Annotated in this window: 55 protein-coding genes, 1 tRNA gene and 6 pseudogenes (2 of these 62 cut by a window edge); 23 read left to right on the top strand and 39 right to left on the bottom strand. The window is 63.4% G+C overall.

Annotation, left to right across the window (positions count from 1 at the left end):
• A protein-coding gene (locus JEQ47_RS14700) for a cell wall hydrolase (RefSeq protein WP_198877189.1) crosses the window boundary here: on the top strand, nucleotides 1-443 show its 3' end. The gene continues 451 nt to the left of window position 1, outside the view; only the last 443 of its 894 coding nucleotides appear in the window; its start codon lies beyond the left edge, outside the window; its stop codon occupies nucleotides 441-443.
• A 218-nt stretch (nucleotides 444-661) separates the two neighbouring features.
• Here JEQ47_RS14700 and pckA read toward each other — a convergent pair whose 3' ends face one another.
• Nucleotides 662-2,254, bottom strand: a complete 1,593-nt coding sequence (gene pckA / locus JEQ47_RS14705; RefSeq protein WP_198877190.1) for a phosphoenolpyruvate carboxykinase (ATP) — start codon at nucleotides 2,252-2,254, stop codon at nucleotides 662-664.
• Between the two features lie 264 nt (nucleotides 2,255-2,518).
• On the opposite strand from pckA, the gene JEQ47_RS14710 reads away from it, so the two are divergent.
• From JEQ47_RS14710 to tsaE, 10 genes are all read left to right on the top strand, one after another.
• Entirely contained in the window at nucleotides 2,519-3,235 is a 717-nt protein-coding gene (locus tag JEQ47_RS14710; RefSeq protein ID WP_198877191.1) for a response regulator transcription factor, read from the top strand.
• Nucleotides 3,236-3,338: 103 nt separating this feature from the next.
• Complete coding sequence (locus JEQ47_RS14715; protein WP_198877192.1) at nucleotides 3,339-5,030, top strand: sensor histidine kinase; 1,692 nt, start codon at nucleotides 3,339-3,341, stop codon at nucleotides 5,028-5,030.
• A 9-nt stretch (nucleotides 5,031-5,039) separates the two neighbouring features.
• Complete coding sequence (locus JEQ47_RS14720; protein ID WP_198877193.1) at nucleotides 5,040-5,507, top strand: HPr kinase/phosphorylase; 468 nt, start codon at nucleotides 5,040-5,042, stop codon at nucleotides 5,505-5,507.
• Nucleotides 5,508-5,649: 142 nt separating this feature from the next.
• Entirely contained in the window at nucleotides 5,650-6,048 is a 399-nt protein-coding gene (locus JEQ47_RS14725; RefSeq protein WP_198877194.1) for a PTS sugar transporter subunit IIA, read from the top strand.
• 3 nt (nucleotides 6,049-6,051) lie between these two features.
• A complete protein-coding gene (locus tag JEQ47_RS14730; RefSeq protein WP_198877195.1) occupies nucleotides 6,052-6,351 on the top strand; it encodes an HPr family phosphocarrier protein in 300 nt (99 codons plus the stop codon).
• A 64-nt stretch (nucleotides 6,352-6,415) separates the two neighbouring features.
• Nucleotides 6,416-6,769, top strand: coding sequence for an endonuclease domain-containing protein (locus JEQ47_RS21185; protein WP_198877196.1), 354 nt, complete (start codon nucleotides 6,416-6,418; stop codon nucleotides 6,767-6,769).
• 155 nt (nucleotides 6,770-6,924) lie between these two features.
• Nucleotides 6,925-7,440, top strand: coding sequence for a DUF2937 family protein (locus tag JEQ47_RS14740; RefSeq protein WP_328769147.1), 516 nt, complete (start codon nucleotides 6,925-6,927; stop codon nucleotides 7,438-7,440).
• 99 nt (nucleotides 7,441-7,539) lie between these two features.
• Nucleotides 7,540-8,940 carry an adenosylhomocysteinase gene (ahcY, locus tag JEQ47_RS14745; protein ID WP_198877197.1) on the top strand — a complete coding sequence of 467 codons (1,401 nt, stop codon included), beginning with the start codon at nucleotides 7,540-7,542 and terminating at the stop codon, nucleotides 8,938-8,940.
• 339 nt (nucleotides 8,941-9,279) lie between these two features.
• Nucleotides 9,280-11,742, top strand: coding sequence for a sensor histidine kinase (locus JEQ47_RS14750; protein WP_198877198.1), 2,463 nt, complete (start codon nucleotides 9,280-9,282; stop codon nucleotides 11,740-11,742).
• 283 nt (nucleotides 11,743-12,025) lie between these two features.
• On the top strand, nucleotides 12,026-12,457 hold the full coding sequence (gene tsaE / locus JEQ47_RS14755; RefSeq protein WP_198877199.1) for a tRNA (adenosine(37)-N6)-threonylcarbamoyltransferase complex ATPase subunit type 1 TsaE: 432 nt from the start codon (nucleotides 12,026-12,028) through the stop codon (nucleotides 12,455-12,457).
• On the opposite strand, the gene JEQ47_RS14760 is transcribed toward tsaE, so the two are convergent.
• The 3 genes from JEQ47_RS14760 to JEQ47_RS14770 all read right to left on the bottom strand — a co-directional run bounded on the left by JEQ47_RS14760 (nucleotide 12,454) and on the right by JEQ47_RS14770 (nucleotide 13,388).
• Nucleotides 12,454-12,711, bottom strand: a complete 258-nt coding sequence (locus tag JEQ47_RS14760; RefSeq protein WP_198877200.1) for a hypothetical protein — start codon at nucleotides 12,709-12,711, stop codon at nucleotides 12,454-12,456. The genes tsaE and JEQ47_RS14760 overlap by 4 nt on opposite strands.
• Nucleotides 12,712-12,790: 79 nt before the next feature.
• Nucleotides 12,791-13,279: a DUF1810 domain-containing protein gene (locus JEQ47_RS14765; RefSeq protein ID WP_407931786.1), complete on the bottom strand. Its 489-nt coding sequence runs from the start codon at nucleotides 13,277-13,279 to the stop codon at nucleotides 12,791-12,793.
• The gene (locus tag JEQ47_RS14770) at nucleotides 13,230-13,388 is read right to left on the bottom strand and encodes a hypothetical protein (RefSeq protein ID WP_198877201.1); all 159 of its coding nucleotides are present in this window, start codon (nucleotides 13,386-13,388) and stop codon (nucleotides 13,230-13,232) included. Before JEQ47_RS14770 ends, JEQ47_RS14765 begins: the two co-directional genes overlap by 50 nt.
• 624 nt (nucleotides 13,389-14,012) lie before the next feature.
• On the opposite strand from JEQ47_RS14770, the gene JEQ47_RS14775 reads away from it, so the two are divergent.
• Nucleotides 14,013-14,348 carry a hypothetical protein gene (locus JEQ47_RS14775; RefSeq protein WP_198877202.1) on the top strand — a complete coding sequence of 112 codons (336 nt, stop codon included), beginning with the start codon at nucleotides 14,013-14,015 and terminating at the stop codon, nucleotides 14,346-14,348.
• Here JEQ47_RS14775 and JEQ47_RS14780 read toward each other — a convergent pair.
• Together JEQ47_RS14780 and polA are read right to left on the bottom strand one after the other, a co-directional pair.
• Nucleotides 14,337-15,893, bottom strand: coding sequence for an anti-phage dCTP deaminase (locus tag JEQ47_RS14780; protein WP_198877203.1), 1,557 nt, complete (start codon nucleotides 15,891-15,893; stop codon nucleotides 14,337-14,339). The two genes, JEQ47_RS14775 and JEQ47_RS14780, sit on opposite strands and share 12 nt — an antisense overlap.
• A gap of 313 nt (nucleotides 15,894-16,206) precedes the next feature.
• Nucleotides 16,207-19,125, bottom strand: coding sequence for a DNA polymerase I (polA, locus tag JEQ47_RS14785; RefSeq protein ID WP_211201585.1), 2,919 nt, complete (start codon nucleotides 19,123-19,125; stop codon nucleotides 16,207-16,209).
• A 218-nt stretch (nucleotides 19,126-19,343) separates the two neighbouring features.
• Here polA and JEQ47_RS14790 point away from each other — a divergent pair, with 218 nt between their 5' ends.
• Nucleotides 19,344-19,730: a response regulator gene (locus JEQ47_RS14790; RefSeq protein ID WP_198877205.1), complete on the top strand. Its 387-nt coding sequence runs from the start codon at nucleotides 19,344-19,346 to the stop codon at nucleotides 19,728-19,730.
• Between the two features lie 14 nt (nucleotides 19,731-19,744).
• Here JEQ47_RS14790 and JEQ47_RS20760 read toward each other — a convergent pair.
• A pseudogene (locus tag JEQ47_RS20760) lies at nucleotides 19,745-20,083 on the bottom strand (transglycosylase SLT domain-containing protein); the annotation flags it as partial.
• Nucleotides 20,084-20,617: 534 nt separating this feature from the next.
• Here JEQ47_RS20760 and JEQ47_RS14800 point away from each other — a divergent pair.
• The 3 genes from JEQ47_RS14800 (at nucleotide 20,618) to JEQ47_RS14810 (ending at nucleotide 23,383) form a co-directional block, all read left to right on the top strand.
• Complete coding sequence (locus JEQ47_RS14800) at nucleotides 20,618-21,055, top strand: FKBP-type peptidyl-prolyl cis-trans isomerase (RefSeq protein WP_198877207.1); 438 nt, start codon at nucleotides 20,618-20,620, stop codon at nucleotides 21,053-21,055.
• 410 nt (nucleotides 21,056-21,465) lie between these two features.
• Nucleotides 21,466-21,849 (top strand): DUF2231 domain-containing protein, encoded by a 384-nt coding sequence (locus tag JEQ47_RS14805; protein WP_198877208.1) that lies wholly within the window; start codon nucleotides 21,466-21,468, stop codon nucleotides 21,847-21,849.
• On the top strand, nucleotides 21,842-23,383 hold the full coding sequence (locus tag JEQ47_RS14810) for a PQQ-dependent sugar dehydrogenase (protein WP_198877209.1): 1,542 nt from the start codon (nucleotides 21,842-21,844) through the stop codon (nucleotides 23,381-23,383). Before JEQ47_RS14805 ends, JEQ47_RS14810 begins: the two co-directional genes overlap by 8 nt.
• A 74-nt stretch (nucleotides 23,384-23,457) precedes the next feature.
• Here the strand turns inward: JEQ47_RS14810 and JEQ47_RS14815 are convergent, their stop codons facing one another.
• Nucleotides 23,458-24,252, bottom strand: coding sequence for an SDR family NAD(P)-dependent oxidoreductase (locus JEQ47_RS14815; protein ID WP_198877210.1), 795 nt, complete (start codon nucleotides 24,250-24,252; stop codon nucleotides 23,458-23,460).
• Nucleotides 24,253-24,353: 101 nt separating this feature from the next.
• On the opposite strand from JEQ47_RS14815, the gene JEQ47_RS14820 reads away from it, so the two are divergent.
• Complete coding sequence (locus JEQ47_RS14820; protein ID WP_198877211.1) at nucleotides 24,354-24,977, top strand: TetR/AcrR family transcriptional regulator; 624 nt, start codon at nucleotides 24,354-24,356, stop codon at nucleotides 24,975-24,977.
• On the opposite strand, the gene JEQ47_RS14825 is transcribed toward JEQ47_RS14820, so the two are convergent.
• Nucleotides 24,969-25,577 carry a DNA-3-methyladenine glycosylase I gene (locus tag JEQ47_RS14825; RefSeq protein WP_198877212.1) on the bottom strand — a complete coding sequence of 203 codons (609 nt, stop codon included), beginning with the start codon at nucleotides 25,575-25,577 and terminating at the stop codon, nucleotides 24,969-24,971. The two genes, JEQ47_RS14820 and JEQ47_RS14825, sit on opposite strands and share 9 nt — an antisense overlap.
• 168 nt (nucleotides 25,578-25,745) lie before the next feature.
• Between JEQ47_RS14825 and JEQ47_RS14830 the strand changes: the two genes are divergently transcribed.
• Nucleotides 25,746-25,822 (top strand) — tRNA-Arg (locus tag JEQ47_RS14830).
• On the opposite strand, the pseudogene JEQ47_RS21190 reads toward JEQ47_RS14830, so the two are convergent.
• The 7 genes and pseudogenes from JEQ47_RS21190 to trbG form a co-directional block, all read right to left on the bottom strand.
• Nucleotides 25,793-27,451: pseudogene (locus JEQ47_RS21190) on the bottom strand (recombinase family protein); the annotation flags it as partial. The gene JEQ47_RS14830 and the pseudogene JEQ47_RS21190 overlap by 30 nt on opposite strands.
• Nucleotides 27,448-27,846, bottom strand: a complete 399-nt coding sequence (locus tag JEQ47_RS14840; RefSeq protein ID WP_029074249.1) for an HVO_A0114 family putative DNA-binding protein — start codon at nucleotides 27,844-27,846, stop codon at nucleotides 27,448-27,450. The pseudogene JEQ47_RS21190 and the gene JEQ47_RS14840, both read right to left, overlap by 4 nt.
• The gene (locus JEQ47_RS14845; RefSeq protein WP_029074250.1) at nucleotides 27,843-28,196 is read right to left on the bottom strand and encodes a toxin-antitoxin system TumE family protein; all 354 of its coding nucleotides are present in this window, start codon (nucleotides 28,194-28,196) and stop codon (nucleotides 27,843-27,845) included. Before JEQ47_RS14845 ends, JEQ47_RS14840 begins: the two co-directional genes overlap by 4 nt.
• Entirely contained in the window at nucleotides 28,193-28,510 is a 318-nt protein-coding gene (locus JEQ47_RS14850; RefSeq protein WP_029074251.1) for a hypothetical protein, read from the bottom strand. The genes JEQ47_RS14845 and JEQ47_RS14850 overlap by 4 nt, the downstream gene beginning before the upstream one ends.
• Nucleotides 28,511-28,645: 135 nt before the next feature.
• Nucleotides 28,646-28,867 (bottom strand): DUF2274 domain-containing protein, encoded by a 222-nt coding sequence (locus JEQ47_RS14855; protein ID WP_029074252.1) that lies wholly within the window; start codon nucleotides 28,865-28,867, stop codon nucleotides 28,646-28,648.
• A 2-nt stretch (nucleotides 28,868-28,869) separates the two neighbouring features.
• Complete coding sequence (locus tag JEQ47_RS14860) at nucleotides 28,870-30,006, bottom strand: TraB/TrbI/VirB10 family type IV secretion system protein (RefSeq protein ID WP_198877213.1); 1,137 nt, start codon at nucleotides 30,004-30,006, stop codon at nucleotides 28,870-28,872.
• Nucleotides 30,003-30,920, bottom strand: coding sequence for a P-type conjugative transfer protein TrbG (gene trbG, locus JEQ47_RS14865; RefSeq protein WP_200523655.1), 918 nt, complete (start codon nucleotides 30,918-30,920; stop codon nucleotides 30,003-30,005). Before trbG ends, JEQ47_RS14860 begins: the two co-directional genes overlap by 4 nt.
• Nucleotides 30,921-31,016: 96 nt before the next feature.
• Between trbG and JEQ47_RS14870 the strand changes: the two genes are divergently transcribed.
• Complete coding sequence (locus JEQ47_RS14870; RefSeq protein WP_029074878.1) at nucleotides 31,017-31,394, top strand: nuclear transport factor 2 family protein; 378 nt, start codon at nucleotides 31,017-31,019, stop codon at nucleotides 31,392-31,394.
• Between the two features lie 5 nt (nucleotides 31,395-31,399).
• Here JEQ47_RS14870 and trbF read toward each other — a convergent pair whose 3' ends face one another.
• From trbF to trbB, 8 genes are read right to left on the bottom strand one after another with little or no spacing between them, the layout of a single operon-like run.
• Entirely contained in the window at nucleotides 31,400-32,089 is a 690-nt protein-coding gene (gene trbF, locus JEQ47_RS14875; RefSeq protein ID WP_031623919.1) for a conjugal transfer protein TrbF, read from the bottom strand.
• A complete protein-coding gene (gene trbL / locus JEQ47_RS14880) occupies nucleotides 32,086-33,441 on the bottom strand; it encodes a P-type conjugative transfer protein TrbL (RefSeq protein WP_198877214.1) in 1,356 nt (451 codons plus the stop codon). The genes trbF and trbL overlap by 4 nt, the downstream gene beginning before the upstream one ends.
• A 3-nt stretch (nucleotides 33,442-33,444) precedes the next feature.
• Nucleotides 33,445-33,723: a putative entry exclusion protein TrbK-alt gene (gene trbK-alt / locus JEQ47_RS14885; RefSeq protein ID WP_198877215.1), complete on the bottom strand. Its 279-nt coding sequence runs from the start codon at nucleotides 33,721-33,723 to the stop codon at nucleotides 33,445-33,447.
• A 13-nt stretch (nucleotides 33,724-33,736) separates the two neighbouring features.
• Entirely contained in the window at nucleotides 33,737-34,507 is a 771-nt protein-coding gene (trbJ, locus tag JEQ47_RS14890) for a P-type conjugative transfer protein TrbJ (RefSeq protein ID WP_198877216.1), read from the bottom strand.
• The gene (gene trbE, locus JEQ47_RS14895; RefSeq protein WP_198877217.1) at nucleotides 34,504-36,996 is read right to left on the bottom strand and encodes a conjugal transfer protein TrbE; all 2,493 of its coding nucleotides are present in this window, start codon (nucleotides 36,994-36,996) and stop codon (nucleotides 34,504-34,506) included. The genes trbJ and trbE overlap by 4 nt, the downstream gene beginning before the upstream one ends.
• Nucleotides 36,997-37,006: 10 nt before the next feature.
• On the bottom strand, nucleotides 37,007-37,288 hold the full coding sequence (locus JEQ47_RS14900) for a VirB3 family type IV secretion system protein (protein ID WP_029074260.1): 282 nt from the start codon (nucleotides 37,286-37,288) through the stop codon (nucleotides 37,007-37,009).
• Entirely contained in the window at nucleotides 37,288-37,620 is a 333-nt protein-coding gene (locus tag JEQ47_RS14905) for a TrbC/VirB2 family type IV secretion system protein (protein ID WP_029074261.1), read from the bottom strand. The genes JEQ47_RS14900 and JEQ47_RS14905 overlap by 1 nt, the downstream gene beginning before the upstream one ends.
• Nucleotides 37,617-38,612 (bottom strand): P-type conjugative transfer ATPase TrbB, encoded by a 996-nt coding sequence (trbB, locus tag JEQ47_RS14910; RefSeq protein WP_198877218.1) that lies wholly within the window; start codon nucleotides 38,610-38,612, stop codon nucleotides 37,617-37,619. The genes JEQ47_RS14905 and trbB overlap by 4 nt, the downstream gene beginning before the upstream one ends.
• A gap of 330 nt (nucleotides 38,613-38,942) precedes the next feature.
• On the opposite strand from trbB, the gene JEQ47_RS14915 reads away from it, so the two are divergent.
• A complete protein-coding gene (locus JEQ47_RS14915) occupies nucleotides 38,943-39,713 on the top strand; it encodes an alpha/beta fold hydrolase (protein ID WP_031623917.1) in 771 nt (256 codons plus the stop codon).
• Between the two features lie 76 nt (nucleotides 39,714-39,789).
• Here the strand turns inward: JEQ47_RS14915 and JEQ47_RS14920 are convergent, their stop codons facing one another.
• Both JEQ47_RS14920 and JEQ47_RS14925 read right to left on the bottom strand, forming a co-directional pair.
• Nucleotides 39,790-40,263, bottom strand: a complete 474-nt coding sequence (locus JEQ47_RS14920) for a hypothetical protein (RefSeq protein ID WP_029074263.1) — start codon at nucleotides 40,261-40,263, stop codon at nucleotides 39,790-39,792.
• A gap of 10 nt (nucleotides 40,264-40,273) precedes the next feature.
• Nucleotides 40,274-42,262: a conjugal transfer protein TraG gene (locus JEQ47_RS14925; RefSeq protein WP_029074264.1), complete on the bottom strand. Its 1,989-nt coding sequence runs from the start codon at nucleotides 42,260-42,262 to the stop codon at nucleotides 40,274-40,276.
• Between the two features lie 269 nt (nucleotides 42,263-42,531).
• Between JEQ47_RS14925 and JEQ47_RS14930 the strand changes: the two genes are divergently transcribed.
• Both JEQ47_RS14930 and fabF read left to right on the top strand, forming a co-directional pair.
• Nucleotides 42,532-43,038 carry a winged helix-turn-helix transcriptional regulator gene (locus JEQ47_RS14930; protein ID WP_031623797.1) on the top strand — a complete coding sequence of 169 codons (507 nt, stop codon included), beginning with the start codon at nucleotides 42,532-42,534 and terminating at the stop codon, nucleotides 43,036-43,038.
• Nucleotides 43,039-43,042: 4 nt separating this feature from the next.
• Entirely contained in the window at nucleotides 43,043-44,305 is a 1,263-nt protein-coding gene (fabF, locus tag JEQ47_RS14935; RefSeq protein ID WP_084639837.1) for a beta-ketoacyl-ACP synthase II, read from the top strand.
• Between the two features lie 123 nt (nucleotides 44,306-44,428).
• Here the strand turns inward: fabF and JEQ47_RS20770 are convergent.
• The 3 genes and pseudogenes from JEQ47_RS20770 to tet(G) form a co-directional block, all read right to left on the bottom strand.
• Nucleotides 44,429-44,614, bottom strand: a pseudogene (locus JEQ47_RS20770) (DUF3363 domain-containing protein); the annotation flags it as partial.
• A complete protein-coding gene (locus JEQ47_RS20775) occupies nucleotides 44,551-45,474 on the bottom strand; it encodes a LysR family transcriptional regulator (RefSeq protein WP_028657710.1) in 924 nt (307 codons plus the stop codon). The pseudogene JEQ47_RS20770 and the gene JEQ47_RS20775, both read right to left, overlap by 64 nt.
• 89 nt (nucleotides 45,475-45,563) lie before the next feature.
• Nucleotides 45,564-46,739: a tetracycline efflux MFS transporter Tet(G) gene (tet(G), locus tag JEQ47_RS14950; RefSeq protein WP_001257840.1), complete on the bottom strand. Its 1,176-nt coding sequence runs from the start codon at nucleotides 46,737-46,739 to the stop codon at nucleotides 45,564-45,566.
• A 103-nt stretch (nucleotides 46,740-46,842) separates the two neighbouring features.
• Here tet(G) and tetR(G) point away from each other — a divergent pair, with 103 nt between their 5' ends.
• Complete coding sequence (gene tetR(G), locus JEQ47_RS14955) at nucleotides 46,843-47,469, top strand: tetracycline resistance transcriptional repressor TetR(G) (RefSeq protein ID WP_000163574.1); 627 nt, start codon at nucleotides 46,843-46,845, stop codon at nucleotides 47,467-47,469.
• Here tetR(G) and JEQ47_RS14960 read toward each other — a convergent pair.
• From JEQ47_RS14960 to JEQ47_RS15000, 10 genes and pseudogenes are all read right to left on the bottom strand, one after another.
• Nucleotides 47,466-47,582: pseudogene (locus JEQ47_RS14960) on the bottom strand (DUF3363 domain-containing protein); the annotation flags it as partial. The gene tetR(G) and the pseudogene JEQ47_RS14960 overlap by 4 nt on opposite strands.
• A 93-nt stretch (nucleotides 47,583-47,675) precedes the next feature.
• Nucleotides 47,676-48,890: a chloramphenicol/florfenicol efflux MFS transporter FloR2 gene (locus tag JEQ47_RS14965; RefSeq protein ID WP_000214125.1), complete on the bottom strand. Its 1,215-nt coding sequence runs from the start codon at nucleotides 48,888-48,890 to the stop codon at nucleotides 47,676-47,678.
• A gap of 216 nt (nucleotides 48,891-49,106) precedes the next feature.
• Nucleotides 49,107-50,504 (bottom strand): DUF3363 domain-containing protein, encoded by a 1,398-nt coding sequence (locus tag JEQ47_RS21085; protein WP_407931788.1) that lies wholly within the window; start codon nucleotides 50,502-50,504, stop codon nucleotides 49,107-49,109.
• 9 nt (nucleotides 50,505-50,513) lie between these two features.
• Nucleotides 50,514-51,014, bottom strand: a pseudogene (locus JEQ47_RS21195) (relaxase/mobilization nuclease domain-containing protein); the annotation flags it as partial.
• Nucleotides 51,015-51,157: 143 nt separating this feature from the next.
• A complete protein-coding gene (locus JEQ47_RS14975; protein ID WP_092842504.1) occupies nucleotides 51,158-51,478 on the bottom strand; it encodes a hypothetical protein in 321 nt (106 codons plus the stop codon).
• Complete coding sequence (locus JEQ47_RS14980; RefSeq protein WP_102906886.1) at nucleotides 51,475-52,362, bottom strand: lytic transglycosylase domain-containing protein; 888 nt, start codon at nucleotides 52,360-52,362, stop codon at nucleotides 51,475-51,477. The genes JEQ47_RS14975 and JEQ47_RS14980 overlap by 4 nt, the downstream gene beginning before the upstream one ends.
• Nucleotides 52,359-52,694 carry a DUF736 domain-containing protein gene (locus JEQ47_RS14985; RefSeq protein WP_102906887.1) on the bottom strand — a complete coding sequence of 112 codons (336 nt, stop codon included), beginning with the start codon at nucleotides 52,692-52,694 and terminating at the stop codon, nucleotides 52,359-52,361. The genes JEQ47_RS14980 and JEQ47_RS14985 overlap by 4 nt, the downstream gene beginning before the upstream one ends.
• A gap of 34 nt (nucleotides 52,695-52,728) precedes the next feature.
• Complete coding sequence (locus JEQ47_RS14990; protein WP_108437627.1) at nucleotides 52,729-53,274, bottom strand: S26 family signal peptidase; 546 nt, start codon at nucleotides 53,272-53,274, stop codon at nucleotides 52,729-52,731.
• Entirely contained in the window at nucleotides 53,271-53,789 is a 519-nt protein-coding gene (locus JEQ47_RS14995; protein ID WP_198877219.1) for a DUF2840 domain-containing protein, read from the bottom strand. The genes JEQ47_RS14990 and JEQ47_RS14995 overlap by 4 nt, the downstream gene beginning before the upstream one ends.
• 60 nt (nucleotides 53,790-53,849) lie before the next feature.
• Nucleotides 53,850-54,292, bottom strand: a pseudogene (locus tag JEQ47_RS15000) (replication initiator protein A) (its annotated part continues 373 nt past the right edge of the window); the annotation flags it as partial.

Consider the following 54,292-nt stretch of genomic DNA (forward strand, 5'->3'; position numbering starts at 1 on the left):
GCTACCAGCCGACCGCCAAGCGCGTCGAATATGCCAATGGCGAGCGCGAATGCCTGGCCCAGGCGATCTATCACGAAGCGCGCGGCGAAAGCGCCACCGGCCAGATGGCCGTGGCCAACATCATCGTCAACCGCGCCCGCTCCAACAAATTCCCCTCGACCCTTTGCGGCGTCATTTATCAGAATGCCGACAAGGGCCGTTACCGCTGCCAGTTCACCTTTGCCTGCGACGGCCGCGACGACACGCCGGGCGAACGCCGCGCCTGGATCAACTCGCAGGACCTCGCCCGCGAAGTCTATGCCGAATTCGCCCTCGGCGAAGAGATCGGCGTGCTGCCCGGCACCGCCCTCTACTACCACACCACGGCCGTGCGCCCCTCCTGGGCCAACACCTTCAGCCGCGTCGCCACCGTCGACAGCCACATTTTTTACTCGCCTAATTGATCTCTGATCACGGGTGATACGGAAAAGGGCGCCAATGGCGCCCATGTTGTTTGGGTCATCCTAACGCCGCTCGCGACGCCGTCCTCGGGCTTGAACCGAGGACCAGCTAACATACCCACTGCGATGCGAGCGGCCCTCGGATCAAGTCCGAGGGCGGCACGGTGCTTAGGAAGTGTTCGAGTTTCTACGCCGCCAGCCGCATGGTGGGGGTGGCCCGGCTACTCCGCCGCCATCTGCAGCCGGGGACCGGCTTCGGCATCGGCGTCAGGCCCGAACTTCTCGAAGTTCTTCGTGAACAGGGCCACGAGCCGGGCCGCCTGCGCGTCATAGGCGTCGCCATCGGCCCAGCATTGGCGCGGCTCGAGCAGGCGCTCGTCGACGCCGGGCACGCTCATGGGCACCTCAAAGCCGAACAGCGGGTCAAAGCGCATGTCGACCTGGTCGAGTTCGCCGTTGAGCGCTGCCGACAGGAGGCGCCGGGTCGAGGCGATGTCGATGCGCTTGCCCGTGCCAAAGGCGCCGCCGATCCAACCGGTATTGAGCAGCCAGGCCTGCGCGCCGCTTTCGCGCAGCCGCTGCGCCAGCATCCGGCCATAAACGGTGGGATGGAGCGGCATGAAGGGTGCCCCGAAACAGGCCGAGAACGTCGCCTGCGGCTCAGTGACGCCGCGCTCGGTGCCGGCAACCTTGGCGGTGTAGCCCGAAAGGAAATGGTAGACGGCCTGGTCCGGCGAGAGCCGTGCCAGCGGCGGCAGCACGCCAAAGGCGTCGGCGGTGAGGAACACCACGGTCTTCGGTGTGCCACCGACGCTGCCCTTGGCGATCGAGGGCAGCACCTGGATGGGATAGGCTGCGCGGGTGTTCTCGGTTCGGCTCACATCCGCGAAGGCCGGCACATTATCGGCATCCAGCACGACATTTTCGAGCACCGTGCCGAAGCGGCGCGTCGCGGCAAAAATCTCCGGCTCGGCCGAAGCCGAGAGGTTCACGGTCTTGGCGTAGCACCCGCCTTCGAGGTTGAAGACGCCGGTCGGGCTCCAGCCATGTTCGTCGTCGCCGATCAGCGGCCGCTCGGGGTCGTTGCTGAGCGTGGTCTTGCCGGTGCCCGAAAGGCCGAAGAACAGCGCGGCCTCGCCATCACGGCCGAGATTGGCCGAGCAGTGCATGGGCAGCACGCCCCGGTCCGGCGCATGAAAATTGAACAGCGAGAAGACGCTCTTCTTGATCTCCCCGGCATAGCGCGTGCCGGCGATGACGACGAGATTGCGGCTCATGTCGAGCGCGATGACCGTCCCGGTGCGGCAGCCATGGCGGGCCGGGTCGGCTTCGAACAGGGGAGCGTGGACGATGGTGACCGGCACGGCACTGTCCGAGGCCGGTATGCCCTCGTCGCGACGGATAAGCAGGTTGCGGATGAACAGGGCGTGCCAGGCGCTGGGGGTCACCACGGTCACGTCATATTGGTGCGCGGGATCGGCGCCGGCCAGAAGGTCCTGGCGGAACAGCGGCTGGCCTGAAAGATGCGCAGTCACATCGGCCAGCAGCAGCTCGAACCTCTCGGGCGCCATGGAGCCCGAATTGTCCCACCACACTTTGCCCTCGGTCAGCCCGTCGCGCACGATGAACTTGTCCTTGGGCGAGCGTCCTGTGAAGGCGCCTGTCTCGACGCTGAGCGCCCCATGTGCCGTCAGCTCCGCGCCGCCCTGGGCGATGGCTGCGGCAACCAGGGCCGGGGCGTTCGCGTTGTCGCTGAGCGAGATTGCCGCATCGGCGATGGCTGTCCTGAGACGCTTGTGGTCGAAGGCCGTCATGGTTTTGTCTCTCCCCTTGGCCGCCGCGCAAGTTGGCGGCCCGATGGGAGAAAAATAGGATCGCAAGGGGCGCTGCAACCATCCCGAAATCGGTCGTACGACGGAAGTCTCATCGACAGGAAATACATGCCGACACTGGCACAAGGCCGCCGAACGCCTTATTTAATACGCAATTTTCGCCTGCAACACCGGCCCAACAACCCACCAAGACAGGTCGCGGCGGGCCGTCTGTGAATCAAAAGCGTCAATGAAGAAAGGCAGTACATGCCCAAGATCGCCCTCGTGGATGACGACCGCAACATCCTCACCTCCGTTTCCCTTACCCTGGAAGCGGAAGGGTACCAGGTTGCCACCTATACTGACGGCGCTTCCGGTCTCGAAGGGCTGACGACCGACAAGCCGGACCTGGCCATTCTCGACATTAAGATGCCGCGTATGGACGGCATGGAACTGCTGCGCCGCCTGCGCCAGAAGTCCGACGTTCCGGTTATCTTCCTCACCTCCAAGGACGAGGAAATCGACGAACTGTTCGGCCTCAAGATGGGTGCCGACGACTTCATCACCAAGCCCTTCAGCCAGCGCCTGCTGGTGGAACGGGTCAAGGCCATCCTGCGCCGCTCGGCCCCGCGCGATCCCTCCGCGCCCGGCGCTGCCGGCGCCGAGCCGGCCCCCAGCAAGGCGCTGATCGAGCGCGGCGCCCTGGTGATGGACGAAGAGCGACATACCTGCACCTGGAAAGGGCAGCGCGTCACCCTCACCGTCACCGAATTCCTGATCCTGCAGGCCCTCGCGCTGCGCCCCGGCGTCGTCAAGTCGCGCAATGCCCTGATGGACGCCGCCTATGACGATCAGGTCTATGTCGATGATCGTACCATCGACAGCCACATCAAGCGCCTCAGGAAGAAGTTCAAGGCAACCGATGACGACTTCGAAATGATCGAAACGCTCTACGGCGTCGGTTATCGCTTCAAGGAGCAGTAGGACCCTATTGGCTACGCTCGACCCTCACGCTGGCGAACCGGAGGCCCGCCCGGCCTCCGCGTCGGACGCGAACGCCCCGCGTTCCGCCCGCCGGGGCTGGCGCATGGTCCTGATGCCGCTGATCAAGGTCTTCGACGCCATCAGGCGCTTTCTCGACTTTACCATCTTTTCGAGCCTCACCCGGCGCATCGTCGTGCTCAACATGGCGGGCCTTCTGGTGCTGGTGGTGGGCATCCTCTACCTCAACCAATGGCGCGCCGGACTCATCGAGGCGCGCGTGCAGTCGCTGCGCGTGCAGGGCGAGATCATCTCCGCTGCCATTGCCGCCTCGGCCACCGTCGACAGCGACATCATCTCCATCGATCCCGACCGCCTGCTCGATGCGCAGTCCGGCTCGATCTCGCCCTTTTCCTATTTCGATCCGACGCTCGAATTCCCCATCAATCCCGAGCGCGTGGCGCCGCTCCTGCGCAATCTCATCACCCCGACGCGCACCCGTGCCCGCATCTATGACAGCCAGGGCCTGCTGATCCTCGACAGCGAGAACATCTATGCGCGCGGCGAAGTGCTGCGGCAGGCGAGCAAGGCCACCGATAAGAGCGACTTCTTCCTTTTCGATTGGCTCAATGCCCTGATTTCCTGGGCCCCGGGCGGCAATTACCCGACCTATCAGGAATACCAGGCCGACGAAGGCACCCGCTATCCCGAGGTCGCCTCGGCGCTGCAGGGCGTGCCGGCCGATTTCGTGCGCGTCGACGGGCAGAACCAGCTCGTCGTCTCGGTCGCCGTGCCGGTTCAGCGCCTGCGCGCCATTGTCGGCTCCATCCTCCTGTCCACCGAGCCGGGCGAGATCGACGCAGTCGTGGCCCAGGAGCGCTGGAGCATCCTGCGCATTGCCGGCATTGCCGCGGGGGTGCAGATCGTGCTCTCGCTGCTGCTCGCCGGCACCATTGCCGGGCCCATGCGGCGCCTCTCGGCCGCGGCCGAACGGGTGCAGACGGCGGGCGACGCGCGCGCCGAAATCCCTGATCTCACCGATCGCGCCGATGAGATCGGGCACCTCTCGGGTGCTTTGCGGCGCATGACCGATGCACTCTACAATCGCATCGAGGCCATCGAGCGCTTCGCCGCCGATGTGGCGCATGAGCTCAAGAATCCGCTGACCTCGCTGCGCTCGGCGGTGGAAACCCTGCCCCTGGCCAAGAAGCCCGAGGACAAGCAGCGCCTCAACGACATCATCCAGCACGATATCCGCCGCCTCGACCGGCTGATTACCGACATTTCCAGCGCCAGCCGGCTCGACGCGGAACTGGCGCGCGAAAGCGCCGAACGGGTCGATGTGGAAAAGCTGGCCGAAGCCATGGTCGCCATCCAGAAGGATGTGGCCGCAGGCCGGGACGTTCATGTCGTCATGGGCAAGCGCGTCGGCCGCGGTTCAACCATGGTCAATGGTCACGAAAGCCGGCTGGCGCAGGTCTTTGCCAATCTCATCGACAATGCCGTGTCGTTCTCGCCGCCGGGCGGCACCGTCACCGTGGCGCTCTCCACCGAGGGCGAGACCATCACCGTGACCGTGACCGACGAGGGGCCGGGCATTACCGGCGATGTCGGGCGTATCTTCCAGCGTTTCTATACTGATCGCCCGGAGCAGGAAGGTTTTGGCAATCACTCGGGCCTGGGCCTCTCGATCTCCAAGCAGATCGTGGATGCGCACAAGGGCAGGATCCGCGGGCAGAACCGCACCGATCGCTCCGGCGCCATTTTCACGATTGTGCTGCCGCGGGCGCGCAAATAGACTCATCCTATGAGTAAGCCAATCAACGTCCATGGGACGGGTGTCGTCCTGGGGGAAACCGGCGTGCTGTTGCGCGGTCCGTCCGGTGCCGGCAAATCCACCCTTTGCCTCGCCTTGCTCGATCGCTGGGAGGGGCGCGGACAGGATGCGCTGCTGGTGGCCGACGATCGCATCGATCTTGCCCTCGACGGAACAAACTTTCTCATGCGGGCGCCGCCGCAACTGGCCGGCCTCATCGAACTGCGCGGCCGGGGCATTGTCAGCCGCCCGCATCGCCAGGAGGCGCGGCTCGATCTCGTCATCGACCTGGTGCCCGAATTGACGCGCATGGTCGAGGAAGAGGACCTGCAGACCGAGCTCATGGGCCACTCGCTGCCGCGCGCGCCGATCCCGCAGGCCGGTGTCGTGAGTCTGGGGCACCAGATCCTGCTCGTGGCCGAAGCGGTGCGCGCAAGCCTCGAACACGCAAAGACGTGACAAATTATCCCTTGCAACCCATTCGGATGGGGACAAGACTGTCCGCCGTTTGCCAACCGGCTCCAGGCGGATTGGGAGACGGGGGACGCAAGAGTTGTCGCGATTGGATTTTCCGGCTGCGGCGACCGTCTGGGGAAAGTGCATGATTGGATTGGTTCTGGTGACCCACGGCTCGCTGGCTGACGAGTTCAAGCTGGCGATGGAGCATGTGGTCGGTCCGCAAGACTATGTGGAGACCATCGCCATTGGTCCGGAAGACAATGCCGAAAGCCGGCGCGAGGACATCCTTTCGGCGCTCGATCGCGCCGATAGCGGCGATGGCGTCATCATCCTCACCGACATGTTCGGGGGCACGCCCTCGAACCTGGCTATCTCCGTGATGCAGAACCGCAAGGTCGAGGTCATTGCCGGGGTCAACCTGCCCATGCTGGTCAAGCTCGGTCGCATTCGCGGCGAGATGAGCATGGAAGAGGCGGTGGCCATGGCCCAGGAAGCAGGCAAGAAATACATCACCGTCGCCAACTCGATCCTGGGTGGCTGACGCATGGATGCCGGCCGGGCGCTTGCGCAACGATTGACCATCCTCAACCGCAAGGGCCTGCACGCCCGCGCCTCGGCGCGCTTCGTGCGCACGGCCGAATGTTTCGATGCGACCATTGCCGTGGTCAAGGACGGCACCTCGGTTGCCGGCAATTCCATCATGGGCCTGATGATGCTGGGGGCCGGGCCCGGCTCCACCATCCTCGTGCAGGCCACCGGCAAGCAGGCGCGCGAGGCGCTCGAGGCCATTGTCGAACTGGTCAACAATGGCTTTGACGAGGACGTCGACGGGGCTGAGAGCTAGAGGCGCCCGATCCTCGTGCTCATCGTCTCCCTCCCCCTTGTGGGGAGGGATCAAGGGTGGGGGTATGAGCGTCCAACGTGCACGTCAATTCCGAAAGAACCTGACCCCACCTGAGGCTCGGCTCTGGGCCGCATTGCGGTCGCTCCGTCCGCTAGGCTACCACTTTCGACGGCAGGTGCCATTGGGTCCCTATTATGCGGATTTCTGCTGTCACAAGCGTTGCTTGGTTGTCGAGGTGGATGGCCAAACGCATTTCGTTGATGGCGCTCCCGAGCGCGACGCACGTCGAGATGCGTTCATTGGTGCCCAAGGCTACAAAGTCTTGCATGTGCCCAATGCGGAAGTATTGGACAACCTAGACGGCGTGATGAGGCTGATACTGTCGATAATGGAGAGTCGGCGGGACGGTGCACAATAGTGACCCCCACCCTCATTCCCTCCCCACAAGGGGGAGGGAGGCGCAGGGCGGCACGGCAGTTTATTCTGCTGTCATGGTTTGAGGAGTTCACCAGGCGCTGGAACGTCTACGGCTGGGCATCATTTCGGTGTTGTTAAACTGTGCGAGGAATTGATGTGCGACGTTTGATTGCCGGTTGCGGTGGCCTGGCGCTGGCCGTCACGCTCAGCCAGTTCCCCGAATATGCCCAGCAATATACCCAGCGCCTCGGCGGGGCCGTGGACGAATTGCGCGTCATCACCGAGGATTTCGACCGCTCCGCCGCCGAAGGCGGTCTCGACCGGCAGGGGGCGCTGGCCCGCTACAGCATTTCTGAAGACGCGTTTCTGGCCGATCGCGGCACCGCCATGTCGGCGACCTTTGTCCGCTACGACATGCTGAGCCAGACGCTCGCGCAGATCGAAGGGGCGGGCCCTGTCGAGCGCTTCCAGTCGCTCCCGGCCTATCTCGATACCGATATCGGCCGCCGCACCCTCGAAAACTATCGCCCCGCCGTGCCGGTCACCGTGGAAGGCATTCTCTATGCCGGGGCGGGCTTTATCGTCGGCTATCTGCTCGTCTCCGCAGTGGTGCGGTTCATGGCCCTGCCGTTCCGGCGGCGCCGGGGGCGGGTCCGGGTCACCGGCGCCTGAGATTAGGCATATAACAAAAGCTTTATATCCGTCATTGATCGGTAACAGCCGCTCCCGTATAGGAAGAGGCAACGAAAACCCATCCTGCCGGAGCCCCTCATGACCCAGAGCCCGACCGACTACGCGGTCAAGGACATTTCCCTCGCCGATTTCGGCCGCAAGGAAATCAATATCGCCGAAATCGAAATGCCGGGCCTGATGGCCATTCGCGAGGAATATGCCGCTGCCCAACCGTTGAAGGGCGCGCGCATTGCCGGCTCCCTGCACATGACCATCCAGACCGCCGTGCTGATCGAGACGCTGGTGGCGCTGGGCGCCGAAGTGCGCTGGGTGAGCTGCAATATCTTCTCGACCCAGGACCATGCCGCTGCCGCCATCGCCGCCGCCGGCGTCCCGGTCTTTGCCCACAAGGGCGAGACGCTGGAAGAATACTGGGATTTCACCGACCGCATGATGGATTGGCCGGGCTCGACCCCGAACATGATCCTCGACGACGGTGGCGACGCCACCATGTACATCCTGACCGGGGCCAAGGCCGAGAAGGACATTTCCATTCTCGACAAGCCGGGCAACGAAGAAGAGGAAATCTTCTTCGCCACGATCAAGCGCCGCCTCGCCAAGAGCCCGGGCTTCTTCGCGCGCGTCAAGGACGCCATCCGCGGCGTTTCGGAAGAAACCACCACGGGCGTGATGCGCCTTTACCAGCTCCATGCCAAGGGCGAGCTGCCTTTCCCGGCCATCAACGTCAATGACTCGGTCACCAAGTCAAAATTCGACAACAAGTATGGCACCCGCGAATCCCTGGTCGACGCCATCCGCCGCGGCACCGACGTGATGCTGGCTGGCAAGGTCGCCATCGTCTGCGGCTATGGCGACGTGGGCAAGGGCTCGGCCGAGTCGCTGCGCGGCGCCGGCGCCCGCGTGCTGGTGACCGAAGTCGATCCGATCTGCGCCCTGCAGGCCGCCATGGAAGGCTTTGAGGTCGTCACCCTCGAAGAGGCCGCCCATCGCGCCGACATCGTCGTCACGGCCACCGGCAACCGCGACGTCTTGATGGTCGACGACATGCGCAACCTCAAGGACATGGCCATCGTCTGCAATATCGGTCACTTCGACAACGAGATCGACGTGCTGGGCCTGCGCAACTTCAAGTGGACCAATATCAAGCCGCAGGTCGACATGATCGAGCAGCCCAATGGCAAGCGGCTGATCCTCCTGTCCGAAGGGCGCCTCGTGAACCTCGGCAATGCCACCGGCCACCCGAGCTTTGTCATGTCCGCTTCGTTCTCGAACCAGACCCTGGCCCAGATCGAACTCTGGACCAACGGCGACAAGATCGAGAAGAAGGTCCACGTCCTGCCCAAGCATCTCGACGAGAAGGTCGCCGAACTGCACCTGGCCAAGCTGGGCGCCAAGCTCACTAAGCTGACCAAGTCCCAGGCCGACTATATCGGCGTCACGCCGGAAGGCCCGTTCAAGTCGGCCGAATACCGCTATTAATCGGTGGATCGCCGATCAATGTGATCGGCGCCGTTAACCAATGACACAAAAAAGCCCGGGGCAATGTCCCGGGCTTTACGCTTTTTAAAGGTTTCTGTTTCGTTCACGGGTCAAGTCTTTTCCTTGCCCTTTGCCCGCAACGCACAGCCCTCAAGACTCTTTTTCGCGATTCGCCTGCCCGCTATGGTCTTGTTGATTCGGGTTGCGGGGGGACACGCAGACCGGTTTCGGGGGCAGCTTGAGCCGCAAGTCGGTTCGCGTCGGCGCCCTTCCTGAAAGTTGAAGCGTACCGGCCGCTCAAGGCCGGGTTGGCATCGCAACAAAGCGAAAGAGGCAGGTATGGCGCCGGATCGATTCCGGAAACAATTGGGATTCGCGGGCCTTTGTGCCGCTCCCTTCACCCTGCTGACGGCCGTTCCCGCCTTGGCGCAGGGTCTTGTCCCAGTCCATCTGGGCGGTATCGCGCCCTTCGCGGTGGCCATCGGCGCAGGCGGCTTTGCGCTCCTCGCCATGGCGCTGGTGCGTACCCTGCTCAAGGACAGCCGCGCCGCCCGCCGCCGCGCCGCCGAGCAGATTGCCGACCTCCGCGCGCTGGTCGACGAATATGAAAGCCTCATCGCCGGCAGCCGCGAACTCACCATTCTCTGGCAGGGCCACGATAGTCCGCGCATCCTCGGCCAGGCCGCCGCCGTGCTGCCCGCCGGACGGCAGCCGCAAAGCGTCCTCAATTTCCACACCTGGCTCGGCGCCGCCGAAACCAACCGGCTGACAACGCAGGTCGAGGACCTGCGCATGCATGGCCACGCCTTTGCCACCAGTCTGGACACGCTCGACGGCCGGATCGTGCGCGCCAATGGCTGGGTCATGGGCGATGCCGTGGCCCTGCGCCTGCGTCCCGCCCACAGCCAACCCAATGACGGCAAGGCCCTCGCCGCCGTGGCCCAGGGTGCCGATCGGGAAAGCGCCCGCGCCATTCTCGAACTCCTGACCAAGCCCGCCTACCTGCGCGACGACCAGCATCGGCTGATCTATGCCAACGGGCCCTATCAGGCGCTGGCCAAGGCCATGGGCAAGGCCTGCCCCCCGGGCGAGCCCTGCGAACTGCTCGACGCCACCCGCCTCGCCGCCCACCTCAAGGCCGCGGGCCAAGGCGTCGAGCCGGTGACCCTGGCGCTCGATTTCGCCACGCATGGCCGCTTCGAGCTGGTGGAGTTTCCGCTGCCCGGCGGCCGCGCCGGATATCTGCGCCCCGTGGGCGAAGCAGCCCGCCCGGCCGCCACCGCCGAAGCCGGCGTCAATCATATCGGCGGCATCATCGAGGCCCTGGGCACGCCCATCGCCATCTTCAACGCCAAGCGCGAACTGGTGCAGTTCAACGCCGCCTATGCCCGGCTCTGGGGGCTCGAGCCGCGCTTCCTGACGCCCGGTCTCGACGAGCGCGCCATTCTGGACAAGCTCAGGACCGAGGGCATGCTGCCCAACCAGGTCGACTACCACACCTGGCGCAGCAAGCATCTCGAGAGCTACACCCGCAAGGAGCCGCACGAGGCCGAGCCCTGGCACCTGCCCGACGGGCGCACCATCAAGGTGATCTCGGCGCCCGCCGGCCCGTCCGGCGGCGTCATCTATGTGTTCGAGGACATGACCGAGCGCCTCGAACTCGAATCGACCAACAAGGCCTTCACCAATGTGCTGCGCGAAACCATCATGGCCCTCAACGAGGCCGTGGCGGTGTTCGGCACCAATGGCCGGCTGACCCTGTCCAATCCGCAGCTTTCAAAACTCTGGAAGCTGCCGATGAACGAGCTGGGCAACCATCCCCATATCGACCAGTTGGCCGAGGCATCCGGCCGCGCCATTCCCGAGGACGGGGCAACGATCTGGCGCGATCTCAAGCGCACCATCATCGATCTCAATCCCACCCGCACCGATCGCACCGGCCGCATCAACCGCTCCGATGGGCGCCTGGTCGATTATGCCATCACCCGCCTGCCCGACGGGCAGACCATGATGACCTTCCTCGATGTCACAGAGAGCGCCAGCTATTCCAAGGTCCTCAAGGAACGCAACGACGCCCTGGTCGCCGCCGACCGCCTCAAGGACGCCTTTGTCGAAAACGTCTCCTATGAACTGCGCTCGCCCCTGACCAATATCATCGGCTTTGCCGATCTGCTGGCTGGCACCGAGGGTGGCACCCTCAACGAGCGGCAGCGCGAATATATCGATTATATCCGCGCCTCCTCGGTGACGCTGGGCGTGCTGATCGACAACATCCTCGATCTCGCCTCGGTCGATGCCGGCATTGCCGAACTCAATCCCGAGGCGCTCGATGTCCCGGCCCTGGTCGACAAGGCCCGCGCCGGCATCGCCGCCACCTTCCCCGAAGTGTCCGGCGAAGCGCCGCATCTGGTGGTCGATATCGCGCCCGATCTCCCCGATTTCATCGGCGACGGCACCCGCATCGTGCAGGTGCTCTATAATCTCCTCTCCAACGCGGCCCGCTTCTCCCCGCCGGGCGGGGAAATCCGCCTCACCGTCGCCCATCGCGGTGATCGCATGCTGTTCGTCATCGAGGACGAGGGCCCGGGCATTACCGACGAGATGAAGGCAGCCATCCTCACCCGGCTCGATACCCCCGCCGCCGGGGGCCGCCAGCGTGGCGCCGGCCTCGGCCTTTCCATCGTGCGCACCTTCGTCAACATGCATGGCGGCACCATTTCGGCCGAAAAGCGCGAGCCCAAGGGCAGCCGTATCATCGTCAACCTGCCCCTCGACAGCGCCATGGCAGGCGTTGCGGAGTAAAGCACGCCGTTCCGCTGTTCTGCCTCCCTCCCCTTGAGGGGGAGGGTAGCGCAGCTCGGCCTTTGGCCGTAGCGTAGCTGGGGTGGGGTGAAACCTGGAACGCGGCGCTCGTTACGTAACCCCACCCTCATTCCCTCCCCTCAAGGGGGAGGGAGGCGATGAACTGAGGCTCCTGCGCCCCCCTGTTGCAAAACACCGGAAAACGCTGTTCATCGTCACCACCCGGCTTGACCGGGTGGTCCATGGATTGTCCGGATGAACCGGGCAATGACGAAGGATGGAAATGCCTGATTCCGTAAGCACCTTCCTCCCCGATGACGACGCCACGGCCCGTTTCGGTGCCGAGCTTGCCATGAGCCTGAAGGCCGGGGATATTGTCAGCCTCGAGGGCGATCTTGGCGCCGGCAAGACGGCCATGGCCCGCGCCATCATCCGGGCGCTGGCCGCCGATGGGGCGCTGGACGTTCCCTCGCCGACCTTTGCCATCATCCAGCCCTATGACACGCCGCGCGGCGCGGTGCTGCATGCCGATCTCTACCGGCTTGCCGATGCGACCGAAGCCGAGGAACTGGGCCTCTTCGACGATCCCGATGCCATCGTGCTGGTCGAATGGGCGGCGCGCGCCCCGCAGGTGCTGGACATGGTCACCCTGACCGTCGCGCTCGACATTCCCCGCGGCGGGGCTGGACGAGAGGTCCGGCTTATCCGGCGCTAGTGATCGCGCCGCTTGTGGTGCTCGCTTTCCTGGTTGGCGCCGCGCCGGATGGAGCGGTCGCCATGCGAGATTTCGTATTCGCCAGCCGGCTGTTCCACGTCCTCGCGCGCTTCGCTCAGCGATTTGCCGTCGGCGGAGACTTCGGCGCCCTTGGTGTTTTCGCGCCCTTCGATGACCGCCTTCTGCTGCTCGCGGGTCTGCTTGCCCTGCACGGTCTTTTCGGTGCCGCGGGTCTCGTGATTGCTCTGTTGCATATCTTCCTCCTTGGGTTTGCCCAATGCCGGTCAACGGCCGGGCCGGAACAGGGTTTCCCGATGTGATCGGTTTGGCCGATCACGACTGGAGCAAATCCAGGGTTCGCCTGTCCTCCTCCCCTCCGTTGAAGGCGAGGAGCGCGGCGCGGAACAGCGGCTCCTCCGGCGCGGCATGGGCGAAAAGCGTCATCGACGAGATGAATTTGAGATCGTCGGGCGTGCCGAAAATGGTGTGGAGGTCGCGCGGCGCCGCCGCATCGGGCGCATGCAGGAGCACCGCTTCGGTCAGCGCCCTCAGCCGCGCGCCGAGCACCGGATGGGCGAAAAAGGCTGCCGCCGCGTCGAGGTTTCCGAGCGCATAGCGTTGCGCCATCTCGCTGCGCCCCAGGCCCGCGAGCTGGGGAAACATGAACCACATCCAGTGCGTTTCCTTGCGCCCGGCCCGCAGCTCCCGCAGCGCCTCGGGATAGGCCCGGTCCTGTGCCGCAAGGAATTTGGCGATCATCGCGCCATACGCGTCATTCGGGCTGGTCATCTTCGGGCTTGGGCTTGGGGTGGTCAGGGTCATGCGCGGTCTCGAATTCACCCGCCGGCTGCTCGGCCTCCTCGCGGGCCTCGACCAGCGATTTTGTGTCATCATCCTGCTTGGCATTGCCGGGCTTCTTGTCCGTACTCATGGCGTCACTCCTCTGCTCGGGACCAACGAAACGCAGCCATGCTGGTTGCAGGCGCGGCAAAGCGGCGCCCGGCCAGATGGCGTCGCGCTCAGAGCAGATGATGGAGCCCGGAGACGGCTTTCGCCTCTGAGTGATTGGATAATGAGACGAGAACCGCCTCCGGGCGCCGGGATTTCTGGCAGGGAGTTTCACTAGGGCCGGCTTGCGCCGGGATTTCCCATCTCCGGACCCAGGCTCCGTAACGATTCAGAGCCCTCCCGACTGTCGCCGGATGGTTGATCGTTGCAACCCCATCTCCATCCGGCTGATGAGAGGAATATGGGGGAGGAATTTGGAGGGGGGATAAATTTGTATCCTGTGGTCCTCCCCCGCTTGCGGGGGAGAGGGAACACGCGCAGCGTGTGGAGGGGGGGCCACAAGTCCGATGCATCGCGACCAGCCGACTGGGGAGATTAGTGTGTGTGGCTCCCCTCTCTACCGCCTATCGGCGGTCCCCCTCTCCCGTGAACGGGAGAGGACCGATCGCGCGGGGCTAGCGTTAACCCTTCATTCACCATGATCCCGGCTTTCCGGAGCCAGGCGGGCCGGATTGCATTGCATTTATATCAAATGCGAGGCAGCCCGATGGCTTACAAAGCGACCGCTTACACCGACCTTTCCGAACCCCTGACCGACGACGCCGTCGCCGAATTCCTCGACCTGGCGCGCTCTGCCAACGTCACCTTCGAAATCCTCCACGACCGCCTCCACATGCGCATGGTCAACCCCGACTGGACCATGTGGTCGCCGATCCGGCATCTGCTCGATGAAATCGGCCAGGAACGGATCGAGGCGTTCGTGCGGGGGGAAACCGCGGCGCAGGAGGCGGTAGAGCGGAGCGCGTTGGCGAGCGCCGACCGACTGCATCTGGCGGTGGAGACGATGCGGGGGGTGAGGGTGGCTCGCGAGCTACCTGGCTGAGCTTTCGTCTTCGATAACAATGCCAAGTTCAGCTGCCACTTCGGCAAGCGAGGACAAGATGGCAGAGGGCTCATTCAGAACGTAGTAAGGCGACTTGTCTTCGATGCGAGGCACGGGCTGGTTTTCATACCACTCTCTTAGCGTTCCGTCAGAATTGCGACGTTTCTGCTTCTCAAATATGTCGCGATATCGTCTAGGGGATATGCCGCTAAAGTGTTCGAAAAGTACGCGGCTGCCTTCATCACGTTCAAGGGTGATAGAGTCGTAGTGGAGCTCCAATGCCTTACTTTTCGGATATGGCTCTATAAAGACAACCCTTTGAATGCCCGCGGCGACTATGTGTTTTGCACAGTTGTGGCAAGGGAAAGTTGTACAATACAAAGTCGCCCCAGAAGTGCTGCGACCAAGTCGAGCAGAATCAGTAAGGGCGTTCATCTCAGCGTGCGTCATTCTCCCAAATTCTGTGATGTCCAGAATTAGCGCATCCTCCAGCGCAGCGCTCTTCGAGATGTCTTTGAATAACTCGGTGATCGGCTTGTCAGACTTGATGAAACCGCCATCAGAAAGGCGCTTCACGGTGTCAAAAAGAACTCGCTTCTTATTTGTGTTGTTTGCGTCATGACCTTCGTCAAAGTCGCGGTGTGGAGAGTCACTATCGGTCCAATAAGTCCCGCCCCCCGCCTTCGGTACCTCGTTGGTCCCTAGTGATATTACCTCCCCATGGCTTGAGAAGATCGCAGCCCCCACTTGGCGCGATGTATCCAGGGATCGGAGAGCTGCGGAGGCCGCTATATATGTGCCATATTCGTCAATGGTCGGGCTGACGGAATTTTTCCCAAATAAAGCATCTATAAACCGACGGGTTGTCCGCTCAATTGCTGCTTCGTTGCGCGCGTCCACAAATACGTCGCCCATGTGAAAAACGTCGCTAACACGTTGACCGTGGTCTACTGCTCTTTCATCCAAGTCTTGCTCAACTAAGGCATTTGCAAAGCCCTCGCATGCCTTCTGGTCGTAGTTCGGATTTTGAGTAGCGATTTTTCTCGATAGCGTCTTTACGCGATCCAACTGGCTTAAGTTGGCGGAAATTTGCACAAATTTTCGGCCGTATGCCTGCCGGAGGAGATCAATCTCCTCCTTTCTCTTAAATTGCCGAATTATGTAAGCGTGGCGGAATAGCGGTAGGTCGGCGAGTAGTGTTCCTTCGGGAGGAGACCTGCCATTTTGATTGTGGGTAGCCGTCCGGATGTCCCGAATATTTTGAATGGCCAGCGCCGCTAGCGCGGCGTCATTCCTACACTTCTCCCTGACTGCGTTCGCATACTCAATCCGGCTTTTGTAGCGCTTAAGCGGATCGGCGCTATCGTCTATGGCCGATTCAACTTCGATCTGCTCCATCAACTCCGTCACGCGGATATCCACGGGAAGATAACCCACGGCTACGAGCGCGGCGCGTAGCTTGTTGGCGACTGAGTCCATGTCGACGCCAATTGGGCCAACAAGTCCAAAAAAGAGTTCTGGGAATTGTGCGGATTCTTCGATCATCACTTGATCCAAAACGTGATTGGATGGAGGTGGAACGGCCTTTCAAGCCATGCCTTAAGAGAATATTAATTTTGTAAGGGGAGGATTCGTGATGATAGTTAAGGGGCACGCATCTATGTCAAATGCAGCGGTGAAGTCACAGTCGGGCCACGCTACTGGTTTGCAGACACAACTGGCCTCGTTAGCCAAAACAATATCATCCAGACCTACCGAACTCAGGGGCTCCTTCAAAGTAGTGATACCCGCGAAATCGTCTGGGAATACCAAATAACAAAAAGCCCGCTTACTTTCTAGTAAGCGGGCTTTTTGTTGGTCAATGCGCCTCGTCCCAATTCTTCGCCGCATGCGCGTCCACCTGGATCGGCACGCTTAGCCGCACCGCCGGTTCCGCCGCCCCCTCCATTACCCGCTTGATCACCGGGATGGCCTGCTCCTCGGTCCCTTCGGGCACTTCAAAGATCAGTTCGTCGTGGACCTGTAGCAGCATCTGCGCGTCGACCCCGGCTTTCGCCAGTTCGGGCTCCATGCGGATCATGGCGCGGCGGATGATGTCGGCGGCTGAACCCTGGATGGGGGCGTTGATGCTGGCGCGTTCGACGAAGCTGCGCTCGCTCGGATTGCCCGAATTGGCATTGGGAAACTGGATTTTGCGGCCGAAAATGGTCATCACGTAACCATCGGCTTTCACCCGCGTCTTCTGGGCGTCCATATAGTCCTTGATGCCCGGGAAGCGCTCGAAATAGGTTCTTATGTAGTCCCCGGCGACGCTGCGTTCGATCCCAAGTTGATTGGCGAGGCCGAAGGCGGAAATGCCGTAGATGATGCCGAAATTGATCGCCTTGGCGCGGCGGCGCACATCTGACGGCATGCCCTCCACCGGCACGTTGAACATTTCAGACGCCGTCATGGCGTGAATGTCGAGGCCTTCCTCGAAGGCGTCCTTGAGGGCCTGGATATCGGCGATGTGGGCCAGGACGCGCAGCTCGATCTGGCTGTAGTCGGCCGAGATCAGCGTCTTGCCCGGCGGGGCGATGAAGGCGGTGCGGATTTTCCGCCCGTCCTCGGTGCGCACGGGGATGTTCTGGAGGTTCGGGTCGTTGGACGACAGGCGCCCGGTGAGCACCGAGGCCTGCGAATAGCTCGTGTGGACGCGCCCGGTGCGGGCGTTGATATAGGTGGGGAGGGCATCGGTATAGGTGCCCTTGAGCTTGGTGAGCTGCCGCCAGTCGACAATGGTGCGGGCCAGCGGAATGCCCTTGAGGGCCAGGTCCTCGAGCACATCGGCGCCGGTCGACCAGGCGCCGGTCTTGGTCTTGGTGCCGCCCTCGATGCCCATCTTGTCGAAGAGGATTTCGCCCAATTGCTTGGGCGAGCCGAGATTGAAACTCTGGCCCGCCAGTTCATGCGCTTCGGCCTCGAAGGCGGCGGCGCGCTGGGCGAAATCGCCTGAAAGGCGGGCGAGGATCTGCCGATCGACCATGATGCCGCGCGCTTCCATGCGAGCGAGCACCGGCGCCAGCGGCCGCTCGATGGTCTCGTAGAGCGTCGTCATGTTCTCGGCCGCAAGGCGCGGTTTCAGCACATGCCAGAGCCGCATGGTGATGTCGGCATCCTCGGCGCCATAGCGGGCGGCGGGGGCGATATCGAGCTGGTCGAAGGTTTTCTGCGCCTTGCCGGTGCCGGCCAGCTCGGAAAAGGTGATGGTCTTGTGGTTGAGCCAGTGGTCGGCCAGGACGTCGAGCCCGTTATATTGCGGGCCATCCAGCGCATAGGACATGAGCATGGTGTCGTCGATCGGCCCCATGGCAATGCCATAGCGCTCGAAGACTTCGAGGTCGTATTTGACATTCTGCCCGATCTTGAGGATCGAGCGGTCCTGCAGCACGCGCTTCAGGGCTTCCAGCACATAGCCGATGGGCAATTGCCCCTCGACAAGGCCGCCGCCTTCAAGGAGGTCGCCGGGCTTGGCGTGTCCCACCGGGATATAGCAGCCCTCGCCGATCTCGGTGGAAAGACAGATGCCGACAATGTCGGCCACCTGCGGGTCGAGGCCGGTGGTCTCGGTATCGACGGCAAAATAGCCCCGGTCCATGATCCTGGTGATCCAGGCTTCCAGCCGCTCGGGCGTGGTGACGGTCTCATAGGCGTCGTAATTGATCGGGATGGCTTTGACGCGCGCATGCTCTTCGGCGGCATGGCGCGCCGGGCCGGAGCCGGGCACGACATTGGCGGCGAGCTTGGCCTTGGCCACCGACAGGTCCGTCGATTTCTTGGGCGCGCCGACATCGGTCGTGCCGCCGGCCTTCAATTCCGGATCGGGCTCGAAATCATCCGGGTTGGCCTCGAGCAGGGTCGCGAGGCGCTTGGTGATGGTGGCAAATTCCATCGCCTTCAAAAACGGGAACAGCGCCGAGGGGCTCATCGGCTGGCGCACGAGCCCTTCGAGGTCGATTTCGACCGGCACCTGGCGCTCCAGCGTCACCAGCTTTTTGGAGATGCGCGCCAGCTCGGCATTGGCGATCAGCTTTTCGCGCCGGGCATTCTGCTTGATCTCGGTGGCGCGCTCGAGCAGCGTTTCGAGATCGCCATAGGTATTGATGAGCTCGGCTGCGGTTTTGACGCCGATGCCGGGCACGCCGGGCACGTTGTCGACGCTGTCGCCGCAGAGCGCCTGCACGTCGATGACCTTGTCGGGCGACACGCCGAACTTGTTGAACACCTCGTCGGGCCCGATCCAGCGGAGCGGCGGCTGGCCGGGGCGGGGAATGGTGTCGAGCAGGCGGATCGAGCCATCGGGCTCGACGAGCTGCATCAGGTCCTTGTCCGAGGAGGCGATGGTGACCTTCATGCCGGCGTCGCGCGCCATGCAAGCATAGGTGGCCATGATGTCGTCGGCCTCCCAGCCCTCCATTTCGATGGAGGGGATGGAAAAGGCGCGCGTGGCCGAGCGGGTCAGCGGGAATTGCGGCACCAATTCCTCGGGCGCCGGCGGACGCTGGGCCTTGTATTCGGGGTAGAGGTCGTCGCGGAAAGTCTTGCCCTTGGCGTCGAAGATGACGGCCATATGCGTGGGCGCGTCGTCGCCGTCCATGTCCTGCGTCAGCTTGTAGAGCATGTTGCAGAACCCCTGCACGCAGCCCACGGGCAATCCGTCGGATTTGCGGCTCAGGGGCGGCAGGGCGTGGAAGGCGCGGAAGATATAGCCCGAGCCATCGACGAGCAGCAGATGCATGAACGATTCCCCTTTAGACAAGCGATGGCGACCTTATCGCCTCGGGAGCGATCTTGGCACCCAAAATTGACCTTTCCTGTCAGCAGGCCGTAAGGGGATCACGTTTTCGCGTCCTCATCTATCTTTGACCTTATTTAAAGCCTACGGTGCCTTTCACCAGGACGAGAGGAGCATCCTCTCTTCCGATAACAGGCTCAGTGGAGCCCTTAAGGACATCCGTGCAGATCACCCCTCTGAGGGGACCAGGCACCACCATCTTGGTGGTGGACGACGATGCCTTGATTACCCTCAATATAGTCGACGTCTTGAACGAGCAGGGCCATACCGCCCTCGAGGCATTTTCCGGCCCGGAAGCGCTCGCCCTCATCGAGCGGCACCCCGATATCGGGGCGCTGATCACTGATTATTCCATGCCCGGCATGAGCGGGGTGGAACTGGCGGAGGCGGCGCGCACCTTGCGGCCCGGCCTCCCTGTGCTGCTCACCAGCGGCTATTCCGAATTGCCCGCGGGCAGCGAGGGGGCGTTTCCGCACCTCGAAAAGCCGTTCCGGGAAGAAGACCTGATCGGTCGCCTCGGCCTGTTGCTGACGGCAGCGGCCGAATAACAGCCGGCTGCGTCCTAGCGCAGCCCGCTTTCTTCCAACAGGCCCAGACGCTTTGCATCGTAATAGAAGCCGCGCGCGTAAAACTGCACGGCGCGATCGTGGTTGCCACCCGCCGTCACATAGGCGCCGGCAAGGTAGCGCACGGCATAGCGTAGGTTGGTTTCCGCATCGAGCAGGCCCGAGGCTTCCCCGGTATAGCCCATGCCGCGCGCCGTCGCGTGGCTGATCTGCATGAGCCCGTAATAGGACCCGTTGCGCGCGCCGGCATTATAGCCGCTCTCGCGCACGATGACGCGGCGCACGAGCTGCTCGGGCACGCGGTAATGGCTCGAATAATGGGCGATGAGCCCGTCAAAGGCATGCTGTCCGCCGCCGCCGGCATAGGCCAGGGCGACGCTGCCCGGCGCAGGCGGCACCGAAGCGGCCTTGGGCACATGGCCGGCAGGGGTGGGGGCGGTCGGCGCCGCGAAACCGGCAATGGCGGCGGTGGCGGTCTTGTTGCCGGGCATGGGCTTGATACCCGCCATCGAACAGCCTGCCAGCACGAGGGCCAGGGCGATGGAACCGGCAATGGGGATGGGCCGAGCCGTCATGGCAATACCTTTAGCAATCCAGTGCAGTCCCTCATCTTGCCCGCTACGGGGCAAACACGGCGGCTTGATGGCGGAAATGCGACACCATGACAAGTGTGATCGCCCTTGGATAGCGGAAAAGCCCTGACACCACGGGCAGTTGAAGGGGTGCGGTTTACATCACGGGCATGATCCCTAGACTGTGGCTTCGCCGTCGCGCGCCTCCAGCGGTCGCTTCAGCCCCATGGCTGCCTACCCAGCGCGACTGACCGAATGGCCTGTTTCCGGGCCGAACAAATCCGAAAGGCTTGTCCCATGACCACTGCCGCAACAGGCGACATCGTGCGAATCCATTATGCCGGCCGCCTCACCGACGGTACCCCGTTCGACAGTTCCGAAGGTCGTGCGCCCCTCGAATTCACCCTCGGCCAGGGCCAGGTGATCCGCGGACTCGAAGCTCATGTGACGGGCATGGAGACCGGCGCCAGGAGCACGGTGACCATCCCGGTCATGGATGCCTATGGGCCGCGCCGGGACGAGGCGATCCAGCAGCTCGACCGGGCCAAGCTGCCCGCGGGCGTCGATGTCGAAGTCGGCACCCAGCTCCAGGCCCGCACCGCCGATGGCGGCATGCTGCCGATCACGGTGGTCGGTTTCGACGAGGCCAGCGTCACGGTCGATGCCAATCACCCGCTGGCCGGCCAGGACCTTGTCTTCGACGTCGAACTGATCGAAGTCGTGAAGGCTGCGTAGGCGTCCTTCCGTAGGAAGGTGAAAGGCTCCGGCGGAGCCTTTCAAGCCGAAGCAGGCCATGAGCGCTACGCGCGAATGGCGGGCAGCGATCCGCTTCGCGGGTGAAAGGCTCCGGCGGAGCCTTTCAAGCCGGAGCAGGCCATGAGCGCTACGCGCGAATGGCGGGCAGCGATCCGCTTCGCGGATGAATGGCTCCGGTGGAGCCTTTCAAGCCGGAGCAGGCCATGAGCGCTACGCGCGAATGGCGGGCAGCGATCCGATTTGCGGATGAAAGGCCGGCTCCGGTGGAGCCTTTCAAGCTCAAGCAGGCCATGAGCGCTATGCGCTGAGACACGCCCCGCCGACGCATCGGAACCAATCTTCACCGAACGCGGTTGCTCCGTCATGTTCTTGGGAGGTTTCATAAAATCATGGCGGCGGCCATTCATTACATCCTGCGCGCGGTGCCGCTGACATGCTTCAGCCTCGCCCTCGGCGCTGACATCATCTATCTGCAGACATCCAACCTGCTCTGGCTGCATTTTTCCGAATGGCTGCTGCTGGTCGGCGTGGTCTTTACCGGCCTCGCGCTCCTGGCGCTGCCCATCGACCTGCTGATCCGCCGGGTGCGCCCATCCTGGCTGGCCGTCCTGGCCGGCGTCGTGGTGCTGGTCCTCGCCATTCTCAACAATCTCGTCCACACCGCCGATGGCTGGACCGCCGTGATGCCCATGGGCGTGACGCTTTCGGCCGCCACTGTCATCGCGATGATCGTGACGGGCATTTTCGGCAGCCGGGGAGAAAAGCATGTCTAGGCTCAAAACCCTCCGGCTCGCGGCTCTGGCCGCTGCCTCCACGCTGGTGCTGGCCGCCTGCGGCAGCAACGAGTTCGATACCGCCACCCAGATCGGTCCCGATCCGGTCCTCCCCGAGCCTTCGCAGAGCCTGATGCCCGACCTCAAGGTCGCCGAAGTGGTCGGCTGGGAAGAGGGGCAGATGCCCACCGTGCCCGACGGCTTCGTCATCACCCCCTACGCGCAGGACCTCGCCAATCCGCGCACCGTCCATACCCTGCCCAATGGCGACGTGCTGGTGGTCCAGTCCAAGGCGCCCGAGGGCAAGCCGCTCAACCGGCCCAAGGATTACATCCGCGGCGTCATAATGGGCATGGCCTCGGGCGGTGGCGGCGAGCAGAAGCCGTCCAACCTCATCACTCTCCTCCAGGATAGTGATCGTGATGGCGTGGTCGATAATCGCGTCGATCTCCTCACCGACCTGACCTCGCCCTTTGGCGTGGCCTGGCACGAGGACACGCTCTATGTGGCGGCCGCCGATGCGGTGATTTCCTACCCCTATGCGCTGGGCGATACCGAGATCACGGTCGAGCCCACGCTGCTCGCACCGCTGCCGGGCGGTCCCATCAACCACCATTGGACCAAGGACCTGGCTCTCAGCCCCGACGGGCAGTTCCTCTATGCCTCGGTCGGCTCCAATTCCAATGCCGGCGAGCGCGGCCTCGAAGCCGAAAAGGGCCGGGCCGCCATCTGGCAGATCGATCGCGAAACTGGCGCCGCCCGCGTCTTCGCCTCTGGCCTTCGAAATCCCAACGGTCTCACCTTCCACCCGGAAACCGGCGAACTCTGGACCGTCGTCAACGAGCGCGACGAACTGGGGCCCAACCTCGTGCCCGACTACATGACCTCGGTCGAGGAGAACGGCTTTTATGGCTGGCCATGGAGCTATTATGGCCAGGTCGTCGACCAGCGCGTGCATCCCCCGCGCCCCGATCTCGTCGAAACGGCCATCAAGCCCGATTATGCCCTCTCGAGCCATGTCGCGGCGCTGGGCATGGCCTTCACCAACGACGCCGCCATGCCGGAGGGCTTTGACAATGGTGCCTTTGTCGGCAATCGCGGAAGCTGGAATCGCAATCAGTTCAATGGCTACAAGGTCATCTACGTGCCCTTCGCCGACGGCGCCCCCTCAGGCACGGCCGTGGATGTGGTCACCGGCTTCCTCGAAGGCGACAAGGCCCATGGACGGCCCGTCGGGCTGGGTATCGACGGCACCGGCGCGCTGCTGATCGCCGACGATAGCGGCAACACGGTCTGGCGCGTCGCCGCGGCTGATGGCACGGTGACACCCGAGCCCATCCCCTCGGACGTGGTGGCCGAAGCTGCGCCCTCCGCCGAAGCGTCAGCCGCACCGGCAGATGCCGAACCAGCAGCGGCGGCTCCCGCCACCGAACCGGAAGCCCCGGCGCTCGAACCCGCCGCCGGCGCCCCACCGCAGACCGACATCGCCCCCGCTGTAGGTCCTGAAGACGGTGCTCCGCCACAAGCGGAGTGATCGGGCAAAGACCCCCACCCTTGGTCCCTCCCCACAAGGGGGAGGGAATGAGGGTGGGGTGATGGAGTGTAAGTTCAGCGCCGCGCCATCTGCTTCTGAATAAACCGGATCGATTTCTCCGGCATCAGCCGCCAGAGCTTGAACAGCATGTTGGCATCCTTGCCCACGAGAATGTGGAGGCGATTGGCCTCGATGCCCGCAAGGATGATGCGCGCCGCCTCGGGCGCCGGCAAGGTCCGGCTGGCGGCTTCGGGGCTCTCCGCCATGGCGCGGTCGCCAATGCCGGAATTGGCCATGATCTGGGTGCGGATGGCGCCGGGCATGACGACGCTCACGCCCACTTTCGTCTCCGCCAGTTCGGCATAGAGAGCTTCCGTAAGCAGTTTCACGCCGGCCTTGGCCGCGCCATACATGCTCTGACCGGGAAAGGGCATGAAGCCGCCCATGCTGGCGACATTGGCCAGATGCGCTTCGGGCCGCGCCTTGAGCGCGGGCAGGAAGGCCTTGGTCATGTTGATCGTGCCCATGAGGTTGATCGCCACCATGCGGTCGATGGCGGCAAAGTCGAGCTCCGAGAAATGCACGAAGGGCTGGATGATCCCCGCATTGTTGATGAGCCCGTCGACCGCTCCATGGCGTGCGGCGATGGCGGCAGGCAGGGCGAGAACGGCATCGCGATCGGATATATCGGCGATATGGAGACTTAGCCTGTCGCCGGCCCGGGCCAAGGCGGCGGTTTCGTTGAGCCCTTCCTGGCGCAGGTCGACAGCCGCCACCCGCGCGCCCTTCGCCAGCAGTGCCAGCACCAGTTCACGGCCGATGCCGCTGCCGCCGCCGGTCACGACGACCGTCTTCTCGTCGAGTTTCATGGCTGTTCTCCATGCCAGAAAAGATCCTTCGCTTATTTGGCAACATTCTGTTGCCTTTACAAGGTCTGGACATGGACCGCGTCTCGCCGCAGGGTGGAGGCATGGCGCAAAAGCAGACAGCACCGGCCGGGGCGGTTCCTCCCCGGCGCACCCGCAATGTGCAGGCCGGACCGCGCAGCCAGGCGGTGATCGAGGCCGTGCGCACTGCCACGCTGGCTGAGCTCGACCGCGTCGGCTATGCCGCCATGACCATGGACGGCGTGGCGCGGGCAGCCGGCATCAATCGCACCACGCTCTACCGGCGCTGGCCCAGCAAGGCCGCGCTGCTCGGGAACTTGCTCGACAGCGAAATCGACCGGCTCGAACAGCCGCCTCTCCCGCCCGGGCTGGGCCCGGCACTGGATGCGGTCCTCGCAGGCCTGGCCGATAATCTGTCACGACGCGAAGGGGTGGCGCTGGCGCGCACCTTTACCGCGCCCGAGCCGGAATTGCGCGACCTCGCCCGAGCCTCACGGTTGCGGGCGCTGGCCCGGATCAGGGCACCCTTCGAAGCCGCGGCGGCGTCGGGCGAGATCGCCGCCGACAGCGACATTGACATGCTGGCGCAGCTTCTGTTTTCGACGGCCGTGCTGTGGACGCTGGAGCAGGGGCTCGACCGCGCCGCCCAGCAGCGGCTCCTGGTGCTGGTGCTGCGCGCGGCCGGCGCCAGTCCTGTGTCAGGCTGAGGCGCCGGGCACTACGAAGGCCGCGCGCATTGCCGCCGCCTTGTCCCGGCTGATGCAGCGCTCCTGATGGTCGTTGACGAGGCCCATGGCCTGCATGAAGGCAAAGACCGTGGTGGGCCCCACGAAGCGCCAGCCGCGTTTCTTGAGCGCCTTGGACAGCGCCACCGATTCCGGGCTGGTGCTCTGGCTCTGCGGTGCCGCCGGGGTATGGGCCTCATAGCGCCAGACGAAGGCGGCGATCGAACCGGCCTCGGCGATCAGTTCCTGCGCCCGCGCCGCATTGTTGATGACCGCTTCGATCTTGCCCCGATGCCGCACGATGCCCTTGTCGGCCAGCAGCCGGTCGACATCGGCGTCGGTGAAGGCGGCGACCTTTGCGATGTCGAAGCCGGCAAAGGCCGCGCGGAACGCCTCGCGCTTGTTGAGGATGGTGCGCCAGGAGAGGCCCGACTGAAAGGCTTCGAGGCTGAGCTTTTCGAAGAGCCGCCGATCATCGCTGACCGGAAAGCCCCATTCGGCATCGTGATAGGGCACGAATTCCGGCGCCCCACCACACCAGCGGCAGCGCTTCAATCCATCCGGTGATTCAAAAAGGTCCATCTTTCCCCCGTCGTGTCATGCCCAATCCAGCATGGCCGGGGGATGCTGTCACCTCCTGGCAGCATCCGTTCATCAAAGGGGGCCTGGACCGGTTTCGGGAGTTGCGCCCGACCAGCCCTTCGACTAGTTTGCGCCCAATCCACCGGGCCCAAAGCCCGATTCCGGCCTGCACCCGTAGCTCAGCTGGATAGAGCGCTGCCCTCCGAAGGCAGAGGTCGTGAGTTCGAATCTCGCCGGGTGCGCCATTTCAGAACAGAACTATGAACGCCGAACGCCGCCGTTTCTACGCTTGAAGCGGCGACCAGCGTTCGCAGCAGTTCCGACTTCGATCCCATGATGCGAACCTCGTCGTCGGCAACCTCGACACGCTGCGCCAGCGCGCGTAGATGGTCGCGGCGGTAGCCGCCATCGTTGAGCCTGATCCGTTCACGGGCTTTGCGGGCAAACCCCTTGAGCATATCGGGGGTGACGCCCTGATTGCCTGAACTATCGAGCGCGAGCTGCGTGCGCTCCGCGTCGGCGGCGGCTTGATCCCGCAATGCCTTGAGGCTCACCATGCGTTCCTTTGCCATGGCGTCGTCCTTGTCCACCATGCCGGCTTCGATGGCGTCAAAGAGACGGCCGAGCCGCTGGTCGGCTTCCGTGATTCGCCTTTGAAGCTCGGCAAGATGCTCGCGGCGGCGCTCGGTGCGTTCCTGTCGGCGGTCGATGACGCTGGCAAGGACGGTTTCCAACCGCTTGGGCAGGAGCAGGCGGTCCCCGATATAATCGGCGACCGTATGGTCCAGCTTGTCCATGGGGATCGTGCGACCCTTGCAGCCGGTCTTGCCCTGCCGGGCCTTGGTCGAGCAGGTATAGTAGCGGTATGTCGCGCCCGTGCTGCCTTGGCCGGTGCGAAGCGTCATCGCTCCCCCGCACTTGGCGCAGAAGCAAATGCCGGTCAGGAGCGTCGGGCCGCTGGAGACACGTGCAGGCGTCACCATGGGATTGCGGGACTTGAGGCGGGCTTGCACCGCGTCGAACGTCTCGCGCTCGATTAGGGGCGGCACCGCCATGATGGCGACCTCGCTCTCCGGCTTCTTCTCCCGATCCTTGTGCGAGCGGGTGTTGAACCTGTGCTCGCCGATATAGGTGGTGCGGGTCAGGATGGCGTGGATTTGCGCCAATCCCCAACGCCCTCCGTCGCGGGTGAAGAAGCGGCGCTCGTTGAGATAGGTGGCGATGGCCTTGACGCCCATCGCGCCGGACGTGCCGTCTCCTTCGAGGAACAGGCGATAGATCAGCCGCACGGTGTCGGCGTGCAGCGGGTCGATCTCCAGCTTCTTCTTGATCTTCGATCCGCGCTGCTCGGCCGCGACGATGCGATAGCCGATGGGCGGCCGTGCGCCGTTCCAGAAACCCTGCCGGGCATTCTCGTTCATGGCGCGCAGGACGTGCTTGGCGTTCTCCTTGGACTGGTATTCGTCGAACAGCGCCATGATCTGCCGCATCATCTGGTGCATGGGATCGTCGCCCATTTCCTGCGTGATGGACACGAGCTTGACGCCGTTCTTCGCCAGCTTGCGAACGTAGAACTCCATCTCGAAGTGATCGCGGAAGAAGCGCGAGAAGCTATGCACCACGACAATGTCGAAGGGCGCGGGCTTCGACGTGCCCGCCTCGATCATGCGCTGGAATTCGGGGCGCTTGTCGTTGGTGGCGGTTGCGCCCGGTTCCACATAAGTCTCAACGAGCTGATAGCCGCGCTGCTCGCAATAGGCTTCGCCCTGCCGCTTCTGGTCGGGAATGGAAATATCATGCTCCGCCTGCCGGGCAGTCGAAACGCGCAGGTAGAGCGCGGCGCGGGCGGTAGTGGTTGGGCTGTGAATGTTCATGGTCGGCCTCCCATAGCTTTCTTCATCTTGGGGTGGTCGATCAGGGGCAACGCCAGCTCCACGCGGTCATGCACCACCTTGGGCGCGAGCTTACGCCCATGCCCCGGTTCGAGTCGCACAAGACCGTAGTTCTCCATGGTTTTCAGGGTGCGTGACAGATTGGAGCCGGCCCGGCCGGTGATTTCCGCCAGTTCCTCCAGCGATGCCGGGGCTTTCTCGGCGATGATGCGCAGCAGTTCGCGGTTGCCGGCCGACAGCACCTTGGCAAAGGATTCGGTCGAGGTGAACCACACCTTCGGATCGCTGGGCGCAGGTTTTTCCTCGCCGCGCGCGATCCGCATGGTGCGGGCCTTCATTTCTTCATAGTCGGCAATCCCGACTTTCAATGTGGTCATAGGGCACCTCGTTCCTTCAATACCGCGTCCACGGCCTGCCAGAAGTCGGCCAGCAGCGTGGCCGCATCCTCGTAGGCGTAAGGCTTCACGGTCTGAAAGCGGTGCCGATGGTCCATCGGCGCGCCGCGCCTGCCTCGGCCGACCGGATGGGCATTGTCGAAGCCGACCAGCCGTTCGCCCGAAGGCTCGTGAAGCGTGAGCGAATAATCGAGGCCGTGCGGCTTTTCCGGCGAGGCCGGAACGCGGGTGACGACGAACTTCACCCAATGGCCGCCCTCGGGATCGACAAAGAGCATCTGTCCGTCGAGGTCCAGAAGCGTGTCGAGGCTTGGATCACGATCCACGCTCACGTCTTTTTCCTATCAGTTTGTGATAGGTATTGCAAGCTGTCATTCGGCTTTCTCGGGTTCAAGAGTTCGTCGAACACATCGCCGAACCAACGCTCGAACACGTCAATCTCGGCTTCGGTGACGGGAATGTCTTCGGGCCAGTCGTCGGTGACACGCATCCTCTGCCCATCCGGGCCGAGAAGTGGCATGTTGCCGGCTCGCGTCCGGCCGTCGGGCGTAGGATCGTCGGCGTAGTCGAAAAGATCGTCGGGAAGTGGTTCGGGGATCGACTGTCGCGGTCGCCCTCTCCGGGCGCGGCGGCGCTCTGCGCACATGGAATCCTCCTTGGTTCTGTTGGAATCCGAGGCGCTCAAGGCCCCGGAATTAGGCGAACCATGGAGGGCAGTCGGCGGCCTGTAGCGTGCCGCATTTGCGCCTATGCGCTGGCGGCACCCCTGCCGGGATGGGACTCAGTTGGCGGCTCGCCGTGCCTTGGCGAAGCCGCGATCCGTTGCGATGAACCGCTCCAGCATCGGCACGATGAGCCTGACGGGATCGGCGGCGGGCTGGCCGCTCTCGCGGGCCAGCACCTCGGCATAGGCGACCAGATCGCGGTGAAGTGGCGCAGGCAGCTCCACGGTGATCTTCACGGGCTTGTCGTCGGGCAGCGGGCCGAGTTTCAGCTTGGTCATGGTCAACCTCCTGCCGGTTCGAATATAAGGTCGCGGGTGACGATGATCCTGACCGGGAAGCCGGGCCGGATGGTCAGCGTCGGTGCGACCTGCAACTGGCGCTGGACGATCTGCTGCCCCGCCTGATTGACGGTATCCTGCGCCCCGTCGCGGATGGCCCGGATAAGCCGGTCCTCGTCGCTGGTCGCCAGTTCCGTGCCGACTGCGAGCAGCGTGGACAGCCCTGCGGCCTTCATCAGATCCCACCAGTGGTAATCCACGCCATCCTCAAGCCCGGCGTAACCGGAAGCGTCCGCACCCGGCAGACGCTCAAGGACGATGGAACGGCCGCCCGGCAGGATCAGGCGGTTCCACACCAAGAGCACCCTTCGCTGGCCGAAGGTCACGCCGTCATCGTATTGGCCGATGATGCGCGTTCCCTGCGGGATCAGCAGCAGCGACCCGGTCGGGCTGTCATAGACGTTCTCGGTCACTTGAGCCGTGATCTGGCCCGGCAGGTCCGAACGGATGCCGGTGATGAGCGCGGCCGGAATCACGGCCCCGGCCTGAAGGATGTAGGGCGATGCCGGCGGCGCGACACGATCCGGCGCGACAGTCTGCCGGTCCACGGGTCCATTGAGGAAAGCCGCGTGCCGGTCCTGCGTCGCGGGCTGTCCGCCGAGGCCAAGACCGGCAAGGCTGGGCATGGCCGTCCCTGCCGGCGATCCCGTGCGCGGGCCGGACTGGAAGAACACATTGCTTAAGCGCGCGGCTTCTTCCTCGGCGCGGCGGCGTTCCTCGGCGGGATCGACGGCGGGCGTCGCCATCGTAGGCGGTGCGACGGGCTGCCCTCGGTTCTGCGCGTCGAGGATCGGACGGCCCAAATCTCCGGGCAGCGCGGGGCCGAGCACCGGCCCGCTATAGTCGCTTGGCAGATCGGCGAGGCCGTCCGCCGTGGGCCGGTTCTCGGTCGAGTAGAGTTCGCCGCCGTCCGGCCCTCCGTCGCGGGTCTGGAGCGCATAGATGAGTGCGCCGCCGATGCCGAGCAACGCAACCGCGCCGACGCCCGCCAGCATCTTGCGGGACAGGCGGGTGACGCGCGGCGGCTCGGCGCGCAGCCGCATGGGGGCTGCGGTTTCGGTGATGGTGTTGTCGGTCATGACGGGGAGCCTCCGGTCGCGCTGGCGGGCTGCGCGTCGGCGGCCTGCGTCGGGTTGGTGCGGACGATCCTGACGACCTGCTGGCGGCTGCCAGAGCCAAGGCGCAGCTCGGCCGCGCCGAACAGGCGGTCCACGATCAGGACGTTCTGGTGGACTCGGCTGTTGACGATCTGCGGCTCGCCGTTCGCGCCAAGCACGAAGATGGGCGGCATCTCGCCCTGCACGATCCCGGCCGGGAAGACGACATAGACGCGGCGGCCATCGTCGAAGACGGAGACGGGCCGCCATGGCGGGCTATCGCCCTGCACCTGCAAGGCGTAGCGATAGTTCCGCGCCGCCTCGGCGGGGATGATCGGGGCTGTCGGAACGGTGCGGCGCTGGCCGGGCGTCGCGGGATAGGCCCAGGCGACGGCGGGCATGTAGAGCGATTCCCGGGCGCGCAGCTCGATCATGTAGGTGCGCCGGTCGGTGGTGACGACAAGGTTGGTGGCGATGTCGGGTCGCGTCGGCTTCACGAGGATATGGACGCGGCGGTTCGCGCCCGAACCGGATTCCGTGTCGCCGATGATCCAGCGGGCGGTGTCGCCCGCCGCGATTGGCCCCGCGCCGGTCAGGCTCTCGCCCGGCTCCAGCGCGATCGTCGTGATCTGCCCGACTGCGGCATAGACCTGATAGAGCGCGCCTTCCGACCACGGATATATCTGGATGGCGTTGTAGTAGCCTTCGCGGCGCGGCTCGACGCGGGCGGCTGCATTGGCGTTCTCGACGCGGCCGGTCGGCGTGCCGGCAGCCGTACCGCCCCGCGCCACGGTCCATGCCGGGGGCACATGCAGCGGCCGGGGCGTGTTGTCGACTGCTGCCGCCTGCACGGTCGGCAGCGGCGGAACGCTGGCGTCATAGCTGAATTGCGGCATCCGATTGGTGGCGCAGCCGGTCAAAGCGATTGCCACGACCGTCACAAAAATAGCATACGATAGCGGCTTTAGGATTAGTAGTGAGGAACTGACAGGATGGATACTGTCCCGACGATTGTTGCCCGGTATATCGACGCCTACAACACGATGAATGTTCAGGCGATGCTCGACTGCCTGTCGGGCGACGTTCGGTTTATCAACAGATCGAACGGAGAAGTGACGAACGAGACGCATGGGATTGAGGCATTTCGCGCGTTGGCGGAACAGGGTGTTGAATTGTTTGCGGAAAGAGAACAGACAATTCTCGACTGCATCGCCATTGAGGACCGTGCAGCGGTGCGCATCGGCTATCGCGCCAAGGTCAAGGCCGACCTGCCCAACGGCTGGAAGGCTGGGCAGAAGATCGAGATAGCGGGCACCTCGTTCTTCATGATCTCCAAGGGAAAGATCAGCGAGGTGATTGATGCAAGCTGACGTTTTCATTGGCTCATCTCCCGCGACCACGAAATTGCATTGACGTAGATTCCCAGCGGATTGGCGCGCAGGCGCTCGGCGTCGCGCGGCGGCTGGATGACGATAGTGAGGATGGCCGTCCATCGTTCCGTGGTGGAAAGCTGGCCGTTCTCGAAATGCCTTTCCGTCCACGCGACGCGGAAGCTGTTGGGCGAGGCCCGGATGACGCTGGACACCTCGACGGCGACCTGTTGGCGGCCGACCTTGGTGAAAGGGTCATTGGCGCGGGCGTAATCGTTCAATGCCGCCGCGCCGCGATCCGTGGTCCATTCATAGGCGCGAAGCCAGTTCTGGCGGACGATGATCGCGTCGGCCGGGATCGCGCGGACCTGTTCGATGAAGCGGCCGAGATGGAAAGCAATCTGCGGATCGGTCGGGCGATAGTCGGCATTGGCTGGCGCGACGGTCTGCGCCTGACCGAGATTGTCCACCTGCACGACCCAAGGCACCACGGTCCCACGCGCGGACTGCCAGACCAGCGCAGAGGCGAAGCCGGCCGAGAGGATCAGCGAGCCGAAGGCCATGAGCCGCCAGTTCCGCGCCTGCACGCGGGCCGAGCCGATACGCTCGTCCCACACTTGCGCGGCGCGCTGATAAGGCGTCTCGGGTTCCGGCGTCTTGCCGTAATGAGTTGCTGGTCGTTTGAAGATGCTCATGAGCGGTCACTTTCGGAAAGATTGATGGAGGAACCGGAGCCGTGGCTGTCGCCGGAGCGCACCGCATGGGCGGCCATGGTCGTGCCGTGGTTGAGGGCTTGCGAACGCTGCATGCGCTGCGCCCAGGCCGGAGGACCGGCGGATGGTGCCGGCGATGCGGGCGCAGCATCGCTCCCGCCGACCGTTCCCATGGTGGAGCTGCCGCCGCTTGCGCCGAATCCGGCCTTCGAACCTTCGGAGAAGCTGGATTTGACGGATTCGCTGGCCCGCGCGGCGGCGCGTTTGAGGGGTGAGATGGCGGCCGAACCTGCTGCGCGGCCGACGCCGCCGAGACCGGGGGCGACGCCTGCCGCGCCGGACTGGCCAAGCGATCCGACGCTATAGGCGGCGGTCGCCGCGCCCGCGGTGGCCGCGCCGCCGCGGACGGCCGCGGCCCCGCCGGACAGGGCAGCGGCACCACCTTTGGCGGCGAGCATGGCCCCGCCGCCAGCGGCGACGGCTGCACCTGCGACCGCAAGCCCGGTTCCCACGGCAGCACCCGCGCCGAGCTGCGGGCCGCCCGAAACGATGCCGTTTGCTATGCCGGGGCCGAAGATGCCGAGGCCGAGCAGCGACAGAGCTGCCAGCACAATCGCCATGGCGTCGTCGATGGTCGGGGTCGCCCCGCCGAAACCGGCCGTGAATTGCGAAAACAAGGTGCTGCCGATACCGATGATGACGGCGAGCACCAGAACCTTGATGCCGGAGGACACCACGTTGCCCAAGACCTTCTCGGCCATGAAGGCGGTCTTGCCGAACAGGCCGAAGGGGATGAGGACGAAGCCGGCAAGCGTGGTCAGCTTGAACTCGATGAGGGTCACGAAAAGCTGGACGGCGAGGATGAAGAACGCGAGCACCACGAGCGCCCATGCGAACAGCAGGCACGCGATCTGAATGAAGTTTTCAAAGAAGGCGATCCAGCCCATCAGGTCGGAAATGGATTCGAGCAGCGGCCGGCCGGCATCGAGGCCGGTCTGCGCCACGCGGCCCGGCCGCATCAGATCGGTAACGGAAAATCCGGTGCCGGATGCCATGAGGCCGAGGCCGGCGAAAGATTCAAAAACGATCCGGGCGAGACTGTTCCAATTGCTGATGATGTAGGCGAAGACGCCGACGAACAGCGTCTTTTTCACCAGCCGGGCGATGATGTCGTCATCCGCACTCCAGCTCCAGAAAAGCGCCGCCAGGGTCACGTCAATGACGATGAGCGAGGTCGCTATGAAGGCTACCTCGCCGGAGAGCAGACCGAAGCCGGAATCTATGTAGCTGGTGAAGACCCCGAGGAAGTTGTCGATTACGCCTGTCCCGCCCATGGATCACCGTCCTTCGCTCTGTTGCGGTGCAGGTGTGCGGCCGAGGAAGCGATCGCGGGATTGCGCCCAAGCGGCGAGGCAGTCGGCGTCATTCGCCGCCGCCTCGCCGAGCTGCTGGCAACGGCGCAGGGTTTCGCGCAGCGGATCGGCCGGGGGCTGGAAGGCCGACGCCGGGGGTGGCGCGGAAGGCTCGTCCTTCCGCGCCATGTCGATTGCGGTCGCCGTGACGGCGATGGCGACGAACACCACGGCCCCGAGCCGGGCCAGCATCTTGCCGTCCATGGCGAGCCTCCCGTCAGTTGTTGCCGTTGAACATCTGCGCGTTGCCCGGCTGGTAGCCGTTGCCCGGCGTCAGGAAGCGTCGGCGCTGCTCACGGCCCTGTTCGGCGGCGGCAGCGCGTTCCGCTTCGGTCAGCGCGTCGGCGCGGCCGTTCGCCGAGATGACCGCGATCAGGTCGGAAAGCTGCTGTGACTGGAGCGCGAGAAGCTGGTTGCCGGCCTGCGTGGCTTGCAGCGCGCCGGTTGCGCCCTGGCTCTGCCCGACAAGCGCGGCCATCTCGGCGCGGTTGCTGTCGATGTTGCCGACGACGCCCGCCTGCATACGCATGGCATCCTGCAAGCCACCGACCGTGTTCTCCCAGCGGCTCCGCGCATCGGCGACAAGCTGTGCGTCGGTCGCCGAAAGCGAGACGTTGCCATATTGCTGCTGGAACGCCTGGTCGATCTGCCCGACCTCGAACGCGATGTTCTGCGCTTGGCCCAAAAGCTGTTGCGTGCGCTGGACGTTCTGCTGGAGCTGCTGGAGCGACGAATACGGCAGGCTCGCCAGATTGCGGGCCTGATTGATGAGCATCTGCGCCTCGTTCTGGAGGCTGGTGATCTGGTTGTTGATCTGCTCCAGCGTGCGTGCAGCGGTCAGCACGTTTTGCGCATAATTCGACGGATCATAGACGATGCGCCACGCATAAGCCGGGCTTACCAGTATCGGCGACAGTGCGATGGGTGCGGCGAGCGCGAGCGCCAGCATGGACGCGCTAGCGAGGCGGGAAACGCGAATAGGGTTCATGGCAGGGACTCCTTCATCTGGGGGGTATCCGGCGCGACCCGCGCGGCGGATTCCGGTCGGTCGGCAAGATTGGTGAGGTTGGGGATCAACTCGGCCGCCCAATCGACGCCGCGCTCGCGCAGCCAAGCAGCAAGGAAGCCGTCGCGGCCGTGTTCGGCGACGATCTGCGCAATGAGCGTCTGGTCGGATTTGGCGGATGCGGCGCAGAGCGCGAGGCCGACTTCGGACAGGCCAAGCTCGAACAGGCGATTGCCCCTGCGGCTTTGGCAGTAGTAATCCCGTTTGGGCGTGGCCCTTGCGAGGATTTCGATCTGGCGGTCATTGAGGCCGAAGCGGCGATAAATGGCCGTGATCTGCGGTTCGATGGCCCGCTCGTTCGGCAGCAAGAGCCGCGTCGGGCAACTCTCGATAATCGCGGGCGCGATGTTGCTGCCGTCAATGTCGGACAGGCTTTGCGTGGCGAAGATGACGCTGGCGTTTTTCTTGCGCAGCGTTTTCAGCCACTCGCGGAGCTGGCCGGCGAAACCTTCATCGTCGAGCGCAAGCCAGCCCTCGTCGATGATGAGCAGCGTTGGTCGCCCGTCGAGCCGGTCGCCGATGCGGTGGAACAGGTAGGACAGGACGGCCGGAGCCGCGCCGGTCCCGACAAGTCCCTCGATCTCGAACGCCTGCACATCGGCCGAGCCGAGATGTTCGGCTTCGGCGTCGAGCAGCCGGCCATAGGCACCGCCGACGCAGAACGGCCGGAGCGCCTGTTTCAGATCGTTGGATTGCAGCAGCACCGCAAGGCCGGTGATCGTGCGTTCCTCGACCGGGGCCGAGGCCAGCGAAGTCAGCGCCGTCCAAAGATATTCCTTCACCTCGGGCGTGATGACGATGCCTTCGCGCATGAGGATGGCGGCGATCCAGTCCGCCGCCCATGCGCGTTCATAGGTGTCGTGGATGCGGGCAAGCGGCTGGAGCGAAACCGACGCCTCAGCCCCTTCTGTCAGCCCGCCGCCAAGGTCGTGCCAGTCGCCGCCCATGGCGAGCGAGGCGGCGCGGATCGAACCGCCGAAGTCAAAGGCGAAGACCTGCGATCCGGCGTAGCGCCGGAACTGCAAGGCCATAAGGGCGAGCAGCACGCTCTTGCCGGCGCCCGTGGGGCCGACGACAAGGGTGTGCCCTACGTCGCCGACATGCAAAGACAACCGGAACGGGGTTAAGCCTTCGGTCTTTCCAAAGAGCAAAGGGGGCGCACCGAAATGCTCGTCCCGTTCCGGCCCCGCCCAAACAGCGCTCAACGGCACCATATGGGCGAGATTCAAAGTGCTGATAGGCGGTTGCCGGACATTGGCGTAGGCGTGTCCGGGCAAGCTGCCGAGCCATGCGTCAACCGCGTTGACGCTCTCGGGCATGGCGGTGAAGTCGCGCCCCTGAACGATCTTCTCGACCAGGCGCAGCTTCTCGTCGGCTAGGCGCGGGTCGGCATCCCATACGGTGACGGTGGCCGTGACATAGGCCATGCCCGCCACGTCCGCCCCAAGCTCCTGCAAGGCCATGTCGGCGTCGAGCGCCTTGTTGGCCGCATCGGTGTCCACGAGGGCGGACGCCTCATTGGTCAGCACCTCTTTCAGAATGGCCGCGATGCTCTTGCGTTTTGCGAACCATTGTCGCCTGATCTTGGTCAGCAGCCGCGTCGCGTCGGTCTTGTCGAGCAGGATCGCGCGCGTGCTCCACCTGTAGGGGAACGGCAGGCGGTTCATTTCGTCGAGCAGGCCCGGCGTCGTCGCGGTGGGGAACCCGACGATGGTCAGCACGCGCAGATGCGCGTCGCCAAGGCGCGGCTCCAGTCCCCCGGTCAAGGGCTGGTCGGCCAGCAGCGCGTCAAGGTGCATCGGCACCTCCGGCACGCGCACGCGATGCCGGTTGGTCGAGATGGTGGAATGGAGATAGGTCAGCGTCGCGCCATCATCCATCCAACGGCACTCCGGCATGAAGCCGTCGAGCAAGGCCAGCACGCGGTCGGTGCGGTCGATGAAGGCGCGCCGCAGCTCCCACGGGTCCACGCCGGTTTTCTCGCGGCCCTCGTAGAGCCATGTTTCGGCGCGGGCGGCTTCCTCGGCCGGGGGCAGCCAGAGGAAGGTCAGGAAATAGCCCGACACGAAATGCGTGCCTGCTTCCTCGAACCCGGCTTTGCGCTCGGCATCGACCAGCGCCGATGCCGCATCGGGAAAGGTGCTGTCGGGATAGGTCGCGGCCTCGCTGCGCTGCGCCTCAACAAAGATGCTCCAGCCGGAGCCGAGGCGGCGCACGGCGTTATTGATGCGGCCGGCGACGGCGACCAGCTCGGCCGCGACGGCGGAATCCAGATCGGGACCGCGAAACTTCGCGGTCCTCTGAAAACTGCCGTCCTTGTTCAAGACGACGCCGGAGCCGAGCAATGCGGCCCATGGCAAATAGTCGGCGAGCCGGGCGGCGGTGCGGCGATATTCGGAAAGGTTCATCATGGCCGCGCCCTCACACCGCCAGATGGCCGGGGACGCGCAGATGCCTACGCCCGACCTCGACGAATTGGGGATCGCGCTTCGCCGCCCATACGGCTGCGAAATGGCCGATTGCCCAAATGGCGATGCCGACCAGCCAGAGGCGCAAACCGAGGCCCACGGCTCCGGCCAGCGTTCCGTTCATGATGGCGATGGAGCGCGGTGCGCCGCCGAGCAAAATATGCTCGGTCAGCGCCCGGTGGACCGGGACCGTGAAGCCCGGCACCGCGTCGAGCAGTTCGAGGCCGCCCGCCATCAAACGAGCGCCCCGCCGCCGAACGAGAAGAAAGACAGGAAGAAGCTCGATGCGGCGAACGCGATGGACAGGCCGAAAACGATCTGGATCAGGCGACGGAAGCCGCCGCTGGTATCGCCGAACGCGAGGGTCAGGCCCGTCACGATGATGATGATGACGGCGATGATCTTGGCGACCGGCCCCTCGATGGACTGGAGGATTTGCTGCAAGGGCTGTTCCCATGGCATCGACGAACCGGACGCATGGGCGGCCGGGGCAAGCATGAGGCTGATGGCAAGGGCAGATGCGGCGGTCGTGGCGAAGCGATAGCCGCGCGTAAGGGTGCGGATCATGAAGATTCTCCTGTGCTGGTGGGGATTGCCGAAGGGATGGGATGCGTGATGCGGTAGTCGCCGTCCGGCCCCAGCCCCTCGACGCGGGCAAGCTCGGCCAGCCGGCGCGCGGAACCGCGCCCGGAAAGGACGGCAACAAGGTCGATAGTCTCGGCGATCAGCGCACGCGGGACCGTGACGACAGCCTCTTGGATGAGCTGTTCAAGGCGACGAAGCGCGCCGATGCCGGTGCCGGCGTGAATGGTGCCGATCCCGCCGGGATGGCCCGTGCCCCATGCTTTGAGCAGGTCGAGGGCTTCCGATCCGCGCACCTCCCCAATCGGGATGCGGTCGGGGCGCAGGCGCAGCGAGGACCGCACAAGGTCCGACAGGCTGGCGACGCCATCCTTGGTGCGCAGCGCCACCAGATTGGGCGCGGCACATTGCAGCTCGCGGGTGTCTTCGATGATGACGACACGATCCGCGCCCTTGGCGACCTCCGCCAAAAGGGCATTGGTGAGCGTGGTCTTGCCGGTGGAAGTGCCGCCCGCCACCAAGATATTGGCGCGGGCTGCGACGGCTTCGCGCAGCGTTTCCGCCTGATCGGCAGACATGATGCCGGCGGCCACATAGTCGTCGAGCGTGAACACCGCGACGGCAGGTTTACGGATGGCGAAGGCCGGCGCGGCGATCACGGGCGGCAAAAGGCCCTCGAACCGTTCCCCGCTCTCGGGCAGCTCTGCCGAGACGCGGGGGCTGCGGGCATGAACCTCTGCGCCGACATGATGCGCGACCAGCCGCACGATGCGTTCGCCATCGGCGGCGGACAGGCGTTCGCCCGTGTCGGAAAGCCCTTCGGACAGCCGGTCCACCCAAAGGCGACCGTCCGGGTTCAACATTACCTCGACCACGGCCGGGTCTTCGAGCAGCCGGGCAATGGCGGGGCCGAGCGCGGTGCGCAACATGCGCGCGCCGCGCTGGATCGCTTCCTGTCTGTGGTGGTTGGTGGTCATGTCGGCCCCGGCTTCTGGCGGGGCGCAACAGGCGGTCCCCGGATCGGGGTCGATTAAGAAAGCCCGGAATTGGGCCGGTTCAACAAGTATCTAAGCGGCGGCGGCAATCGGCGGCCATCGGCGGTAAATAGGACGGGTCCGAATACTTATTCTTGATCGCCGTTGCTCTCGGATTCGTCCGGCAACGGATCGTCGGGAAGTGAGTCGAGGTCGCGCGACAGCTCTTTGAGGAACCTGTCGCCGGTCGCCAGACGCCGGCCGAGATTCTGCTGCCTTTCCACCTCTCCTTTTTGCTACCGAAGTTGCGATCAGGCTTGTCGCACGTTATTGATGGTCATGCCCTATGTTAAAAATGACGACGTTCTCGTGAGGTATGAGACGTTTGGTGATGAAACGAACCTGCCTCTTGTCCTGATCTTTGGCATCAGCATGACCTGTGAGGACTGGTTAGAACTTGGCTACATCTCAGGATTGGCTAAGGAATTTCATGTCGTATGTGTCGAACCTCGCGGGCACGGGCTAAGCACATGCCCCACGAATTCGTCCTCTTACGCATTGCCCAAAATGGCTTCTGACATTGAAACGGTAATCAACACCCTAGATCTAGTAAATCCATTAGTCTGGGGATACTCGCTCGGCGCAAAAATAGCGCTCGCTGCCGCCGTTCAAAATCCAGAGGCTTATCGAGGATTGATTCTTGGGGGGTTCGAGCTTCACTCTGAAGTCGATTTGGCGACAGATATGGTTGCCGAAACATTTTCCAGTGGAGCACAAGCTTGGCTTGCTGTTTGGATGCAAATGTTCGATGTGCCGGACGGCATGGCCACCCGTCTTGCTCGCGTCAACACCAACGCACTTCATGCATTACGCACCGCTGAAGCTGAATGGCCGCCCTTGGGTGCGGCTTCTGAGTCGTTCACTGCGCCAGTTTTACTTTATGCAGGCGAAAAGTGCTTTTTTCGGAATGCAACAGCCGCCGCCGTCGCACATTTCCCATCAGCACGGTATCTCGAACGCCCTGGGCGAAATCACTTTGATCTGATGCCTGATAGCGCGTGGATAACCGGAGAGGTAGTTCAGCAATTCGGAAGCTCTAGATAACATTGATGCGTTGACGGAGAGAAGTAGGCGAACCTAGCGCCGCGCATAGCGACTATAGTCGGTGCAATAATCTTCATCAGCGCTCCTGCGTTGGATGATTGTTCAACCCCGGAAGACCTTCTTCAGGCCCAACATCTCTCGTAATCTCCTTCAAGAACCTGTCGCCCGTCGCCAGACGCCGGCCGAGATTCTGCATGAATCCTTCAAACCGTTCCGCACCTTTCGCGCGGGCAGCAGATTGCGCGGCTCCTGAAAGCGGCGGCGTGATGGTCATCCAGAAATGGATGAACTGCGCGACCGTCTCGCCGAGGACGGCGAGATCTAGGTCGAGCGTGTCGATCTGGCGGCCGAGTTTATCCAAGCGGCGAGACATGGCGGCTTCAAGCTGGTCGTCGGCATCGCCGGACAGGTAGGACATGACCGCCGCCTCCACGATGGCGGATTTCGAGACATTGCGGCGCAGCGCCGCCGAGCGGCGCAGCGCCATCGCCTCGATCTGCGGGATGAGCGCTGGGTCGAAATAGAGATTCAGGCGGGTGCGTGTGGTCATAGGCGTGTCCTCAAAGCTCGATTCCATCATCGGGGTTCATCGCCACCTGCCGCGCCACCATCCTCATGCGCTGGCGGATAGTGCGGGCCTTGGCCGCGTCAACATCCGGCTCGTCGTCCAGAATGTCGAACTCCTGTTCGGGGGATGGCGGCGGGGTGACGATTTCCTCATGCTCGGGCAATTCCGGCTCGCGGCGGATGCCGGCGTTGGCCGGATCGCCCTCGGTCGCATCTGCGGCGACCGTTGCGGAACGGCTTCCCGCCGCGACCACGCGGCCGGACCAGTCATCGGCGGATGGGCTGGGCGCCAGCGGAGCGGCGACCAGATCGGGCGGGGTCAGGATGCGTTCCTGAAACCGCGCATCCTCGAAATAGCGGGCCTTGGTTGCGCGGATCGGCGGCGTGCCCGCGACCATGACGATTTCGTCGGTTGGCGGAAGCTGCATGATCTCGCCCGGCGTGAGCAGCGGCCGAGCCGTCTCCTGCCGTGAAACCATCAAGTGACCTAACCACGGTGCAAGGCGATGGCCGGCGTAGTTGGTGGAATCGCGCAACTCGGTCGCGGTGCCAAGCGCGTCGCTCACCCGCTTGGCCGTCCGCTCGTCATTCGTGGCGAAGCTGACGCGGACGTGGCAGTTGTCGAGGATGGCGTTGTTCGGCCCATAGGCGCGCTCGATCTGGTTGAGGCTCTGCGCGATCAGGAAGCCTTTGATTCCATACCCCGCCATGAAGGCGAGCGCCGATTCAAAGAAGTCGAGCCGGCCGAGCGCCGGAAACTCGTCCAGCATCAACAGCAGGCGATGGCGCTTGCCGGAGGTGGTCAGTTCCTCGGTCAACCGCCTGCCGATCTGGTTGAGGATCAGGCGGATAAGCGGCTTGGTGCGGTTTATGTCGGACGGCGGCACGACCAGATAGAGCGTGACGGGCCGGCGGCTGCCGACCAGATCGGCAATGCGCCAGTCGCATCGTGCCGTCACCTGCGCCACCACGGGATCGCGGTAGAGGCCGAGAAATGACATGGCTGTGGAAAGGACGCCGCTGCGCTCGTTCTCGCTCTTGTTCAGCAGCTCGCGGGCCGACGACGCGATGACGGGATGAACGCCAGCCTCGCCGAGATGCGGCGTATCCATCATGGCGCGCAAGGTCGCCTCGACCGGGCGACGCGGATCGGACAGGAAGTTGGCAACGCCCGCCAAGGTCTTGTCCTTCTCCGCATAGAGGACATGCAGGATCGCGCCGACCAGCAGCGAATGACTGGTCTTTTCCCAATGGTTCCTTTTGTCCAAGCTGCCTTCGGGATCGACCAGAATATCCGCGATGTTCTGCACGTCGCGGACTTCCCATTCCCCTTGCCGGACCTCCAGCAGCGGGTTGTAGGCCGACGATCTGGCGTTGGTTGGATCGAACAGCAGCACGCGGCCATGCTTCGCGCGGAAGCCCGCTGTCAGCGTCCAGTTTTCGCCTTTTATGTCGTGGACGATGGCGGATGCGGACCATGTCAGCAGCGTCGGCACCACCAGCCCGACACCTTTGCCGCTGCGCGTCGGGGCGAAGCATAGGACATGCTCCGGGCCATCATGGCGCAGGTAGTCCCGGTTGTATCGGCCGAGCAGGACGCCATCGGGACCGAGCAGGCCGGCGGTGCGGATTTCCCTATCCTCTGCCCATCGCGCCGAACCATAGGTGGCGACGTTGCGCGCCTCCCGTGCCCGGATGATCGACATGAGGATGGCGGCGGCGATGGCGAGGAAACCGCCCGATACGGCGATGATGCCGCCCTCGACGAAGATCGCGGGCGCGTAGGCGTCGAACGAAAACCACCACCAAAAGAAGGCCGGCGGATAATAGACCGGCAGGCCAACCAGCTCGAACCACGGATTGCCAAGCTGGGGCTGGAAGCCGAGACGAAACGCTACCCATTGCGTCGCCGCCCACGTCATCACCAAGACGATGGTGAAGACTACGGCGATCTGACCCCAAAGGATTCGGCCTCCGCGCAATGCAGGCTCCAGTCGGCAAAAGAGACGGAGCCGATCAGAGAGTAGGCAAAATCGGGACAGGCAACAGGAAAGCGGATGCGAGAGGGCTGCCGGATACTATCGGCGGCAAATAGGACGGGTTGCATTCACCGCCATCCGGCCGGGTGATCGCCGCTGCTCAACTGGTCGGGCGAATCGCCGCAATGGATGCCTCGGATAGCCCTCGCGTCATGTCGCCGCTGTCACATATGTAACTTGCATAATGGAAGTAACGCCATTATGGATGTGCCATGCAACGAACAAGCTTTCTATCATCCGAATGTCCCGCAGCCCGAGCGCTGGAAAGCGTCGGTGACTGGTGGAGCATCCTGATCCTGCGGGACGCCTTCCAAGGGTTGAGCAAATTCGATGAATTCGAGAAGAATCTCGGTATTTCCACGAACATTTTGGCGAGGCGATTGAAACATCTCACAGCCGAAGGGTTGTTTGAAAGGCAACGATACAATGATCATCCGCCTCGATTTGAATACGTCCTTACCGACAAGGGGCGAGATTTCTATCCGGTAGCAATCGCCCTGTTCGCATGGGGAAACCGGAATCTTGCGCCCAATGAAATAGCCATGCGCCTTGGCGACAGGGAAACCGGTAGGGAACGAAACGCCATCATAGTCGATGCGGATACTGGAGAAAAAATCACTCCTGAAAACACGGTTCTTCTAGCAGGCCCAGCGGCGACGGAAGAAACGATGCGCGTCATAAACCGTGTGAAGCGGGTAAACTCAGAAAAAGCGGAATAATCAAATGCGTCGAATTGTTATAACCGGCATGGGTCTGGTGGGCCCTCTTGGTTCCGGGACCGAAACAAGCTGGAAAAGGCTCTTGGAAGGAAAATCAGGAATTAGGAGTTTGCCCGATGAAATCTCCAGCGACCTGCCGGTGAAAATCGGAGGACTCGTTCCCAGCCTGATTGAAGATTCCGAAGCCGGTTTCGATCCCGATGTGATCGTTGACACAAAGGATCAACGAAAAATGGATCGCTTCATTCTGTTCGCACTAGCGGCCGCGATGGAGGCTCTTGAAACGGCGGGATGGCATCCTACGTGCGACTACGAACGTGAGCGCACGGCGACAATTATTGCCTCTGGTATAGGCGGATTTCCTGCAATTGCTTCAGCAGTTCGTATAACGGATACACGGGGAGCACGGAGGCTATCACCCTTTACCGTGCCATCGTTTCTGGCCAATCTCGCGGCAGGACATGTTACCATCAGGCATGGATTTACAGGTCCTATTGGCACGCCTGTAACCGCCTGCGCTGCCAGCGTTCAAGCCATCGGCGACGCCGCGCGGCTGATACGCTCTAACGAGGCCGACATCGCTCTGTGCGGCGGGGCAGAAGCATGCATTGATAAGGTTAGTCTTGGGGCATTTGCTGCCGCGCGAGCACTATCCACCGGCTACAATACTACCCCGGAACTGGCGTCGAGGCCGTTCGACACCGGGCGCGATGGTTTCGTAATGTCTGAAGGGGCGGGTCTGATCGTCATAGAGGAATTAGAACATGCCCTCGCTCGGGGTGCCAAGCCCATAGCGGAATTGGTGGGATACGGCACAAGCGCCGATGCACATCATATGACTGCCGGTCCAGATGACGGCCGAGGCGCGGCCCGTGCGATGGGAATTGCACTCCACAGTGCTGGGTTGAAACCAATCGATATTCAACATTTGAACGCACATTCCACCTCCACCCCCGTAGGAGATCGAGGAGAAATTGCCGCGATACAATCCGTGTTCGGCAATCATGATGTGGTCGTAAGCGCCACGAAATCGGCTACGGGGCACCTACTTGGTGCCGCAGGCGGTATTGAGGCAATCTTCACGGTGCTCGCTTTGCGCGATCAAATTGCTCCCCCAACGAGAAATTTAGAAACCCCCGATCCTGTTGCCGCTGGTATCGACCTCGTTCGCCAATCTGCGCGGCCCATTCTCATGGAACATGCCATTTCCAACGGATTCGGCTTTGGCGGTGTTAATGCAAGTGTCGCTTTCCGGCGATGGCAGTAACAGTCCCGGACTGTGCTTCCGCAAACACTTCGGTTCGCTACGCAACGATGGTCAGATAACGCTTTTGAGAGGAAGGTCGAATAGAGCATTGATCCTATAGCGCCGGTCCTATCTGCCCGCGCAGACCTCGCTGCTGAGCTGGCGGTTGATGACCGGCCGCCACGGGACAAGGGTGCATTTATGGCTCTTTTCAACCACAGCGAACTGGCTGCTGGATAATTGTACGGTGCCGGTGGACTTGTCGCTCACGCCTTCGCTATCCGTGGTAGTATCGAACGGTAGTCCGTGCAGACCTTCCGGCCCATGTCGTTGGCGAGGCTGAGCAGGTTGCGAAGCGCCGCGCTGCGATTGGACGGCGACCAGACAGCCGAGAAGGCGACCGGCTCCGGCTCGTCGGTGAAGGGCAAAAAGACAATGCCGTTTGTCGGCAACAGCGCCGTGGCCGCGCCGACGATGGTGATGCCAAAGCCCTGTCCGACCAAAGACAAAAGGGTGCCACGCCCCACGTCGAAGCGCAGGATCGACGGCGCAGGCCAGCGCTCGGCATGGCGTAGCACGATATGGCTATGAACCTGCGGTCCAGTGCCGCCATGCCGGACAAGGAACGTCTCGCCTGCCAAATCGGGCCATGTGACGGCTGACCGCTTGGCGAGCGGATGCCGTTCCGGTAGCACCGCCAAGAGCGGTTCGGTCCATGTGCGACGGGAATGGCAGTCGGGTGGTTGGGGCGTGCCCGCGACGAACGCCACGTCCAACCTGCCGGCGCGAAGCTGCACCACCGCTTCACGGGCCGGGCCTTCGGCGATCTCGACTTCAACATCGGGGTAATCCTTGCGGTATTGGCCGATCAGCTTTGCGAGGAAGCTATGCGGAATCAGGGCATGGATACCGATACGAAGCCGGCCGCTTTCTCCGGCTGCCGCCATGCCGGCGGTTTTCACCGCATGGTCGAGTTGGTCAATACCTACGGCTATCCGCTCGACGAAATGGCGTCCGGCCTCGGTCAGCCGAACGCCGCGCGCATGACGCTCGAACAAGAGGATGCCGAGGTCTTCTTCCAGTGCCTTCACGCGGGCGCTGACGCTGGACTGTGCAACGCCGAGCGCGTTGGCGGCGTGACGGAAGTTGAGATATTCGGCGACAGCGAGAGTGTGAACTAAGGTCATCATTGGCACTCGCCCCGAAAGGAGATGATTGCTCAACAGATTTAATCCGTCATTTCTCCTAAGTCTACGCATGCCAAATCGCCATGACTAAATCACAATGAAGTTGCGAATGGTCTGCGTAGTATTGGCAGACATATTAAATAGAGGATCGCGCCGACAATCCAAACCCAACCGTTCCATGCCCCGGCGGTGGCAGAATAGAGTGCTGTGAAGCCAAGCGGTCCTGCGATAGAGCTTAGATTGGTGAGGCTCGTTAGCGTTCCTTGCAAAGCCCCTTGCTTGTTACTGCTGACATTGTTTGAGAGCATTGCCTGCAAGGCCGGCATGCCAACACCCCCGGCGGCAAGCAGCAACAGAATCGGGAACACCATCCATCCCTGCGTGGCAAAAGCCAGAAGAACGAAGCCAGTCGCATCCGCAGCCATGCCAAACAGCAGCGTGCGCCGCTCTCCAAGCCGGCTTGAAAGCGGGCCGGTAACAAACGCTTGGAAGATCGCATGTGTTGCCCCAAACGCCGCGAGCGACAAACCAACGGTCGCGGTGTTCCACTGAAAACGGTCCTCGCCATATATGACCCATAGGGCTGCAGGCACTTGGCCGATCAGTTGAATAATGAAGAAAACTGCGAAAAGCGCACCTAGCCCGCGCAATGCATCATCCAGCCGTAACAGAACGAATGGTTTGATGCGAACCGGCTTTCCGGTCCCGCCATGGCTGTGATGAGTCTCCTTGAGGAAAATGCAGGCAAGCAGGAACGCGAACCCGTTGAGAAGGGCGGCGGCGATAAACGGGGCATGAGCAGAGATACCACCGAGCATGCCACCAAGTGCTGGCCCGGCAATCATGCCCGCCCCATAACAGGCCCCCATGTAGCCGAACCAGCGTGCGCGAGAACCTTCCCCCGTCGAATCGGCAATGGTTGAGGCTGCTACAGCTCCGGTTGCGCCCGTGACGCCGGACACGAGTCGGCCGATATAGAGCACCCATAAGACCGGCGCTGATGCCATAATCGTGTAATCGACTGCGGCTCCTGCAAGAGAAGCCAGAAGTACCGGACGCCGACCGTAAGAATCCGAAAGCTGTCCAAGCATGGGCGCGAAGACGACCTGCATCAATGCATAGAGCGACAGCAAGGCACCATAGTGTCCAGCGACCTGCTCTGCTGGCACAAGCTCACGCAGAAGCGTCGGAAGGACGGGCATGATGAGGCCGAGACCCATGGCGTCAAGACCCACGATCAGCAGGGCAATGATGGCAGAGCTGCGCACCTGAAACTCCAGCGCCGCTCAATGGAGCGACTTTATCAACGATAAGGAGATGGACATAGAACTTATCGGTGATAAATTGTCAAGCACTGGCGAAGGAACGTGAATGACCAAACTGGACAAGGGCACCGTGATCGCGGCGGCGCTAGAGCTGTTGAACGAGGTTGGCATGGACAGCCTGACGACGCGGAAGCTCGCTGAACGCCTCAAGGTTCAGCAGCCTGCGCTTTACTGGCATTTCCAGAACAAGCGAGCGCTGCTTGATGCGCTCGCCGAGGCGATGCTGGCGGAACGCCATACCCGCTCGCTACCCGAAGAGAATGAGGACTGGCGGGTGTTCCTGAAAGAGAATGCCCTGAGCTTCAGAACGGCGTTGCTCTCTTATCGCGACGGCGCGCGTATCCATGCCGGCACTCGACCGACAGAACCGAATTTTGGCACCGCCGAGACGCAAATACGCTTTCTCTGCGCGGAGGGCTTTTGTCCGAAGCGCGCCGTTTGGGCGCTCCGGGCGGTCAGTCACTATGTGGTCGGTTCCGTTCTCGAGCAGCAGGCATCTGATGCCGATGAGAGAGTTCCGGACAGGCCAGATGTGTCCGAGCAAGCACCGTCGTCCTTCCTGCACGATCTGTTTCACGAGTTGGAAACAGACGGCATGGATGCTGCGTTCAACTTCGGACTCGACAGCCTCATCGCTGGTTTCGAGCGGCTGCGTTCATCTACAACAGATTAGAGGCTTATGCCCCTTTGCCGCCCCAACTGCCACGACACCGATCCGCTTTGCACGATGCCCATGACCTCACGGCCGAGCTGGCGGTCGATGACCGGCCGCCACGGGACAAGGGAAATGAGCGGTATCTTGCCAGACAGGATACCGCCATTCACGAGGTTTCGAAGATTATTGCGCCGCATCGGAGCGGGCTTGCTTCCAGTCGTCGGCTAGACGACTGGCGACTTCTCGGTGGCAGCATCACGGGATCGAAGGAGCGCCAGCCCCAACGACACCAGCACTGCCATTGCCGTGGCGTAACAAATCACGGGCCACGCTGTATCGCCGTTTAACAGCGTCACCGCCAATGTCCCGACGATACTGACTATCAGGCTTTGGATGCAGAAGTAGAACGCAACCGCTGATCCAGCGATGTCGTCGAACTGCGCAAGTGCGCCGTTGGCGGTAACGGACACCGTGAAGACAATGCCGACCGCGACAACCCACATCGGCAGGATGAAGCTGAAAAATGACGGCGATCCGAAAAGTTGGCCGATCCCCAACAGGATCGCGCCGGAAACGAGCAACGCCATCCCGCGCGCTACGCATCCCGCGATACCCCATTTGGCAACGAAGGACTTTGCGAAGCGGGTTGTCGTGACCATGACCAGCGCGACAGTCGCGAAGGCCAAGCTAAATCCGATCTCGGAATAGCCGGCTTGGCCTATGAGAACACGGGGGGCTGTCGAGAAGAAAACGAAGAATGTGCCCATGCCGGCACTAAATCCGACCGTGTAAACCCAAAAGGCCGGACTCGCGAAGATCGGCAAAACAGATCGTTGCGTTCTGGCCTGATCCAACGGTCGGGTTTCATGCCACCTGAAACTGGCGTTTAAGAGTGCGAGCGAAGCCAGTGCAGCCAGTGTGATGAAGATCGCCTGCCATCCCCAAAACTCGCCGATCAGCGCACCGGCTATAGGGCCGAGCGCAGGCACGAACGCCAGCATCGAACTGAAAAGGCCGTAGATGACGGCACCTTCGGGACGATTGGCATATACGTCGCGCACGGTCGCGAAGGTGGCCACCAGCATGGCCGATGCTCCAACAGCCTGAACCAGACGAAACGCAACAAAGGCTAATGCAGTTGAAGAACAAGCCGCTCCCAGAGACGCAGCAACGAAAGCCGTTGCGCCTACAAGCAGGATCGGCCGTCGCCCGACGCGATCGGAGAGTGGCCCAAAGATCACTTGGCCCACACCGAGCATCACCATGTAGAGGCTCAACGTGAGTTGGATTATGGATGGAGTCGTGTTCAGGACGCCCGGCATCGCCGGAACGACTGGAAGATAAATATCCATCGCCAGCGAGGCGAGGATGTCGAAGGGAGCCATAAGCAGCAAGGCTGCCGGCAGCGTATAGGCCCACGCGGGGCGTGTGGTGGTCATGACGAATCAACCGCTCGATTAAGGATACCGGGCAGCGTCTGCTCGTCAGCAATCAGATGGGATTGGTCTTACAGAGCGCCGCAACAACAATTCTGATGTTGCGGCTTACTTGTCTGCTGACTTGGAATTTCCCATGCTGATGGCTCCACGATTACGAAATTGAATAGCAGCTCTTATCGAATTAGTTGTTGCGTTGCAATGCGGTATCGTTGGCTCCTATAGCCCCAACCCCCGCTGCCGCCCTAACTGCCACGACACCGAACCGCCCTGCATGATACCCGCGACCTCGCGGCCGAGCTGGCGGTCGATGATCGGCCGCCACGGGACAAGGGTGAACTCGTGGCTCTTTTCCACGATGGCGAACTTGCCGCTCGTTAGCTGGACAGTCCCGGTGAACTTGCCGCTGACACTCTCACCATCCTTGGCGGCGCGGAACGGCAGCGCCTTGCCCTCGGCCATCTCCGCACCGGCGCGCGCAACTTCCCGCTCGCGCAGGGTGGCGAGAAGATTGCGCCGGTAGAAGATTCGGCCGTCCCTGTTGCGCGTGGCGTCGCGCTGTTCGATATGATGCTCGCGGCGCTGGTCCATGGCTTCGCGGACCTGTTGCCCGAAGCCGGTCGGCGCAAGGTCGGCCGTTTCGCCATGGACCAATCGCCGGTCCAGCCATGTCGCGCAGTCCGAACGTATCTGCCTTTGCAGATCAACCGGGGAAAGCACGCGAACGCTGGCCTGCCGGTCGCGGCCGGTATCGTAATCAGCCGCGCGGCTGACCAGATCATCTGGGATGCGCCATTGGTCGGCGTCGATGCGCTCGACGATGCCGGCCCGGCGCAGCGCCTCCAGCCGCCGGACATGGGCATCGATATAGCCCTCATCGTCGCCGCCGGGAACGCGGCCCTCGAATTTCGCCTGCTCCAGATGGCGGCTCGGCCGATAGATGCCGTCCTCGGCGATGGCGGTGATGGTGCGGTCGGACGGCCGGGGTGCCACCTCGGCCGGGCCGATCTGGATGACGCTGCCAATGCGGGCGTCCTCCAGCCGCTCGGGCGTGATGCCGGCGATGTGGTGCGTCCTACCGTCGATCCCGTCCACCACGATTGTCAGGTTCTCGCCCAACTCGTCGGACAGGTGCTTGTCCACGACGCGGCCGACGATAGGCGTCTCGGGCGCTCCGTCATGGATTTGGAAGCTCATGGGATCGCGTTCGCCTGCCTGCGGGCCGAGCGCCTTCTGCATGGTGCGGATAATGTCGCCACGCTCGCCTAGCTCGCGCAGGGCCGGTTCCATGTCCTTGCTCAATTCCCAAACGGCGGGCGCGTGCTCGGTCGCCAGCCCCATCTTCTCCAGCTTGGTAAGGCGGCGCAGGCGCAAGGTGCGCTCGAACTGCCGCCTCGGCTCTGCCAGTTCATGGCGCAGGTCGAGGAAACGGGCATCGGCTTCCTCGACCATGGCGCGGTCGATCCGGGTGAAACGGTCTTGGTCGATCTCGGCGGATAGCTTGCGGGCCTGCTCGATCTCGGTCACGGGGCCGAGTTCGAGACTGGCAAGCTCGCTGGCGCGTTCGCGCAGGCCGGCGGAAAGGTAGTCGCCGTTGATGACTAGATCCCCGCCCATATCGTCGCGGCCGTTGACGACGATATGCACATGGGGATGGCCGGTGTTGTAGTGATTGACGGCAACCCAATCGAGTTTGGTGCCAAGGTCAGCTTCCACCTGTTTCATGAAATCGCGGGTGTAGGCCGTGAGGTCCGACAGCTCCGCCCCCTCCTCGGGCGAGACGATGAATCTGAATTGGTGGCGGTCGTCCTTGCCGCGATCAAGGAAGGCGTCGCCATCGGCGCGGTCCTCGGTCGCCGAATAGAGCCGGCCCCGCTCGCCGTCGCGTGAGGTTCCGTCACGCTGGACATAGCGCAGATGTGCACGGGCACGGCCGCCCTTCAATGCGGCCCTGACGCTGCGCTGCTTGACGATGACGCGGCGGCTGCCCGGCTGGCGATGATGCCAGTTGCCCGAGATATTGCGGGCACGCACGAAGCTCGCGCCCCGGCCGCGCTTCACGCCCTTGCCGCTGGCGACCACGGCACGGGACCGGCCCGACGATGACGGGCGGGCGGATGACGGCATGGAAGGGTCGCGGGAGGCTGCCGCCTGATGCTGCCGGGTGATCTTCCTGACCTGCGTGAAAAAGCTCTTGGTCTTGCCAGCCTTCGGCGTGTCGGATCGGATGCGGCCGGGCTTCGGTCGGAAGCGGTTTTCGTCGTCGGCGCTCAAGGGCGCGACTCCAGCCCAAACCGCCGGAAAACCGCCGATCTGCGCCTATGGTGCCGCTTGAAACCCTGCAAAGCCAAGGCTTTGCGCAAAATCGCGGCACGCGGCCCCTCAAAACCATGGTGCCGGAACCGGCCACCTAACCAGTGTGCAGACAACAACAATTTCCAGAAGCGGCCCGACATGGTGCCGTCTTCTTTAATCTTGCCCTCCGCCCTTTCTTCCTTCTCTGCCTTTCCTGCCGGGAATCCAGTCGGGCGCAAACCCGCCTGACTGGACACCGGAATGAGCACCGCCGAGCGCGGAAACACCGCCCTCATGGCGTTCCTCCGTCGCTTGCGCGGACCACGAAAATGCTGCCGTCCTGCTGCTCTGCATCGACAGAATCGCGCATCGAAACGGTCGTGCGGGCGTCGCCGGAGCGCATGACGAACAACGCTGCCTCGCGCCAATCGGGCGGTGGTGGCGGTGCCGATGACGGCGGTTGGGTCGCAGCTGCGCCGCCGAGAACGGGCACCAGCGCGGCGACATAGGCCCGCGTCTCGGCCGGCAGAGTGCGGCCGGTCGCAAGGTAGTGGTCATAGCGGCCGGGACCGGCATTGTAGGCCGCCAGCATCGCCGCGACATTGCCGTAGCGGTCGAACATTTCGCGCAGGTAGGCCGTGCCTGCGAGGATGTTGTCGCGCGGGTCATAGGGATCACGGCCGAGGCCATGGCGGACGCGCAGGCCCGCCCATGTGTCGGGCATCACCTGCATCAATCCCATCGCCCCGGCCGACGAAATCGCGCGCACATCGCCCGCGCTCTCGGCGTGCAGCACGGCGCGAATCCAGTGCTCTGGGATGCCGAAACGCTGCGACGCCTCGGCGATGTGCGCCGCATAGGGCTGGGCGGCAGCCGGGCGCTCAACCGACGCGGATTGCGCGACAGCGACGCCCGATCCCGCGCAGGCGAAAAGCGCGCCGGCCAGTATCAGGACGGCATAATGCCATGCAGTCCTGTCTCCGCTTCGACACCAGCCTGCCAGCGTGCTCGCTGCGGTCAAGGGCAAGGCGCAAGCGCCGGCCGATGGCCGCCCCTGACCTTCGCTGTGCGCGCCGGCCGTCCGGTGGCCGAGCGGAACGAAGGGATGAGACGGCTTTTCCGCGAACAAAGGGATGACGATCTTGGACCGGATGGCGGGCCGGACGCGCGCGGCCGTCATTCGTCATCCTCGATCTTCCGGGCGTGCTTCCAACGCAGGGTCCAGACCGAAGGATCGTCGTTGGACTGGAACAGTTTGGCGCGGATCGGGAACGGGAAGATTGGTCCCTCCAATCGCATCGAAACGAACTCGCCAGCGTTCTCGCTGGAGTCTTTCCATGCGGGTCCGGCGTCCGGGCCGTCCCCGCTATCGAGGCGCACGCGATAGTCGGGGGCGTTTTTCACGTCGCTCGGTTTGGCCGGGACGATGAACAGCTTTTCGTGGAGGCCGAACGAATGAAGCACTCCCGCATAGCCGGTTTCGGTGCGGGTGAAGGTGCCTATTTCTGCCATGGAAATCTCCTGCGGTTGGTTCTCGGGGGGAATTTCAGTGCGTCGGCGCGCGCCACTCGTAGCGGCCGACGCCTTCCTCATCGGTCCAGAGCGGGACCGCTCGGCCGATGACGGAAACTGCGGGGATGGGTCCGAAATACCGGCCGTCGAGGCTGTCGCGGACTTCCCAATTCATGAGGAAAAGCTGGTCGTCGCCGATGACGCGGCAGCCCTGCCAGACGGGCAGATCGCGGCCGAGGCTGTCACGCTCCAGCGCCTCGCCCATGTCGATCCCGTTCACCGTGATCGTGCGGCCGGTGCGGCAAACCCGCTGTCCAGGCAGGCCCAAGACGCGCTTCAACAGCGGGACGCCGCGCGCGATATAGCCGCGCTCGACCATGAAGGCGGCCAGCGGTTCGGGCGGCATGATGGCGACCAGCTCGGGCACGTCGAGCGCGTCGGCCGGCTCTACCGTGTAGAAGCCGACCGGCGCGCTTGCCGTGGCGTTCCAGATGAGTTTTGCGGGCCAATGGGAGGCGCTGGTGGCGGCGATGCCGATGACGGCGAGCGCCGTCACCGCGAGGGTGCGGCGGCGCGTCATGGGTCGATCCTTCGGCGATGAAGCCAAGCGGCATGTCGCTCGGGGGTGTAGGCGTGCGGCTCCAGATTGGCGGTCAAACGGTTGTGGACGTGCCGCCAGTGGTCCGGCGAGGCGTCGGCCGGATCGAGGCCGAGCGATTCCACGGCGTCGATGGCGGCAAGTGCACGCTGCACCTTGGACCAGCTATCGAGGCGCAACAGGATTTCGCCGCCGGGGCGCACGAACGGCAATGTCTGGAACGGCTCGCCGCGCCCGATGGCGCGCACAATGTCAATGCGCGAAACGACAGTGCCGTGCTCGCCCTTCGCCCATCGCACGAAAGCAAAGACGCTGCCCGGCGCGAAGCCGACGAGACTGCGGCGGCGGTCGATGATCTGCTCGTAGCTCTTGCGGCCGAAGCGTATCCAGTGCTCGACCTTGCGCTTCTCGAAGGTCAGCTCAACCAACGTGGTGAAGGGCGCAGGCCCGTCCGGCAGCGGACGGCCGTGCGCGCTGCGATGGGCGCGACGGGTCATTGTGCGTCTCCGGCGATGTGCTGGTGGGGAGTGCGCGCGTGCGCTGCGTCAACGGCGTGGGTCACGGCTGTCTTCCCGCTCGATCTGGAGGCGGTAGCCGGGGAGTTGCTGACGGGCCGCGATCCGGCGTAGGTCAAGCGCGAAGTCGGACGGCCGTGCGAGGCTGCCGGACTTCTGATGAAGGTGCGCGACCTCGAAACTCCAGCCATGACGCTGGTGTCCGGCGTGCTTTCGGGCGACGCGGTAAAGCCATCGCTCGATGCCGCCAGTCAGCCGGAAATAGGCCGGGTCGATGGTCAGGACCAGCGAGCGGTCGATGACGCTGTTGTAGAACCATTCGGGCAGGACGAACTCCATGCCCTCAACGCGGCCGGCGCGCGTCGTCATTTCCTCCCATTCGTTGATCCAAGAAAACTGGCGGCGACGCCAATGCGGGCCGTTGCGAATGGTGGTGGCGATGACGGTCGATTGCAGCCGCGCCAGCGCAGCTTTCAAAAGCCGGT

It is taken from the genome of Devosia sediminis (genome assembly GCF_016411825.1).
GTDB lineage: Bacteria > Pseudomonadota > Alphaproteobacteria > Rhizobiales > Devosiaceae > Devosia > Devosia sediminis.

Coding starts and splice junctions, on each gene's coding strand:
- JEQ47_RS14975 (WP_092842504.1), bottom strand. CDS start 51,478: ATGAGGGCGGTGTTTCCGCGCTCGGCGGTGCTCATTCCGGTGTCCAGT.
- JEQ47_RS14805 (WP_198877208.1), top strand. CDS start 21,466: ATGGCGGCGGCCATTCATTACATCCTGCGCGCGGTGCCGCTGACATGC.
- JEQ47_RS20775 (WP_028657710.1), bottom strand. CDS start 45,474: ATGATGACCTTAGTTCACACTCTCGCTGTCGCCGAATATCTCAACTTC.
- JEQ47_RS14715 (WP_198877192.1), top strand. CDS start 3,339: ATGGTCCTGATGCCGCTGATCAAGGTCTTCGACGCCATCAGGCGCTTT.
- ahcY (WP_198877197.1), top strand. CDS start 7,540: ATGACCCAGAGCCCGACCGACTACGCGGTCAAGGACATTTCCCTCGCC.
- polA (WP_211201585.1), bottom strand. CDS start 19,125: ATGCATCTGCTGCTCGTCGATGGCTCGGGCTATATCTTCCGCGCCTTC.
- JEQ47_RS14905 (WP_029074261.1), bottom strand. CDS start 37,620: ATGATCCGCACCCTTACGCGCGGCTATCGCTTCGCCACGACCGCCGCA.
- trbE (WP_198877217.1), bottom strand. CDS start 36,996: ATGATGAACCTTTCCGAATATCGCCGCACCGCCGCCCGGCTCGCCGAC.
- JEQ47_RS14825 (WP_198877212.1), bottom strand. CDS start 25,577: ATGGACCTTTTTGAATCACCGGATGGATTGAAGCGCTGCCGCTGGTGT.
- JEQ47_RS14870 (WP_029074878.1), top strand. CDS start 31,017: ATGGATACTGTCCCGACGATTGTTGCCCGGTATATCGACGCCTACAAC.
- JEQ47_RS14710 (WP_198877191.1), top strand. CDS start 2,519: ATGCCCAAGATCGCCCTCGTGGATGACGACCGCAACATCCTCACCTCC.
- JEQ47_RS14985 (WP_102906887.1), bottom strand. CDS start 52,694: ATGGCAGAAATAGGCACCTTCACCCGCACCGAAACCGGCTATGCGGGA.
- JEQ47_RS14990 (WP_108437627.1), bottom strand. CDS start 53,274: ATGACGCGCCGCCGCACCCTCGCGGTGACGGCGCTCGCCGTCATCGGC.
- JEQ47_RS14765 (WP_407931786.1), bottom strand. CDS start 13,279: ATGACCCTGACCACCCCAAGCCCAAGCCCGAAGATGACCAGCCCGAAT.
- JEQ47_RS14810 (WP_198877209.1), top strand. CDS start 21,842: ATGTCTAGGCTCAAAACCCTCCGGCTCGCGGCTCTGGCCGCTGCCTCC.
- JEQ47_RS14760 (WP_198877200.1), bottom strand. CDS start 12,711: ATGCAACAGAGCAATCACGAGACCCGCGGCACCGAAAAGACCGTGCAG.
- fabF (WP_084639837.1), top strand. CDS start 43,043: ATGCGTCGAATTGTTATAACCGGCATGGGTCTGGTGGGCCCTCTTGGT.
- JEQ47_RS14780 (WP_198877203.1), bottom strand. CDS start 15,893: ATGATCGAAGAATCCGCACAATTCCCAGAACTCTTTTTTGGACTTGTT.
- JEQ47_RS14750 (WP_198877198.1), top strand. CDS start 9,280: ATGGCGCCGGATCGATTCCGGAAACAATTGGGATTCGCGGGCCTTTGT.
- trbK-alt (WP_198877215.1), bottom strand. CDS start 33,723: ATGGACGGCAAGATGCTGGCCCGGCTCGGGGCCGTGGTGTTCGTCGCC.
- JEQ47_RS14725 (WP_198877194.1), top strand. CDS start 5,650: ATGATTGGATTGGTTCTGGTGACCCACGGCTCGCTGGCTGACGAGTTC.
- JEQ47_RS14965 (WP_000214125.1), bottom strand. CDS start 48,890: ATGACCACCACACGCCCCGCGTGGGCCTATACGCTGCCGGCAGCCTTG.
- JEQ47_RS21185 (WP_198877196.1), top strand. CDS start 6,416: ATGAGCGTCCAACGTGCACGTCAATTCCGAAAGAACCTGACCCCACCT.
- trbJ (WP_198877216.1), bottom strand. CDS start 34,507: ATGAACCCTATTCGCGTTTCCCGCCTCGCTAGCGCGTCCATGCTGGCG.
- tsaE (WP_198877199.1), top strand. CDS start 12,026: ATGCCTGATTCCGTAAGCACCTTCCTCCCCGATGACGACGCCACGGCC.
- JEQ47_RS14770 (WP_198877201.1), bottom strand. CDS start 13,388: ATGAGTACGGACAAGAAGCCCGGCAATGCCAAGCAGGATGATGACACA.
- JEQ47_RS14820 (WP_198877211.1), top strand. CDS start 24,354: ATGGCGCAAAAGCAGACAGCACCGGCCGGGGCGGTTCCTCCCCGGCGC.
- JEQ47_RS14850 (WP_029074251.1), bottom strand. CDS start 28,510: ATGTGCGCAGAGCGCCGCCGCGCCCGGAGAGGGCGACCGCGACAGTCG.
- JEQ47_RS14730 (WP_198877195.1), top strand. CDS start 6,052: ATGGATGCCGGCCGGGCGCTTGCGCAACGATTGACCATCCTCAACCGC.
- trbG (WP_200523655.1), bottom strand. CDS start 30,920: ATGCCGCAATTCAGCTATGACGCCAGCGTTCCGCCGCTGCCGACCGTG.
- JEQ47_RS14920 (WP_029074263.1), bottom strand. CDS start 40,263: ATGACCACACGCACCCGCCTGAATCTCTATTTCGACCCAGCGCTCATC.
- JEQ47_RS14915 (WP_031623917.1), top strand. CDS start 38,943: ATGGTCATGCCCTATGTTAAAAATGACGACGTTCTCGTGAGGTATGAG.
- trbF (WP_031623919.1), bottom strand. CDS start 32,089: ATGAGCATCTTCAAACGACCAGCAACTCATTACGGCAAGACGCCGGAA.
- JEQ47_RS14800 (WP_198877207.1), top strand. CDS start 20,618: ATGACCACTGCCGCAACAGGCGACATCGTGCGAATCCATTATGCCGGC.
- JEQ47_RS14860 (WP_198877213.1), bottom strand. CDS start 30,006: ATGACCGACAACACCATCACCGAAACCGCAGCCCCCATGCGGCTGCGC.
- pckA (WP_198877190.1), bottom strand. CDS start 2,254: ATGACGGCCTTCGACCACAAGCGTCTCAGGACAGCCATCGCCGATGCG.
- JEQ47_RS14980 (WP_102906886.1), bottom strand. CDS start 52,362: ATGACGGCCGCGCGCGTCCGGCCCGCCATCCGGTCCAAGATCGTCATC.
- trbB (WP_198877218.1), bottom strand. CDS start 38,612: ATGACCACCAACCACCACAGACAGGAAGCGATCCAGCGCGGCGCGCGC.
- JEQ47_RS14900 (WP_029074260.1), bottom strand. CDS start 37,288: ATGGCGGGCGGCCTCGAACTGCTCGACGCGGTGCCGGGCTTCACGGTC.
- trbL (WP_198877214.1), bottom strand. CDS start 33,441: ATGGGCGGGACAGGCGTAATCGACAACTTCCTCGGGGTCTTCACCAGC.
- JEQ47_RS14995 (WP_198877219.1), bottom strand. CDS start 53,789: ATGACCCGTCGCGCCCATCGCAGCGCGCACGGCCGTCCGCTGCCGGAC.
- JEQ47_RS14840 (WP_029074249.1), bottom strand. CDS start 27,846: ATGACCACATTGAAAGTCGGGATTGCCGACTATGAAGAAATGAAGGCC.
- JEQ47_RS14775 (WP_198877202.1), top strand. CDS start 14,013: ATGGCTTACAAAGCGACCGCTTACACCGACCTTTCCGAACCCCTGACC.
- JEQ47_RS14815 (WP_198877210.1), bottom strand. CDS start 24,252: ATGAAACTCGACGAGAAGACGGTCGTCGTGACCGGCGGCGGCAGCGGC.
- JEQ47_RS14930 (WP_031623797.1), top strand. CDS start 42,532: ATGCAACGAACAAGCTTTCTATCATCCGAATGTCCCGCAGCCCGAGCG.
- JEQ47_RS14720 (WP_198877193.1), top strand. CDS start 5,040: ATGAGTAAGCCAATCAACGTCCATGGGACGGGTGTCGTCCTGGGGGAA.
- JEQ47_RS14855 (WP_029074252.1), bottom strand. CDS start 28,867: ATGACCAAGCTGAAACTCGGCCCGCTGCCCGACGACAAGCCCGTGAAG.
- JEQ47_RS21085 (WP_407931788.1), bottom strand. CDS start 50,504: ATGGGCGGGGATCTAGTCATCAACGGCGACTACCTTTCCGCCGGCCTG.